Genomic DNA, 54,197 nt, shown 5'->3' with positions numbered 1-54,197 from the left:
AGGTGCGCAACCAGCGCCTGGGCGGCTTTTCCGGCGGCATGCGCCAGCGCTTCGGCATCGCCCAGGCGCTGCTGGGCGATCCGAAACTGATCATCGTCGACGAGCCCACCGCCGGCCTCGACCCGCAGGAGCGGGTGCGCTTCCACAACCTGCTGTCCGACATCGGCGACGACAAGACCGTGATCCTGTCGACCCACATCGTCAGCGACGTGGCCGACCTGTGCGCCAACATGGCCATCATCAACAAGGGCCACCTGCTGCTGTGCGGCCCGACCCAGGAGCTGATCCACGAGGTCAGCGACAAGATCTGGGCCCGCTTCATCGACAAGCGCGACCTGCCCTCGTTCCAGCTGCGCCACCCGGTCATCTCGTCGCGCCTGCTGTCGGGCCGCACCCTGATCCACGTCTACAGCGAGACCGATCCCGGCGACGGCTTCGAGGAAGCCATCGGCGACCTGGAGGATGTCTATTTCGCCACCATCGCCGGCCGCCACAGTGCCGCGGCCACCTGCGATTAAGGCGGCCGCATGTTCTCCATCGCCTATTTTGAAGCGCGCCAGCGCCTCAAGCTGCTGTCCACCTGGGTCTATTTCCTGGGTTTCCTGGCGCTGTCGCTGCTGTGGATGGCCGCCGCCGGCGGCGTCTTCAAGGGCGCCTCGGTTGCCTTCGGCAGCCAGCTGATCGATTCGCCCCGCTCGCTGATGTTCACCACCAGCGTGCTGGCCTCGCTGGGCGTGGTGGTCATGGCTGCCATGATGGGCCGCTCGGTGCAGCAGGATTTCGAGTACGACATGCAGCACTTCTTTTTCAGCGCGCCGATCAAGAAGCACCAGTACATGTTCGGCCGCTTCCTCGGCGCCTACCTGACGCTGGCCATCATCTTCACCAGCATCGTGCTGGGCGCCTGGCTGGGCAGCTACATACCTGGCATCGACCCGGAGCGGCTGGGCCAGCCCGGCCTGCTGGGCTACCTGATCCCCTATCTGATCGTCATCCTGCCCGACCTGTTCATCTTCGGCGCCGTGTTCTTCATCCTGGCCGCGCTGACGCGGCGCATGCTGCCGGTCTACATCTCCAGCGTGGTCATGCTGATCGGCTACATCGTCGCGCCCGGCCTGGCGCGCGACCTCGACTACAAGACGCTGGCCGCGCTGATCGACCCCTTCGGCACCACCGCCGTGATCCGCCTGACCGAGTACTGGCCCATCTTCGAGCGCAACACCCGCATGTTCTGGCCGGAGGGCGTGTACCTGCTCAACCGCGTGCTGTGGTGCTCGTTCGCGCTGGCCGGCCTGCTGCTGGGCTACTGGCGCTTCCACTTCATCGCCTCCCTCGACAGCGGCGCCGGCAGCACCAGCCGCGGCGAGGGCGAGGCGCCGCTGCACCTGTCGGCCCAGTCCACCAGCACCCAGGAAAAGCCGGACTTCGCCTCGCGCAGCCTGGCCGCCCTGCTGTTCAAGATGAGCTGGCTGAACCTGCGCGAAACCACCAAGAACATCTACTTCCTGGTCATCGTGCTGGCCGGCGTGCTGATGATGTTCGCCAGCGCGCTGGACATGGGCTCGCTGTTCGGCACCACCACCTATCCGGTCACCTACCTGGTGCTGGAATCGGTGTCGGAAACCTTCGCGCTGTTCATGTTCGTCATCACCACCTTTTACGCGGGCGAGCTGGTGTGGCGCGAGCGCGAGGCCCGCATGGGCCAGATGCTGGACGCGCTGCCCATCCCGAGCTGGCTGCCGATGCTGTCCAAGCTGATCGCGCTGATCGGCCTGCAGGCCATGCTGATGGCGGTCGTGATGTTGTGCGGCATGGCGATCCAGATCGTCAAAGGCTATTTCATCCTCGAGCCCGGCCTCTACCTGTACCACCTGTTCCTGATCCAGCTGCCGGCCTACGCGCTGTCGGCCGTGCTGGCGATCGCGCTGCAGGTGCTGATCAACCAGAAATACCTGGCCTATTTCGCCATGATCGTCTACTACCTGGCCAGCATCACGCTGGGCACGGTGGGCGTCGACGATCCCATGCTCATCTACGGCAACATGCCGAGCTTCATCTACTCCGCGATGAACGGCTACGGCCACTACCTGGCGCGCGAGCGCTGGTTCGAGCTGTACTGGGCCGGCGCGGCCCTGCTGCTGGTGGTGCTGTCGCTGCTGTTCTGGGCGCGCGGCACCAACGACGGCTGGCGCCAGCGCCTGCAGCTGGCGCGCCACGCGCTGACGGTGCAGGTGCTGAGCACGCTGGCGGCCGGCCTGCTGGTCTTTGTCGGCGCCGGCGGCGTGGTGTTCTACAACACCCACGTCGCCCACTGTTTCAAATCGGCTTACCAGAAGGATGCCGAGCACGCCGACTACGAACGCAAGTACAAGAAATTCGCCGCGCTGCCGCAGCCGCGCGTCACCGACGTCAAGCTCGACGTCGCCATCATGCCGGATCGGCGCAGCCTGGTGGTCAAGGGCCGCTACCTGCTGGAGAACAAGAGCGCGCAAGCCATCAGCGATGTGCTGATCTACCAGGACAACACCGCCACGCAATTCAAGGTGCGCTTCAGCCAGGATGCGCGGCCGGGCTTGCAGGACGACGACCTCGGCTTCTACAGCTACAAGCTGGCCAAGCCGCTGGCGCCGGGCGCGCAGCTGACGATGGAATTCGACCTCGCCTTCATCCCCGAAGGCATCCTGGGCATGGGCCAGGACACGCCGGTGGTCGGCAACGGCACCTTCTTCAACAACACCGTGCTGCCGCACATCGGCTATCAGCAGGCGATGGAACTGAACGATGCGCGCGACCGCCGCAAGCACAAGCTGACGGCGCGCGAGCGCATGCTGCCGCGCGACGATCCGGCCGGCCTGGCCAACAACGCCGTCAGCAGCGACGCCGACTGGATCAATTTCGACGCCACCATCAGCACCAGCGCCGACCAGATCGCCATCGCGCCGGGCACGCTGGTCAAGGAATGGAGCAGGCTGGGACGGCACTACTACCACTACAAGATGGACCAGCCCATCCTGAACTACTACGCCATCCAGTCGGCGCGCTACCTGGTCAAGCGCGACTGGTGGCAGGACGTGGGCATCGAGCTCTACTACCATCCCGGCCACGAGTACAACCTCGACCGCATGGACAAGGGCATCAAGGAATCGCTGGACTACTACACGCGCAACTTCGGCCCCTACCAGAACAAGCTGGTGCGCATTGTCGAGTTTCCGCGCTACGCCATGTACGCGCAATCGTTCCCGACCACGATACCGTATTCGGAATCGATAGGCTTCATCGCCAAGGTCAACGACAAGAATCCCAAGGACATCGACTACCCGTTCTACATCACCGCGCATGAAGTGGCGCACCAGTGGTGGGGCCACCAGCTGGTCGGCGGCAACACGCGCGGCAGCACGGTGCTGAGCGAAACGCTGGCCGAGTACTCGGCGCTGATGGTGATGAAGAAGAATTTCGGCGCGGACAAGATGCGCCGCTTCCTGCACTACGACCTGGACCTGTACCTGGTGGGCCGCGCGCTGGAGCGCAAGAAGGAACTGCCGCTGGCGGACAACGAAAACCAGACCTACATCCAGTACCACAAAGGCAGCCTGGCGATGTACCAGTTGCAGGACATCCTGGGCGAGGCCAAGATCAACAATGCGCTCAAGGACGTGCTGGCGCAGGCCGGCCGCAAGAGCGGGCCGTATCCGAGCGTGACGGTGCTGGTCGACGCGCTGCGCAAGATCACGCCGCCGGAGCAGGCCTACCTGATCGACGACCTGTTCAACAGCATCGTGCTGTACGAGAACCATGCGGTCTCGGCCACCGCGCGCAAGCTGGCCGACGGCAAATACGAGGTCACGTTCCTGGTCAGCGCGGCCAAGGTGCGGGCCAACGACCAGGGCGCGGAAAAGGACACGCCGCTGAAGGACTGGATCGACATCGGCATCGACGACAAGGACGGCAACAGCCTGTACCGCGAACGCAAGCTCATCGACCGCAAGGAGAACCTGTACACGGTCATCATCAATGGCCGTCCGGGCAAGGCCGGCATCGATCCCGACAACAAGCTCATCGACCGCAAGCCGGACGACAATATGATCAACGTGGAGCTGCAGGCCCAGTAACACGGTGGGGTCAAGTCTGACATTCGGACACGAGCTCTGCCGTAGACGCGCGTCTACGGCAGAGCTCGTGTCCGAATGTCAGACTTGACCCCAATTTTATTAGGCGGTGACTTGCAGGGTGCTGACCAGACCGGCGTTGTAGGAGTCGGCGATGACGGTGCTGGCCAGGCGGGGATTGGTCTTGAGCAGATCGGCCCAGTTGGACGAGGCCTGTTCCGACAGGCCGCCGACCGTGCCATTGCCGGTGTAGATGCCCGAGGCCGACGGCGCCGCGGCCAGCGAGGACAGGATGCCCTGGTCCAGCGCGTTCTGCACCGTGGAGGAAGTGTCAACATTGCTGCCGTTGGCGGGCACGGTGACGGGCTCGGCCACGGTGCCGGCCTGCTGCAGCGATTCCAGCAAGCCCGACGGCGTGTACACCGTGGCCCCGGTCGACCCGCCCAGCGAGGCCACCACCGCCGACTCCGCCGACAGGCTGACGGCGGCCGACGACAAGCTCCCCACCGCCGTGCCGGAGACGACGGGCACATACGGCTGGTAGGCCGGACTTGCGCTGACGGTGTTGAGAGCGATGGTCATGATCTATTCACTATAGTTGCCGGACAAGGCAGGCGCAAGCGTAAAAAGCCGGGCGGCTTGGAGGCGCCCGGCTTTTTACTGGATTATCAACGATCAGATCTTGGCGGCATCATGGTCGCGCTTGACCTTGTCGGCATGGCGCTCCAGTTTCTCGTCGCGGCGCGCCAGTTGCTCCTGGTGCTTGTCGGCGCTGCGACGGGCGATCACTTTCTCGTCATGCTTGATGGCCTGCTTTTCCACCTTGATGTTCTGCTGCTCGGCGCGGCGCGCCTGATCCAGCTGCTGGGCACCGGCGATGTCGCCCTGCTTCACATCGGCGTGCTCGGCGCGGGCCAGCGCGTTGCGTTCGCCGCGTTCGGCCTTCAGCTGCTGCTGGCCTGCCGCCACCTGGCTCTGCTTGGCCGCGATCACCGCGTTGTCGCGCTTGATTTCGCGGCTGTCCTGGTGGATTTCTTTGACGTCCTGGCGTATCTGGGCGTTGTCGCGATGGACTTGTGCCACTGGATTGGTCTGCGCGAAGGCTGCGGCGCTGATCATGGAAAGCACGCCGGCGATCATCAGGGATTTGGTTTTCATGATTGTGTTTCCTTTTCTAGTGGTGGGCAGATCGCTGTTCATCAGCGTCTTGAGCAATTAACGCGAGCGCCCCGGCGGCAGACGACCGCAATTCCGTAAGAAAAGTTACGAGTTGTATCCCGCCAGCGAGGACGCCAGTTCGCGCTGCCAGGCGCTGGCCTTGGCGCGGTTCCACACCAGCGCCACCTGCTCCACGCATTCGAAGGCGCAGTCGGTCACGTGGATGCGGCGCAGCTCGGGATCGGCCAGCGCGAAGTCCGGCAGGTAGGCCAGCGCCTCGCCGGATTTGACCAGCGCCAGCAACAGTTGCAGATCGTCGGTCCAGTAGCGGATCCTGCGCGGCAGCTGGTCGTCGCGCCAGCCGTCGGAACGGGCGCCGCGCTGCACGCCGCAGAACAGCGAGCGCGACGGGCAGGCGAAGTCGTATGCCAGCACCTGCGCCGTGTCCGCCTCCAGCAGCGGCGCCGGCGGCAGCGACGCCACCAGCGGATGATGCCGCCCCGCCACCAGGTGCAGGGTCACGCTGCCCAGCGGCGTGACCTGCCATTCGTCCGACCAGTGTTCGCCGCGTCCTTCGATAACGTCGCCGGTGACGATGGCGGCGTTGATATCGCCGCGCAGCAGCGCCGCCAGCGCCTCGTCCTCGAACATCGCCTGCATGCGCAGGCTGGCCTCCGGGTAGGCGCGCAATGCCTGCGACAGCATCCGGCCATGGCGCCACAGCAGGATGGCCGGGCCGGCGACGCGGCAATCGACAGCGGCGCGTTCGCCCATCAGATCGGCCCTGGCCTGGTCGGCCAGCGCCAGCAGGGTCTGGGCGCGGGTCAGCAGCATCTGGCCGCTGTCGTTCAGCACCAGCTGCTTGGCGCTGCGGTCGAACAGCGGCTTGCCCAGGCTGTCCTCAAGACGCTTGAGCGCCTTGGACACGGCCGACGGCGTCAGATGCAGCTCCAGCGCGGCCGCGCCCAGCGACGGACGGCGGGCGGCACTGACGAAAACCCGCAGGTCAGAAAGATTCATCATGTCCAAACAGGATACGAAAGGTGAATTTAAGTTGCTTTACTGGATACGAAGAGCATCTTACCATCTGCTGCATGACTACCCTCACCCAAAAACAATGGATCTACCGCCGCCAGCCCGCCGGCCAGATCACGGCCGAGCATTACGAGCTCGTGGAACAACAGCTGTCGACCGCGCTGGGCGACGGCGAGGTGCTGATCGAAGCGCGCTGGTTCAGTGTCGATCCGTACATGCGCATCGGCCAGTCAAGCAAGCCGACCTACGACACCGAGCCGCACCCGCTCAACACCGTGCAGCAAGGCGGCGTGGTGGCGCAGGTGCTGGCGTCGAACGCGCCCGGCTTCGCCGCCGGCGACTGGGTGCAGAGCTACACCGGCTGGCAGACGCACGCGCGCGTGCACGCCAGCGGCCTCAAGCGCATCGATCCCGAGCTGGCGCCGGTGACCACCGCGCTCGGCGTGCTCGGCATGCCGGGCCGCACCGCCTGGTTCGGCCTGACCGAATCGGGCAAGCCGCACGCGGGCGAGGTAGTGGTGGTGTCCGGCGCGGCGGGCGCGGTGGGATCGCTGGTGGTGCAGTTCGCCAAGCGCCACGGCGCGCGCGTGCTCGGCATCGCCGGCGGCGCGGCCAAATGCGACTGGCTGCGCAACGAACTGGGCGCCGACTGGGCCATCGACTACAAGGCCTACGCGGACGCCGATGCGCTGGGCGCGGAAATCAAGCAGCTGACCGGCGGCGTCGACGTGTATTTCGACAACGTCGGCGGCATGGTGACCGACGCGATCATCCCACTCATCAACCGCCGCGCGCGCATCGTCATCTGCGGCCAGATCAGCCAGTACAGCGGCGGCCTGGAGACGCCGGAACTGGGCCCACGCCTGCTGCATCACATGCTGTACCAGCGCGCCACCATCCAGGGCATGCTGGCGCGCGACTACCTGCACCGCATGGACGAGATGATACGCATCGTCGCGCCGTGGGTGAAGGCGGGCGAGATCGTGTTCGAGGAAACGGTGATCGACGGCTTCGAGCAATTGCCTTCCGCGCTGAACTCGCTGTTCACCGGCGAGCATCGCGGCAAGCTGCTGGTAAAGGCATGAGGCGCGCGCTGCTCGCGCTGGCCATGGTCGCCGGCGGCGCCGGCGCGGCGGACGCCAGTTACGGCGAGCACGGCATGGCGCTGTTCGGCGGCAAGGAAGGCCTGTACGCGTCGCACCTGCCGATGTTCCACGCGCCGCACGACTACCAGGTGATCCTGCAAGTGCACGTGGCCGACGCCGCCACCGACGCGGCGCTACGTCGCCGGCTCGACGGCAACACCGCGCTGTGGACCATCGCGCCGGAGAAGTTCGAGCTGTCGCGCCTGTCGCCGGCGAGCGCCGCGCCGCTCAGGCAGTTCAAGGCCGACCTGGTGCTGGGCCATTTCGAGCAAGGCGGCAAGACGCAATTCGCCGCCTCCACCATCGTGGTCGACCAGGTGCTGATGTACCGCCAGCTGTCGCCAGCGCAGAAGACCAGCACCGACGCCAGCTACGTGCAGATCGGCAGCGGCAGTCAGCGCTACCTGGTCAAGCGGATCGACAGCCGGCCGGATTTCGACCACATCGTTTCCTACGCGGCGGCGAGCGGCGCACCGACTGCGGCAGTCACGCTGAACAAGCAGGCCTTGCGGCAACCGGCCGCGCGCGCGCTGGCCGAAGCGCTGCATGTGCCTGCCAGCGCGATTCGTGGTACGGTCTATTTTTACACCGACGATTTGAAGTGACATGGTTCCAGCAGAATACGTAGGCTTGTGGCGCCGACGAGGCATCTGGCGCAGCGACGGCAGCAGCGACCTGACCACGCAGGTGTGGTGGTTCCAGGCCGAGCGCTATCACATCGACCTGCGCATCCCGGTCGACCGCCTCGGCATCACCGGCTTCGCCGGCGAGACCGTGGTGGAAGGCGAACGCTGCACATGGCATCCCACCATCGCCTCCCCCCGCATCAGCGGCGAGCTCGACGCCGGCTGGATGCGTTTCGACGACGCCGACCACGTCCACGAAACCGGCCTCGACAACAGCTACGAAGAAGACTGGTACCGCGAGCCCAGCGGCGCCATGCACGGCGTACGGCTGCAAGATCCGCACAGCGACCAGCTGGCCTACCTGCTGACCAGCGACAGCTGGATGGCCTGGGCCTGCGGCAGCCCGAGCGGCGCCTGCGAGATCACCGTCTATCGCCGTGAGCATCAGCAATGGATGGCCATCGCCTCCAGCGCGCCCACCTTGCCGCCCCCCGTCGTGCTCGACAAAGAGCAAGCGCTGCAATGGCAAGCAGTCGAACTGATCGAAGTCCCCATGAAGCCGGGCGTGACCTGGCGTGCTTAACGCCCCTTGGGGTCAGATTTTGTCCAGTAGCCCGGTTTTTTCTTGTCGTGAGCAATCGCAAAGACAATAACCTCGGTTGATTCCTCACGGTACACCACCGTAAACGGAAAGCCCTTAACTTTGGTCTTTCGCGTGCCAGCAGTCCCCAACGGACCACCTGAGGGGAACGTCAAGATGAGATTAAAAGCCGCTTGCACGGCAAGTCGAAAACGCCGGCCGGCTCCTGGTTGCCGCTTCTCGTAATACTCCGTCTCGCGCAGCAATTCGGCACGAGCTTCGGAACGTATGCGTAGACGTTTCGGATTCAAGGTGCTATGCGGGCGGCTTCATTCATCACGTCTTCCACCTCGAATAACTCACCTTCTCCACGCTCATGGGTGGCGACCCGACGTTCGATTTCCGCCATCCAAGCGGCATCGACATCGCCCAGCGCATCCTCATGTAAGGACTGGAGAAGCAAGGACAGCAGGCGTAGCCGCTCATCAGCAGGGAGCGCACAGCCCAAAGCGGCAAGTTCGGCGACACGATCAGTCATGATCACTCCTGATGTAGAAATGTGCTGTATCTCATTGCAGTATATCTTGAAACAAAAACGGGACCATCAAGGTCCCGTTTTTATTGTGCCGCAGAAGATTACTCGGCGGTGGCGGCTGCTTTTTTAGGCGCTGCTTTCTTCGCTGGCGCCTTCTTGGCCGCCGGCTTTTTAACCGCGGCGGCTTTGGCCGGAGCCTTCGCCGCGGCGGCCTTCTTGGCCGGCGCTTTCTTCGCTGGCGCCGCGCCTTCCGCCGCACCGTCCGCGCCCTCGTCCGCTACTGCGGCCGCTTTGCCCTTGGCGGGCGCTTTGGCCTTGCGCTCTTCGAACTCGAAGCTGATCTTGCCGTCCTTGCCCTTGGTCAGGAAGGCCTTGAACGGACGACGGGTGCGCTGCGAAACAAAGCCCGGCAGCAAATCGGTCTTGCCTTCGTTGAGCAGCTTGGCCATCTGCTCCGGCAGGATCTCCTGTTGCAGGATGATGCGGCCGCTGCGGAAGTCGCACGTCTTCGGCTTGGCGACGCTGTTTTCGCAAACATAGGCCAGGCCCATCTCGTACACGCCACCAGCGCACTTCGGGCAAGGGCCCAAGGCGGTCTGGCCGGTGAAGTCGACCGGCTCCGCATCTTCCGAATCGTCGTTCTGGCCGAAGTCGAACTCCAGCTTGAAGTTCTTGATCTCCTCGTCGCGCACGATGCGCAGGATGGCCGCGAACGGACGTCCCATCTTCGAGCGGAAGCCTTGCAGCGGGCCGATGGTTCGGTCCTTCAGCAACTGCTCCACTTCCTCGATCTCGAACTGGCGGCTGCCCGGCGTTTTGCTCATCGAGAAATCGCACTTGGTGCAGGCGAAGCGGCGATAGTTTTCCTTGACCACACTGCCGCAGTTCGGACACGGCGTGTGCAGGGTGTGGTAATCGCCCGGGATCGTATCGTTGTCATATTCCTTGGCGCGCTTGACGATGACCTGCGTCATCTGGGCGATCTCACGCATGAACTCTTCACGCGAGATCTTGCCCTTCTCCATCTGCGACAGCTTGTATTCCCACTCGCCGGTCAGCTCCGGCGCGGTCAGTTCGTTCACGCCCAGGCCGCGCAGCAGCGTCATCAGCTGGAACGCTTTCGCGGTCGGCATCAGCTCGCGGCCTTCGCGCAGCAGGTAGCGCTCGGTCAGCAGACCCTCAATGGTGGCGGCGCGCGTCGCCGGCGTGCCCAGGCCCTTGCCGGCCATCGCGTCGCGCAGCTCGTCGTCCTCGACCAGCTTGCCCGCGCCTTCCATGGCCGACAGCAGCGTCGCTTCCGTGTAGCGTGCAGGCGGCTTGGTGACCAGGCCGTTGGCGTTGACGCCGTCGGTCAGCACCTTCTCGCCCTTGGCGACCGGCACCAGGTTGCCGTTGGCATTGCCTTCCTTGTCGTCGTCGGTCGACGCTTCCTTGCCGTAGATCGCCAGCCAGCCCGGATTGGTCATGACCTTGCCTTCAGTCTTGAACTGATGGCCGGCCACTTCGGTGTAGCGGGTGGTGACCTGGAACTCGGCGGGCGGGAAGAACACGGCCATGAAGCGGCGCGTGACCAGGTCGTACAGCTTCTGTTCCGGCTCGGACAAATTCTTCGGCGCGATGGTGGTCGGAATGATCGCGAAGTGATCCGAGATCTTGGTGTTGTCGAAGATGCGCTTGTTCGGCTTGACCCACTTCTTGTCCAGGATCTGCTTGGCGAACTGGTGGTAGTTCGGATTCTCCTTGACCACTTCCAGCGCCTGCATCACAGTCGGCATGTAGTCTTCCGGCAGGTGGCGCGAATCGGTACGCGGGTAGGTCAGCACCTTGTGCTTCTCGTACAGCGCCTGCGCCAGGCCCAGCGTGTTCTTGGCCGAGAAGCCGAAGCGCGAGTTGGCCTCGCGCTGCAGGCTGGTCAGGTCGAACAGCGCGGGCGCCATCGACGTGGTCGGCTTGGCTTCCTCGGTGACGTTGCCCTGCTTGCCGCGCACGGCCAGCGCGATGGAGTCGGCCGCGGCCTTGCTCCACAGGCGCTCGGCGCGCTTCTCGGGGTCGGTCTCGTCCTTCTTGAACTTGGTGTCCAGCCAGCGGCCTTCGTAGACGCCGGCCGCGCAGACGAACTCGGCGCGCACTTCCCAGAAGTCGCGCGCCACGAATTTCTTGATCTTCTCTTCACGCTCGACCACGATCGACAGCGTCGGCGTCTGCACCCGGCCCACGGTGGTCAGGTAGAAGCCGCCCTCTTTCGAGTTGAACGCGGTCATCGCGCGGGTGCCGTTGATGCCGATCAGCCAGTCCGCCTCGGAGCGGCAGCGGGCCGCGTCGGCCAGCGGCATCATGTCCTCGTCGCTGCGCAGGTGGGTGAAGCCTTCGCGGATCGCGCCCGGCGTCATCGATTGCAGCCACAGCCGCTTGACCGGCTGCTTGGCCTTGGCGTTCTGCGCGATCAAACGGAAAATCAGCTCGCCTTCGCGGCCCGCGTCACATGCGTTGATCAGGGTGGTGACGTCTTTACGCTTGATGAGCTTGTTGAGCACCTTGAGGCGCGCCTCGGTCTTGGCGATCGGGTTCAGCGCGAAATACGGCGGAATCATCGGCAGGTGGGCAAAGCTCCACTTGCCGCGCTTGACGTCGTGCTCTTCCGGCACGGCGATCTCCAGCAAGTGACCGACGGCGGAGGACAGCACGTACTCGTCGGATTCAAAGTACTCATCGTGCTTGGTGAAGCCGCCAAGCGTCTTCGCGATGTCGTTCGCGACAGAAGGCTTCTCGGCGATGATGAGGGTTTTGGTCATATTTTGTATCTCGTTTTTTAACACTTGGGGTGGGTGCAGCATGCGCATCATACATGGATCGCGTCGCAGTCTGCACTTTTGCGTCGCCGAAGGCAAGGCCGGCACGTGACAGTCTTGTCAAAGCGCCAATGATAAGCGCGTTGTCGGCCAGTCTGCAAGCAAACAGCGCAGGACTGCGGCAATCCGGCCTCTCGCGCAGCCGATTGTTGCTTAATTCGTTGCTTTAAAGGAAGCGCGGGCCTGCGGCCGCATAGATTAGTGCAACAGGCGGGGCGCCTGGTCTTCGTCGGAACCGAACAGATCGTCGAACATCAGCGCGTCCGGCTCCTTGCCTTGGCTCCAGAGCAACATCAGGACGATGACCTTGAGCTTGCCCTGCGACACCGGCGCCTCTTCCAGCGCCAGCGCGCGCTCGACGACGATTTCGCGCTGCAGCGGCGTGAGCACCTTGGCCGATTCCAGGAACTGGATGAAGCCGATGGCGGCCGGCCCCAGCACGTCCTGCTCCTCCTCCACGTAGAAACGGGTGCCGGTGGAGGCCGCGGTCAGCGTATGTTCCACGCCGGCCATGGCGGTCAGGTCGGTCAGCCAGACCAGCGCCTCGGAAATCTCGACATCGTCAAAACCGACAGCCGACAGTTTCTTGGCCAGTGCCGCCGGTTCAGGGCAGGCATCGGGACGGTAGTAAGTCTCGTAGAGATAAACAAGGATGTCGAACATGGCTCTACTCTATCAGCTAAAACAGATGGCGCACAAGTGCCGAACAGATCGCCTTTTTTTCAGGCATTTAAGTTCGCAAACGCTGGAACATGCCACCCGGCAAACGCTCGACCAGGCCGGCCAGCTCCAGCGCCAGCAACTGCCCCTGCAGCTCGGCGGCGGACTGGTTCAGGCGCAGCGCCAGCAGGTCGGGCGCGGCCGGATGCTCGCCCAGCGCGGCCAGCACGCGGTCGACGAAGCTGTCGTCCAGCGGCGGCCGGCTGCCGGGCGCGCCGGGCGCCAGCAGGCGCAGGTCGGTCAGGATGTCGGCGGCGGACTCGACCAGCTTGGCGCCGCACTCGCGGATCAGCTTGTGGCAGCCCTTGGCCAGCGTGGCGTGGATGGAGCCGGGGATGGCGAACAATTCCTTGCCCTGGTCCCCCGCCAGCTGCGCCGTGATCAGCGAGCCGGACTTGGCGGCCGCCTCCACCACCAGCACGCCACGCGCCAGACCGCTGATCACGCGGTTGCGGCGAGGGAAGTTGTCGCGCAGCGGCGGCGTGCCCAGCGCGTATTCGCTGACGATGCAGCCCTCCTCGGCGATGCGCCGCGCCAGCGCCTTGTTGCGGGCCGGATAGATGCGGTCGGCCCCGGTGCCGATGACGGCGATCGTGCTGCCTTCCCCGTTCAGCCCGCCGGTGTGGGCGGCCGCGTCGATACCCAGCGCCAGCCCGGAGACGATGGTCAGCCCCGCCTCGGACAGCGCCTGCGCCATGCGTTCGGCGTTCAGCACGCCCTGGGCGCTGGCATTGCGCGCGCCCACCACGGCCAGCGCCGGCCGCTCCAGCAGCTCGGCCCGGCCCTTGATGTATATCAATAGTGGCGCGGCGGCGATGTGGCGCAGCGCTTCGGGATAGCCGGGATGGCCGTAGCTCAGCAGGAGGTTGCCCGGCTGCTGCTGCCAGGCCAGCGTGGCGTCCACCAGCGCCGCCAGCGCGGCGGACGGCGCCCGCAGCAGCGCGTCGGCCTGCGCGGGCTTGACCTCGTCCAGCAAGGCGGCGCGCCCGGCGCCGAACACCGCCTCGGGCGTACCGAAGCGCTCCAGCAGCCGGTGCGCGCTGGCCAGGCCGACGCCGTCCGTCATCTGCAAGCGCAACCAGCCGGCCAGCGCGGCGGCGCCAACTGGCTGGAACGGGGTGTTGGGGGTATCCGTGGCTTGCACGGCGCGGCTCACTCCGGCGACTTGGCGACGTCGCCCACTTCCACCGGCGCCGACACCTGCATGATCAAGCCGTAGGAAATATGCTTAAACACGCGGAAGATAAACAAGCTGCCCACTTCCTCGTCCGGCAGCTTGACCTGCTGTTCGCGCATGCCCAGCCAGCTCTTGGCGGCCGTGGCGTCGCTGACAGTCTTCCCCGCATGGTACAACTGCAGCACGGAGCCGATGTCGAGTCCATCAAGCTTTCCGCGATTAATGCTGACCACCTGGTTCTGGCCGGCGTGCGTGACGCCGCCGTAAATGGCCACCACCCGCGCGCCCACCGTCCGCTCGGGCGGATGCGGCACGTAGTTCTGCATCGGCATGGGCGGTATCGCCCGCAGCTGGTCGCCCTTGCCCATCTCCTCCTTGGCGCTGGCGACCACGAAGGTGTGGACGTCGCTGCCGGCGCCGGGCTGGGCTTCGGCCTGCAGTTTCAGCGTGCCGAGGTAGAACGCCTCGTAGCCGATGACGGCCTTGGTGACCGGATCCTTCAACGGGCTGCCGGGACGGAACACCTGGAACGAACTGCCGCCCTTGAGGTCGCCGCGCACATAGGCCTTGTCGTCCTTGCCGAGGAACACATGGCCGTCCTGCGTGGCCACCACGCGCGGCGCGCCGGCCAGCTCGTCGTTCTCGATGATCAGCGGCTGGGTCAAAAAGGGTTCGATCACGCCGGCCGGGATGGACGTCACGGCATCCTTGCCCAGGCCCTGGGTGCGCAGCTGCGGCTTCAGGCGCAGGTCGGACGCGCTGCCGGCGCCGTCGTTGCTGGCGTCGATCTTGTTGCCCAGCCGCAGGCGGCCGGCGGCGCGGTCGAACCAGATGATCTGGCCCGGATAGATCCAGTGCGGATTGGCGATTTCCTCGCGGTTCATGCCCCAGACCGTGGGCCAGCACCACGGGCGTTCCAGGAAGCGGCCGGAAATATCCCACAGCGTGTCGCCCTTGACCACCAGATGCTGGTCGGGCGCGTCGGCGCGGAATTCACATTTGAGTGGGTCGGCGGAAGCCGCCGTCCAGCTTGAAAAAAGCGCCGCCAATACTAAGCGGGTGCCGACTGTGCTAAAATTTTTCATTAGTAGATCCAGTAAATGCGCACACAATTGCGCAGGCACACGCTAGCAAGAAGCGCCCTATCGACGGAAAAGGCTTGCTAAATTGAATCAAATTCTGCCCATAAAACCCTGAACTAGCAAGAGAAACCGCGCAACGGTAGCCGGCGCGGCTGTTGCATTTTTGATCGGGGAAATGAAGGCGGCGACGCCCTCGACGCGGCGCGCGTTATCAAGGCATACACTTAGTTTTCACATAGTTATCAACACAGTTACTGCATATGGCCATCTTAAATATTTTGCGTTACCCCGATCCGCGCCTGCATAAAGTCGCCAAGCCAGTGGCCGTCTTCGACGCCAAGCTGGAACAGCTGGTGGCCGACATGGCCGAGACCATGTACGACGCGCCCGGCATCGGCCTGGCCGCGTCGCAGGTCGACGTGCACGAACAGCTGGTCGTGATCGACATCTCCGAGACCAAGGATGCGCTGGTCGCCTACATCAATCCGGAAATCATCTGGGCCAGCGAAGAAAAGCAGGTCTACGACGAAGGCTGCCTGTCGGTGCCCGGCATCTACGACGGCGTGGAGCGCCACGCCCAGATCAAGGTGCGCGCGCTGGACGTCAAGGGCCAGCCGTTCGAAGTGGAAGCGGACGGCCTGCTGGCGGTCTGCATTCAGCACGAGATGGATCACCTGCTGGGCAAGGTCTTCGTCGAATACCTGTCGCCGCTGAAGCGCAACCGCATCAAGGCCAAGCTGGTCAAGGAAGAGCGCGGCATGGCGCGCGAAGCACAGCTGCGCGCCGCCGGCCGCCGCTTCTAAGCCAGACAGGGAAACCGCATGAAAGTGATCTTCGCCGGCACGCCGGAATTCGCCGCAGTGGCCCTGCAAGCCCTGCACGAGGCAGGCTTTGAAATTCCGCTGGTGCTGACCCAGCCGGATCGTCCGGCCGGACGCGGCATGCACCTGCAACCGTCGGCCGTCAAGCAGTACGCGCTGGCGCAGGGCATCGAGGTGCTGCAGCCGCTGTCGCTGCGCACCGACAGCAAAGACCCGCTGCGCGCCGAGCAGGCGAAGGAAGCGCATGCGCGCCTGCTGTCCACGCCGTACGACGTGATGGTGGTGGCGGCCTATGGCCTGATCCTGCCGCGCGCCACGCTGGACATCAAGCCCTGCCTGAACATCCACGGCTCGCTGCTGCCGCGCTGGCGCGGCGCCGCGCCTATCCACCGCGCCATCGAGGCCGGCGACAGCGAAACCGGCATCACCATCATGGAGATGGAAGAAGGCCTGGACACCGGCCCGATGCTGCTGATCGAGCGCATCGCCATCGGCGCGCAGGACACCACCGGCATGGTGCACGACAAGCTGGCCGCCCTGGGCGGCAAGATGATCGTCGAAGCGCTGCGCAAGATGCAGCACGGCCAGCTGGAAGCCGTGCCGCAGCCGGAGGCGGGTGTCTGCTACGCCGCCAAGATCAGCAAGGAAGAAGCGGCGCTGGACTTCTCGCTATCGGCGGCGGAAATCGGCCGCAAGATCCGCGCCTTCAATCCCTTCCCCGGCGCGCACGGCACGGTCAACGGCGTCAACGTCAAACTGTGGGGCGCCGAAGTGCTGGAAGCCGACAGCAAGGCGCAACCCGGCCAGGTGCTCGCTGCCGATGCGCAGCATGGCATCGTGGTCTCGTGCGGCAGCGGCTCGCTGCGCCTGACCGAGCTGCAAAAGCCGGGCGGCAAACGCCTGCCGGCGGCGGAATTCATCAAAGGCTTTCCGCTCGAAGGCTTGAGCTTCGCCTGATCACGCGGCCGGCGCGCGCCGCCTCTTCCACTATCCAATCCCTGACCACGACCGCATCCGCGCTGAGCGCGCTGCGGGCGATCAGCCAGTATGCGTAAGCGCAGGCCGTTGCCGGCAGCGCGCTGGCCAGCGCCAGCTTGCCCTGTTCCAGCAAGGGCCGCACCAATTCCAGCCGGCCGAGCGCCACGCCCTGCCCCGCCAACGCCGCCTGCACCACCTGATCGTACTGATTAAAGCGCAGCACGCCCTTCGGCTTGGCGCGCCCCGCGCCGGCGCCGCGCAACCACGCCGGCCATTGCAGCCACGGGCGCGACACGTCGTCGAACTCCAGCAGCACCTGCCTGCGCAACTGCGCCACATCCTCGATCGCGGACACCGCCAACGCCGGATGCGCCACCGGCACCAGCGCCTCGCCGAACAGGCGCAGCGCGCCGTCCGGCGCGTCCTGCGGCCGGCAATAGCGCAGCGACAAATCCACCTGCTCGCGCTCCAGGTCCACGAAGCGGTTGCTGGCCGCCACGCGTACATCGATCTGCGGCGCGGCCTGCTGGAAGGCGTTCAGGCGAGGCAGTATCCACAAGGCCGTCACGCCGATACTGGCGCTGATGGTCACCGCCTGGCGCGCATCGCCGGGCCGCAGGCTGGCCACCACTTCGCCCAGCTGCTCCAGCATCGCGTCGGCATGGCGGAACAGACGCCGTCCCTCGGGCGTGAACTCGATCGAGCGATGGCCGCGCACCAGCACGCGATAGCCCAGCGTGGCCTCCAGCGCCTGTATCTGGCGGCTGAGCGCCGATTGCGTCACGCACATGTCCTGCGCGGCGAGCGTGATACTCATGCACCGTCCGACTGCGACCAGACTGCGCAGCAAGTCCAGCGGAGGAAGATCCAAAAGACGATTAGCCATGCCGTGAATGTATCACGCATGCGAATCTGGAATGCGAAACCGCCGGATATATCGTTTGAGCGCGGCACGGCGATCGGATTCAATGGAGCTTTCAGGGAGGAAGCGATGACACACACCACCACCGCCGCGCTGGAGTATCTGTGCCCGACGCCGGAACGTCCGTACACCTATATGTACCCGCCGCCCGACGGCCAGCCGTGGCAGAACGCCAGCTACCAGCGCGTGCCGGTGACGATACGCGACGCCCGCGCCGACGCGCAGCTTTCGCTGGACCGGGAAGGCTATCTGCTGCGCGACGCTCCCAGCGCCGTGCGCGATTTCACGGACAAGGAAGAAGTCGTGCGGCTCTACTATCCCGAAGTGGCCGAGCTGGCCCTGGCGCTGACCGGCGCCAGCCAGGCCTTCGTGTTCGATCACCTGGTACGCAAGCGCATGCCCGGCGCGCCGCAAGCATTCGGCCGCATCGAAGGCCAGCGTCCCGGCGCGGCGGGCCGCGTGCATTGCGACTTCACGCCGGCATCCGCGCGGCGCAGGCTGGAACTTGAACTGCAAGGCGACACGGCGCTGGTCCAGCGCTACAGCATCGTCAACCTGTGGCGGCCGATCCGCCATCCGGTGCTCGACGCGCCGCTGGCCGTGTGCGACGCCCGCAGCGCCACGCCGTCCGACCTGGTGGCCAGCGATATTTTTTATCCCGAGCGGAACGGCGAAATCTACCAGGCGGTGCACAATACGGATCATGCATGGTCCTACTTCCCGGCGATGACGCGCGACGAGGTGCTGGTGTTCAAGCAGTTCGATTCCGCGCCCGGCCCGGTGGCCCGCTACACGCCGCATGCCGCCTTCGAGCACGCGAACGCGCCGCCGGATGCGCCGCCAAGGGAAAGCATAGAAATCCGCTGCCTGCTGATCTATCAAGGGAGATAAGAATGAAGATGGAATTCTGGTTCGACTTCGCCAGCAACTACAGCTACCTGAGCGTGATGCGCATCCGCCAGCTGGCGCCGGACGGCGTGGCATGGCGCCCCTTCCTGCTCGGCCCCATCTTCAAGGAAGCCGGCTGGAACAACTCGCCCTTCGTGCTACAGAAGGACAAAGGCGCCTACGTGTGGCAGGACATGCCGCGCCAGTGCGCCAAGTACGGCCTGCCGTGGCGGCAGCCGTCCACCTTCCCGCGCAATTCGCTGCTGGCCGCGCGCATCGGCATCCTGTGCGAAACGCAGCCGTGGATGACCGACTTCTGCGAACGCACCATGCTGGCCAACTTCGCCGAGGACCGCGACATCGGCAGCGAGCAATGCATGGCTGAGATATTGTCCGCGCTGGGCCAGGATGCCGCAGCCATCCTGCGCGCCGCGCAAGCGGACGAGAACAAGGCCAGGCTGCGCGGGCGCACCGAACAGGCCAAGGCCCGCCACATCTTCGGCGCGCCCACCTTCCTGGTCGGCGACGCCATGTTCTGGGGGAACGACCGGCTGGACGACGCGCTGGCGATGGCGCTCAGTTCACCGCGAAGTTCTTACGGCACGGCGCGCTGACGCTGTCATCCTTCAGCCGCACGCGCAGCGCCAGCAGATCGCTGTGCTGCTGCGCCAGCGTGGCCTGCTGCTCCTCGATCTCGCGCAGGCGGATCTCCGTCAGCGCCAGCGTCTTCGTTTTCGAACACTGCCCGCTTTCCGTGAACATGCCGCGGATGATATCGAGCGAGAATCCCAACCGCTTCGACACCTGGATCATGTGCAGGCGCTCGGTGGCATTGCTGGCGTACTCGCGATAGCCGCTGGCGGTGCGCGAGATCGGCGACAGCAAGCCCTGCTCCTCATAGAACCGGATCGCGGACGGGGTCAGGCCGGTTTTACGGGCCAGTTCACCTATTTTCATTTTTGCCTTGACTCTCAAGTTAGCTTGAAACTTATTATAGATCGGTACTCCAGAGCTTGCTGGCTGGGGGCGCATTAACGATTTATCACTTGGAGTCCCACATGACCGAAGTAATTGACAAACTGAACTGGCGCTACGCCACCAAGAAGTTCGACCCTACCAAGAAGGTGGCCGACGAAAAACTGGAACGCATCCTGGAAGCGATCCGCCTGGCGCCGACCTCCAGCGGCCTGCAGCCGTTCGAAGTCTTCATCGTGACCAACCCGGACATCCGCGCCAAGATCCAGGCCGTGGGCTGGAACCAGTCGCAGATCAGCGAGAGCTCGCACCTGCTGGTGTTCGCGGCGTGGGACGACATCACCGCCGACCGCGTCAACATGATGTTCGACCTGACCAACGAGCAGCGCGGCGTCATCAACGAAGGCTGGGAAGCCTATCGCAAGCAGCTGCTGGGCACCGTGGCCGCGCGCGGCCAGCAGGCCAACTTCGACGCCGCCGCGCGCCAGGCCTACATCGCGCTGGGCGTGGCGATGGTGGCCGCCGCGTTTGAAGGCGTGGACGCCACGCCGATGGAAGGCTTCGATCCGGCCGCCGTCGACGAGATCCTGTCGCTGAAAGAGCGCAAGCTGCGCAGCGTGGTGCTGCTGCCGATCGGCTACCGCCAGCCGGAAGGCGATTGGCTGGTCAACCTCAAGAAGGTGCGCCGTTCGCGCCCCAACCTGATCACCGAGATCGCTTAATCGCGCAGCGATACCACCCGGTCGCCCTCGCCCGGCTTGCAGCCAGCGGCGATGGGCGTCCAGCCGCGATGGATGACGATCTGCTCATCGTCGTGGCATAGCTCCACGCGCACGCTGGCCGGATAGCGCTGCTGCACGAACGCCTCCACCGTCGAGGGCAGGCTGACGCGCAGCTGCATGGCCGAGCGGTCCTCGTCCGGATGGTCGTCCAGATGCAGCAGCGGCACGAAGTGCGACGCCAGCATCAGCAAGCGCGAGCCCACCTGCACCGGCTGCGGCGCGTAGCGCTCATCGCGCAACCAGGCCTGGGCGCGTTCGCGCAGGTCGTCGCCGTCGGTCAGATTGCCCCAGCCGGCGGCCAGCATCTCCATCACCCACTGATTGCAGTTCTGGTAGCGCACACTGAAGGCGTAGGCGCTGGCGCTGTATTTGGCCGCCAGCAGATGCTGCACGCGCGGGCCGTCGAGCAGCGCCGGCCGCAGCGGCGCGATCGCCTCGGCCGGCAGGCGCACGATGGAAACATAGCCCAGCGCCGGATCGTCGGTGCCGAGCGCGAAGCCGGCCAGGCCCTGGTCGAAGATGCGGGGACGGCTTTCATCGCAGGCGTAGTACAGCTGGCGCGCGGACCAGGCGCCGGTGTCCGAACGCCACGCCAGCGCTGCATGCGAGTAGCGGATGTCGAAGCGCGACAAGTCGAGGCCCGAGCGGCTGACCAGCGCCACGTTGTCGCCGACGTCCGCCAGCTCCTCGCGCAGCACGGCGGCAAAGCGCAGCAGGCGGTCTTGTTCGGCGGCGGTGAGCGGCTGGCCGCGGTCGCAGAAGCGCGAAGCGCCGGACGAACCGCCGGCCTGCGCCGCGCCCGCCGCACACAGCGCCGCGCAGGTCAGCGCGGCCAGCGCCAGCGCGCGCAATGGCTTCAAAGAGTGACCGGACGCGAGGCCAGCTCGCCGTACCACTCGTCGGCCAGCACCAGGTAGAACGGCTGGTGCGTGTCGCCGCGACCGAACTCGATGCCGTAGGCGCGGTTCTGCGCGTACATCGCGTCGCCGACGACCAGGCGCTGCTTGTCGAAGGTGACCTGCGGCAGATCGAGCACCACGCGCTGCTGCGGATCGTTGGCCTGCATCGTGATGCGGGTGCGGTCGGCGCGATCCGGCGTGGCGGCGATCTGGATGATGCGGTATTCGCCGTCGGCGACCTTGCGCTTGTCGCCGCCGGAGCTGTTGCTCGAACCGTTCAGCGAATCGGAAATGCTGCCGCTGGACGCGGAGCCGGCGCTCGATGCCGACGAGACGAAACTGTCGGCGTTAGCGTGCAGGGCCAGACCCAGCGCGCCGGCGGCGGCGATCAGGCGGAGTGGGAGGGAGATGTGCATCGGATGTCCTCAATTTTTGCAAACGGCAAGTATAGATGTTTTCAGTTGAACGCGGCGAGCAGCTCGTCCGCGCCGCTGCGGATGCCGGCCTTGGACGCGTCCATCGTGCCCAGGCTGGCCGAGATGTTCATCGGGCTGGGATATTGTTTGGCGATGTAGGCGCTCACCAGCAGGTTGGTGCTGGCGTCGTACAGCTCCACCGCGTAGCTCACCGATCCGGTGAACGCGCCCTCCTTGCCCCGTATGCTTTGCACGATGTTGTACGGGCCGCCGACCAGGTCGAAGCGCGAGACCGTGCTGAGGAAGCGCGTGCTGGATTTGGCGCCGGTCAGCGTCAGCTTCAGGCGCAGCGTTTTCCAGCCGGCGTCCCTGCTGATCCGCAGGCGGCTGCGCAGGCGCGACTCGAACTCGCCCTGCATGTAGGCGGCCAGCATGTCCTTCTCCTCGTCTGTCACCTCCTCGAACTGGCTGTCCTGGCCACGATAGACCTGGACCGGATCGATGATGATGCTCGAATAGTCGCGCAGCGTGACGGCCGTCGAATAACTGTAGGGAACGCGCCCGGTCTTGTCGCCGGCGTTGGGACGCAGCTGGTCCGCCGACGCCAGTCCGCCATACGGAACCGGCTGGGTGCTGGCACAACCGGCGATTGCGCCGCACAGGGCGAGCACGAGGGGAAGCTGCAACTTGAATGAGGAGTGCATGGGATGGCCTTATTTGAGGAGGGAGATTCACAACTGAACGCTTGAGTACAGTATTGGGGTGATCAGCCACTACTGTCAAGCGTGTTTTGCGCATAAAATGTACGACGGGGTTCAGATATGGAGTAGCAATGAAGGTACGTACCGAGGCGCGCCGCCAGGCCATCGTGGAGGCAGCCGACGCGCTGTTTCAGGAAACCGGCTATGAAGGCGCGACGATGAGTGAGGTGGCCAAGCGCTGGGGCGGATCGAAGGTCACGCTGTATGGTTACTTCCCGTCCAAGGAGGCGCTGTTCATGGCGGTGGTGGCATCGTGCGCCACCGGCCACCTGGCCGACGCGACGCGGGAATTGTCTACCGCGCCGACCAGCCTGGCCGGGCTGGAGGCGGCGCTGGAGCATTTTGGCGTGCGGATGCTGGGCGTGCTGGCCAACGACAAGAGCGCGCTGGCGGTGTACCGCATGGTGGTGGCCGAGTCGGGCCGCTCGGACGTCGGCCAGCTGTTCTACGACGCCGGCCCGAGCACGTCGGTGGAGACGCTGGCGGCGGTGCTGGCGGGCGCCATGGAACGGGGCGACATCCGCCGGGCCGATCCCAAGGTCACCGCGCAGCAGTTTCTGGCGCTGCTGACGGCGGAGGCGGACGTGCGCCTGTACCAGCGCAACCCGCCGCCGCTGTCGCAACCGGAAATCCGCGCGATGGTCAAGCGCGCCACCGAAATGTTCTTCGCCGGCGCGACGCCGAGATCTACGCCGGCAGGTTGAAAAACGCCTCGTCGCAAATCTGCGACTCGCGCGGCAGCACCAGGCGGCTTTGGCGCACTTGCCGGTTCCAGTCGTGGTTGGCGCGCTCCAGGTCGGCGCAATAGTAGCTGCGGCCATGGTCCAGGTGCAGGCTGACCAGCGTATGCCGCGCCCGCACGCCGCGCACGCCGAGGTGGTTCAGCCGCAATCCCATGTTCAGGTCGCCGCCTCCGTAGGCCATCCGCTCGTCGAAGCCGCCCACCGCCAGCACATCGTCGCGCCAGGCGCAACTGTTGGAGCCGCTGAAGGCGTTGCGCTGCGTGAGCAGGTCCAGCGCGCGCGCCAGCCAGCGGTTGCGGATCAGCCGGTTCGCGCTCTTGCTGAAACCCGGTATCGCGCGCAGGTAGCGGTAATCGAACAAACTCTGGTCGCGCACCGCCTCCAGCAGGTCGTGCCGCAGGTGGTAGGCTTCCGGGATGCTGACATGGCTGCCGCCCGACAGGAAGATCCCGCGCCGCATCAGCCGCACAAAGTTGGCCACGTAGTCGTCGCGCGGGATACAGTCGCCGTCGGTGAACAGCAGCAGGTCGCCGCTGGCGGCCAGCACGGCGCGGTTGAGGGCGCGGTATTTGCCGAAGCCGCGCTGCTCCTGGTTCTGGTACAGCAGCGGGATGGTCCAGCCGCGCCGCCGCGCCGCCTCCACCGCGGCGCCGATCGCGGGATCGCGCCCGTCCTGCGCGATGATGACCTGATCCGGCCGGCGGCTTTGCATGGCGTAGCCGGTCAGCACGCATTCGAGTTCGCGGCCTTTGCAGTGCGCCGAAATTATGACGGTGATTTTCATCGTGGCGCGCGGTGAATGGAGGGGAGTCCATTCTCGCGGCCCCATGTTGCAGGCCGATTGCGCACTGTAGCGCCCCGGTATCGCTGTGTGTCGCAAAGCTGCGCGATGTAAAAACAAGCAAATTTGGCAGATTGTTGCTGCGCCGCGGCAGTCCGCTGAAGCAAGTTCCGTGATGCCGTATAATTTTAGACCGCCAGCAATCCCCGGCGCGCTCGCCCACGACTACTGAAAGTAATAAATGAATAACAACGTGTCCCGCCCCGTCATGTCCAAGACCGATGCCCAGCTGCGCGAGATTCTTGCGCGCCGCATCATGATCCTCGACGGCGCGATGGGCACCATCATCCAGCAGTACAAGCTCGATGAAACCGCGTATCGCGGCGGCCCCAACGGCCGGTTCATCGACTTCGCCGCGCCGGTAGACTCCGGCGCGCGCGAGCTGTTCGTCAAAGGGAACAACGAGCTGCTGACGCTGACCCAGCCGCAGGTGATCCAGGAGATCCACGAGCGCTACCTGGCCGGCGGCGCCGACCTGATCGAGACCAACACCTTCGGCGCCACCACCATCGCGCAGGACGACTATCACATGGGCCACCTGGCCTACGAGATGAACGTGCAAGCGGCCAAGCTGGCGCGCGCCGCCTGCGACAAGTACAGCAGCGCCGACAAGCCGCGCTTCGTGGCCGGCGCGCTCGGGCCGACGCCCAAGACCGCGTCGATCTCGCCGGACGTGAACGACCCGGCCGCCCGCAACATCACCTTCGACCAGCTGGTCGAGGCCTACCACGAGCAGACCAAGGGTCTGATCGAAGGCGGCGTCGACGTGCTGCTGGTCGAGACCATCTTCGACACCCTGAACTGCAAGGCCGCGCTGTTCGCCATCGACAAATTCTACGAAGAGAACCCGGGCGTGCCGCGCCTGCCGCTGATGATCTCCGGCACCGTGACCGACGCCTCCGGCCGCATCCTGTCCGGCCAGACCGTGCCGGCCTTCTGGAACTCGGTGCGCCACGCCAAGCCGCTGACCATCGGCCTCAATTGCGCGCTGGGCGCGGCGCTGATGCGCCCCTACGCCGAGGAGCTGTCGCAGATCGCCGACACCTTCGTCTGCATCTACCCCAACGCCGGCCTGCCCAACCCGATGAGCGACACCGGCTTCGACGAGCTGCCGGCCGACACTTCCGCGCTGCTGAAGGAGTTCGCCGAGGCGGGCTTCATCAACGTCGCCGGTGGCTGCTGCGGCACCACGCCGGACCACATCAAGGCCATCGGCGAGATCCTCGCCAAGGTCAAGCCGCGCACCGTGCCGCATGTGCCGGTGGCGCAGCGCCTGTCCGGCCTGGAGCCGTTCACCATCGACGACGACTCGCTGTTCGTCAACGTCGGCGAGCGCACCAACGTCACCGGCTCCAAGGCCTTCGCGCGCATGATCCTCAACGAGCAGTACGACGAGGCGCTCAGCGTGGCCCGCCAGCAGGTGGAAAACGGCGCCCAGGTCATCGACATCAACATGGACGAGGCGATGCTCGATTCGCAGGCGGCCATGACGCGCTTCCTGAACCTGATCGCCTCCGAACCGGACATCTCGCGCGTACCCATCATGATCGACTCGTCCAAATGGTCGGTGATCGAGGCGGGCCTGAAGTGCGTGCAGGGCAAGTCCATCGTCAACTCGATCTCGATGAAGGAAGGCGAGGCGGAGTTCATCCGCCAGGCCAAGCTGTGCCTGAGCTACGGCGCCGCCGTCATCGTCATGGCCTTCGACGAAAAGGGTCAGGCCGACACCTTCGAACGCAAGATCGAAATCTGCGAACGTGCCTACAAGCTGCTGGTGAACACGGTCGGTTTCCCGCCTGAGGACATCATCTTCGACCCGAACATCTTCGCCATCGCCACCGGCATCGAAGAGCACAACAACTACGCGGTGGACTTCATCAACGCCACCCGCTGGATCAAGGACAACCTGCCGCACGCGAAGATCTCGGGCGGCGTGTCGAACGTGTCGTTCTCCTTCCGCGGCAACGACCCGGCGCGCGAGGCGATCCACACCGTGTTCCTGTACCACGCCATCAAGGCCGGCATGACCATGGGGATCGTCAACGCCGGCATGGTGGGCGTGTACGACGACCTGCCGGCCGAGCTGCGCGAGCGCGTCGAGGACGTGGTGCTGAACCGCCGCGACGACGCCACCGAACGCATGATCGACATCGCCGGCACCTTGAAGGCCGGCGCCGGCAAGCAGGATGCGCAGAACCTCGAGTGGCGCAACGCCCCGGTCGAGAAGCGCCTGGCGCACGCGCTGGTGCACGGCATCACCCAGTTCATCACCGACGACACCGAGGAGATGCGCCAGCAGGTGCTGGCCGCCAACGGCCGCCCTATCCACGTGATCGAAGGCCCGCTGATGGACGGCATGAACATCGTCGGCGACCTGTTCGGACAGGGCAAGATGTTCCTGCCGCAGGTGGTCAAGTCGGCGCGCGTGATGAAGCAGGCCGTGGCCCACCTGATCCCCTACATCGAGGAGGAGAAGAAGGCCGAGGAGGCGCGCACCGGCATCGTCGCCAAGCCGAAGGGCAAGATCGTCATCGCCACCGTCAAGGGCGACGTGCACGACATCGGCAAGAACATCGTCTCGGTGGTCCTGCAGTGTAATAACTTCGAGGTGGTGAACATGGGCGTGATGGTGCCCTGCTCCGAGATCCTGGCGCGCGCCAAGCTGGAAAACGCCGACATCATCGGCCTGTCCGGCCTGATCACGCCGTCGCTGGAGGAGATGGCCCACGTGGCCAAGGAGATGCAGCGCGACGAGCACTTCCGCATGATGAAGATCCCGCTGCTGATCGGCGGCGCCACCACCAGCCGCGCCCACACCGCCGTCAAGATCGCCCACAACTACGAGGGCCCGGTGGTGTACGTGCCGGACGCGTCGCGTTCGGTGTCGGTGGCGCAGTCGCTGCTCACGCCCGAGAGCCGCCAGCAGTACATCGACGAGATCGAGCAGGACTACGTGCGCATCCGCGAGCAGCACGCCAACAAGAAGGCGCTGCCGATGCTGTCGCTGAAGGATGCGCGCGCCAACAAGATGAAGCTGTCGTTCGCGCCGGTCAAGCCGAAGTTCATCGGCCGCCGCGAATTCAAGAACGTCGACCTGGCCACCATCGCCAAGTACATCGACTGGGGCCCGTTCTTCCAGACCTGGGATTTGGCAGGCCCCTTCCCCGCCATCCTGACGGACGAGGTGGTCGGCGAGGCGGCGACCAAGGTGTACGCCGAAGGCCAGGCGCTGCTGAAGAAGCTGATCGATGGCCGCTGGCTGACCGCCAACGGCGTGGTCTCCCTGCTGCCGGCCAACAGCGTCAACGACGACGACATCGAGATCTACACCGACGACACCCGCAGTACGGTCGACTTCACCTACTACGGCCTGCGCCAGCAGGGCGTCAAGCCGGTGGTGGACGGCGTGCAGCGGCCCAACCAGTGCCTGGCCGACTTCATCGCGCCTAAAGAGTCGGGCATCAAGGACTACATCGGCATGTTCGCCGTGACGGCCGGTCTGGGCATCGAGAAGTACGAGCAGCGCTTCGAGGACGCGCACGACGACTACTCGTCGATCATGCTCAAGTCCTTGGCCGACCGCCTGGCCGAAGCCTTCGCCGAATACCTGCACGAGCGCGTGCGCACCGACCTGTGGGGCTATGCCGCCGGCGAAGCGCTGAGCAACGACGACATGATCGCCGAGAAGTATGTCGGCATCCGTCCGGCGCCGGGCTACCCGGCCTGCCCGGAGCACACCGTCAAGCGCGAGATGTTCAACACCATGCAGGCCGAGGAGATCGGCATGGTGCTGACCGAGTCGTACGCGATGTATCCGGGCGCGGCGGTGTCGGGCTTCTACTTCGCGCACCCGGAGTCGAAGTATTTCGTGGTGGGGAAAATCGGCGAGGATCAGTTGAACGACATGGCCGCCCGCCGCCACGTGGACAAGGCCGAGATGGAACGCTGGCTGGCGCCCAACCTGTCCTGATTCAGAGTTCGGCCATCGCCATGGTGGCCGTCGCGCCGGCAGGCTTGGCCAGCAGCGTGGACTGCGGCGGCAGGCTGGCCTGGAACAGCTTGTAGGCCTCGGCCGTCAGCGCCACGAAGGCGTTCTGATGCGCCAGCAATTGCTGCGTCATCCACTGCCAGCCCTCGTCGGTTTCATGCAGCCACACGGTGCCGTCGGGGAAGGCGGATGGCAGCGCGTCCGGGTGCGCCTGCACCACGATGCTGCTCTGCGGCCCCCACAGGAAATCGGGCGGCAGCTCGCGCTGCCAGCCGTAGCCGTTCTTGAGCGCGTAGACGTGGTTGTGACGGAAAGTCAAATCAATCACTTCGCGTTCGGCGATCAGGTCGTCGGCCGATTCGATCCAGCAGTGGTAGGAACCGCCGGCCGGATTGGCGAAGGCCGCATTGTCCATCATGCGCATCAGCTGGCCGCCGCCGCAATCGACCGCGGCCAGGCCCGCCACCGGCCGGTACACCCGGTCCAGCACGATGCTGGCCAGGTTGGAGCCGATCACGGCATAGACGTGGCACAACGAACAATATTGCTCGGGGTAGTACTGACGGATCACCTGGTTCACGCAATGCGCGATCAGGGCTCGGACGGATAAAGCCATGCAAAAAGCTCACGAAACGGTTTGTATCCTTATGTATCGGATTGTTTTGTGGAAACTTTAGCTACCATCCGGCCTAGGCACCGGCATTTCGCACGTGCTTGATTTTTTTCAAATGACACACGTGCCTATGCATAAGTGGTAGTGTATTGTTCATGGCGATACACCTTTGAGGAAATCGTGAATATGACTGCAAAGGCACAAAAATCGGGCAAGGCGTCAGCTGCGCCGGCGGAGGCAAAGCAGGCCGCAGCCAAATCCGAAGCCCAACTGCGAGCCGAACGCTTGGCCATGCACCGCAAAGCCGTCAGCATGATCACCGGCATGTGGAGAGACCGCGAAGGCGGGCCTGTGGACGGCATTGAATACCAGGATCAGATGCGCAAAGCATGGTAATTGATCAGCCAGTCATTATCGACACGAACATTTGGATTGATGCGCTGGGCGGAGTTCCAGACGCAAAGCACGTGCTTGACAGCCATATCGATATTGCCATGAGCGCCATCACCTACGCAGAAGTCGCCTCAGGCTGTGAGCCCGCCGAACTGGCGATGTTTGAAGCATTCCTGGCGGCTGGGCAGGCGGCGCAAACAGTTCAAGTAATACATACGAACGACCAGATCATCAAGCTGGCGGCGGCGTTCAACAAAAACCCGATCACTGGCTGCGGACATGGCAGGAAGCGCCTACCCGATTCGATTATCGCCGCGACCGCGTTCGTCACCGGCCGGACGGTACTCACCCGCAACGCGCTGGACTTCAAGATGGTCACACATCACACGCCGTATCAGGGCCAGTGGGTGGCGACCATAGACGCGAGCGGCCAAAAGATCAAGCACTGGGTCACGATCACGGTCGCCAAATAGGCCTCCGCATCCGCTATTTTTGGTCGCGCAAGAACCTCCAACCGGCTATGCCGCCAAACACGGCGGCAAAGCCCAGCTGCACCGCGATCGGCATGAGCACGCCGTCGAGGCCCAGGCCGCGCCAGGTGACGGCGTCGAAGCCGTCGACCGCCCAGCGGGTCGGCACCAGCAGCGTCGCCTGCTGCACCCATTCCGGGAAGACGAAGGACGGCACCCACGCGCCGCCCAGCATCACCATGATCAGCGTGGCGAAGACGGCGATGCCGCGCGCCGCTTCCGGCGTCTTGCCGAAGGCGGCAATCAGCAGGCCGAAGGCCGCCGTCATCAACGCGAAGCTGGCCGCCATGCCGAGGAAACCGCCCAGGCTGCCGATCTCCACCTTGAAGATCAGCATGGCGCAGAGGAACATCGCGCACATCAGGCCCATCGCGATCAGGGCGCCGGAGATGGCGCGGCCCCACAGCACCGTGGTCAGCGACACCGGCGCCGCCAGCAGGCGGTTCCACACGCCGGTGCGGCGCGCCAGCAGGATGCCCACGCCCATGTCGATGCCCATGAACAGGATGAACTGCACGCCCATGCCGGCAAACGAATGCGCATAGCCGTTGTACTTGGGACCGCTGCTGAGCGCCTGGTCCTGCGTGGTGTAGGGCATGGTCATGCCGACCGGCGCGTCGGCCGGCGCCGGCTTGCCGCTGGCCTTGGCCTCGGCCTCCTTCTCGGCCTCGGCGGCGGCGCGCTGGTCCTGGAACTTCTTCAGGCTGGTGAGGAATTCGCTCAGCTGCGCGGCGTCGGGATTGTCCGCGGTGCTGGCGCGCAGCGCGTCCAGCTGCTTCTCGGTGGTCTTGCTGCCCTTGGGGCTGATGACGGCGGCGCTGGTCACCTGCATCACCTGCTGCGTCAGCAGGCCCTTGACCATGGCCAGCACGGTCGATTGCGACGGGTCGTAGTAGACCGGCAGCTGCGGCTTGTTCTGGCCGCCGAACAGCGCGTCGGCCGCCTGTTCGCCGAAGCCGTCGGGGATCACCACCGCCACCGGCAGCTTGCCGGCGCGGACCTTGGCCTTGGCGTCGGCGTCGCTCAGTTCGACGATCTTGAGCGCGCTGTCGGCCTTCAGGCCGGCGGCGATCTTCTTGCCGCTGTCGGACTGGTCCAGCTGCACCAGGCCCACGTCGATCTTGCTGGTCTTGGCTTCCGAGCCGCCGCCGAACAGCGAACCGAAGAACGCGGCCAGGATGACCGGCATCAGCAGGTGCAGCATCAGCGCGCGCTTGTCGTTGATATAGAGGATCAGGTCCTTGCGGACCAGGGCGATCAATGCAGTCATGGGTAGTCCTATCAGTCGCGCAGGCTGCGGCCGGTCAGGTTGAGGAAGATGTTTTCCAGCGAGGTCTTGGCGGTGGCGAAGTGCAGCAGCGCCACGCCCGCGGTGGCGCATTCGGCCGCCAGCCAGGCCAGCGTGGCCGGCGCGTGCGAGGCGTCGGCCAGGCCGATGTCGAGCGCGTTGCCCTCGCCTTGCACGCCGCTCACGCCGGGCAGCGCCCGCGCGCCCGACAGCAGCGCAGCCGACGGCGCGGCCGACAGCTCGGCGCGCAGGGCGGCCTGCGCCGGCAGGCGGCGGTACAGCGCGGCCGGGGTCTCGTCGGCCAGCACCTTGCCGTGGTCGATGATGACGATGTGGTCGGCCAGCCTTTCGACCTCCTCCATGTAGTGGCTGGTGTAGATCAGCGAACGGCCCTGCGCCTTCAGCGCTTCCAGCGTGTCGAAGATGGCGTTGCGGCTTTGCGGATCGACGCCGACGGTGGGTTCGTCCAGGATCAGCAGCTGCGGATCGTGCAGCAGCGCGGCGGCGATGTTCAGGCGCCGCTTCATGCCGCCGGAATAGGTGGACGGCTTGTCGTGCGCGCGGTCGGCCAGGTTGACCAGCGCCAGCGCCTGTTCGCAGCGCTGCTTCAACAGCGCGCCCTTGAGGCCGTACAGCGCGCCGAACAGCTTGAGGTTTTCCAGCGACGACAGGTCCTCGTACAGCGCCAGGTCCTGCGGCACGAAGCCGATCTTGCGCTTGGCCTCGCTGAGGCCCTGGCCGATGGTCTCGCCGTCCATGACGATGCCGCCGCTGTCGCTGCGCAGCAGGCCGCAGATCATGCCGACCGTGGTGGACTTGCCGGCGCCGTTGGGGCCGATCAGGCCGACGGTCTGGCCCTGCTGCACCTGGAACGACACGCCGTCGACCGCCTTGCGCGCGCCATACGATTTGGAGACCTGATTCACGCTGAGTAAAACCGATGCCATAAGCCATCCTGTCGTGTATTTTAAATAAGCGGCAAGCATAGCGTTGCGATACTTTTATGGCAAGTCCATTGAAGCGGCAGTGAACTTTTACGTCCGTGGGCGGCCTAAGAATGAACGCCGCCGTCCGGCGGTTTGTTGACTTGTGACCAGGGAGGCGCATATGGCAACCAATCCAACCGTCAAACGCTGGCAGGATCAGCTGATCCTGCTGCTAGGGCTGTGGTTCTTTATTTCACCGTGGGTGTTTGCATATCCGATACCGTCGATCCAGGCGTGGACCGCGTTCATTTCCGGCGCGGTGGTGGCGATCCTGGCGGCCTGCGATCTGTACAAGACCTACTTCTGGGCCGTGGTGCTCAATTTGCTGGTGGGGATTTGGGTCGCGGTTTCCCCGTGGGTGCTGCGTACCGCCGATAACCGCGAGCTGATGTGGAACTCGGTCGTGGTGGGCATCGCCGTGGTCGTGCTGGCGCTGTGGGAAATGCAGACCGATCCCGAGCTGCACAAGCACTGGCCCGGCGCGGGCCACGCGACGTGACCCGGCCAAGCGGAGTGCGTTACAGCGCGTAGCGCACCACGTTGTCGCTCCATTCGAAGGCGGACATCTCCAGCTCCACCAGTTCTTCGGTGGACATGGCGAGGTCTTGCAGGGCGGGCATGATCTGGTCGTCCATTTCCTCGATGCGTTCGATGCATTCGGCCAGCTTGAGCAGGTCGCCGAAGAAGCCGGCGCGGTGCAGCAAGGCTTGCGACACCTCGTCGTTGACGGGGATCTGCGCCAGGATCTCGGCCATCGGCATGCCGAACAGCGTGTCCATCAGCGACATGATGCCGACCGTGAAGGCGATGTCGGCCACATGGCGATGGCTGGGGCGCAGCTTGCCGGCCAACAGCTCCAGCAGGCGGCCGCGCGTGGTGGCCAGCATCAGCAGCGGCGTCATGCTGTGGCCGCGCTTGCTCGGCTCGGCGTACAGCATGATCTGCAGCCAGCGCTGCAGTTGGCGGCGGCCCAGTATCGTCACCGCCTGGCTCAGCGAGTCGATGCGCTGGCGCGCGCCGACGGCCGGCGTGTTCACCAGGCGCAGCAGGTTCAGCGCCAGCGACACGTCGCGCTTGATGGCGCGCTCGATTTCCTGGTTGTCCGCGTCCGAGGTGACCAGGGTCATCAGTTCCATCACCGCCAGCTGCGACGGCGACAGCTTCTTGCCGCTCATGATGACCGGCTTGGAGAAATAATAGCCCTGGAAGTAATCGAAGCCCAGGTCCAGGCAGGTCTTGAATTCGTCGCGGGTCTCGACCTTTTCCGCCACCAGCTTCTTCTTATCCTGGTGGAAGCGCGGGGCCAGCTTCATCAGCGTGGGCAGCGGCAGCGTGCGCAGGTCCAGCTTGACGTATTCGGCCAGCGGCAGCAGCGCGGCCAGGTTGGGGCCGTCGCCAACGAGCTCGTCCAGCGCGAAGCGGAAGCCGTGGCCGGCCAGGTCCGTCATGCGGGCCAGCACCTGCGGCGTCAAGGGCATGCTCTCGGCCACTTCCAGCACCACTTTTTCGCGCGGCAGGAAGGAAAAGATGTCGGTCATGAGGACGTCCGCGTCCACATTGACGAAGCCGAGCGCGTCGCCGATGGTTTTTTCCATGCCCAGTTGCGAAGCGTGCGCGATCACTGCCGCCGTGGCCGACAATTCATTGGTGATGTGTGCCGGGCCGACCGGAGCGTTGCGGAAAAGCAACTCGTAGCCGAACACGGTTTGATTGCGGTCCAGGATAGGCTGGCGCCCCAGATAGAACTCGCGCACGCGCAGGCTCCGGGGGCCGGTATCGTGTAGGGTAAGGTCGATCATCGCTTCTGTCAGTACAAAACATGGGGCTGATATTTCGCCGTACTAATATTCTGACAGCAATATCCAGACCTGTCTTGGATAATTTGGCTCAGCTTTCTCCCTGCGGAACGCCGTCGATGAACAGCTTCAGCTCGCCGGCGGCGAAGGCCGTCCACTGCTCGTTGGTGGTCAAAGGCTGGGTGACGATGATGGCCACGCGGTCGTTGGGCGTGGTCACCTGCGAGAAATCCACGCTGACATCCTCGTCCGACAGCCTGGCCGTGTCGAACGGATATTGGCGCACCAGGTAGTACAAATGGGTCGAACAATGGGCAAATAGCTCGCCGCCGGACGACAGCAGCATGTTGAAGGTGCCGTAGCCGGCGATCTCGCGCGTGAGCTCGGCCAGCGCGGCGCGCAGCGCGGGCAGCGGCGGGCGCCGCTCGCCGAAGCGGGCGCGCAGATGCTGCAGGATGTAGCAGAAGGCCAGCTCGCTGTCGGTGGTGCCGACCGGGCGGTAGGCGCCGTTGAGCACGGGCGCGAATTGCTTCAGGTCGCCGTTGTGGGCGAACACCCAGTACTGCCCCCACAGCTCGCGCACGAAGGGATGGCAGTTTTCCAGCGCCACCTGACCCTGCGTGGCCTTGCGGATGTGGGCGATGACGTTGGTGGACTTGATCGGGTAGCGCTTGATCAGCTCGGCGATGGGCGAGGCGATCGCGGCCTGGTGGTCGACGAAGTGGCGCACGCCGGCGCCCTCGAAAAAAGCGATGCCCCAGCCGTCGTGGTGGGTATCGGTCTGGCCGCCGCGCATGGCGAAGCCGGTGAAGCTGAACACAATGTCGGTGGGGACATTGCAGTTCATTCCTAGAAGTTGGCACATGGTCGGGTTCTCTGTTGTTACAGCAGAACCATACCATGCGCCGCCCGCTTTTCTTAGTGCAGCAGCACCGGATGGCTCATCAGCTCATCATAGCTGCCCAAAAACTCATCGATTTCCGCCATCGTCGGTTCGCCCGCGATCAACTCGTTGACGTCGCGGCGGAAGTTCTGCGCCAGGATGCCGTTGATGAAGATTTCGCGCTTGCCGCCTTTGTCGACTATCTCGTAGCCGCCGAAACGCAGCGCCTCCAGGGTACGATCCGCGCCAAATTCGACAACACTGTATTGCTCGCTGTTATAGATGAGGTTCATGTTGCTTCCTTTCACAAGGGGCGTAACACTACTCGGTTGCGCCTTCAGGACCGAAATGGGGCTGAAAGCGGACGATTCAAGGCCAAATCAAGGCCGATCAGCGGGCGGGGCTTAGGCCGCGATGTCGGATTGCAAATCCAGCAACTCACCGTAGGGCGCCTCGGACAGCCAGGAACGCAGCAGTTCGAGGTGCTCGGCGGATGCCAGGCTGATGTAGAGCCGCGCGGGAGGATGGCGCAGCACACGATTCAATGTTACTCGCAAAATGAGATTGCCGCTGCAATGAAGGCAGCCTGGAGCAATACGCAACACTTGCGGCGCAGGATCGTAGGGAATGGGATCGTCGAAGGCCAGCGCCGCACCGCCGTCGGCCAGGCCTTCCAGGATGGCGACGCAGGACACGCCTGTTTCCAGGCGCGCCGCGATGGCAGCTTCGCGCTCGGCGGCGCGGGAGCCCGTCACCAGCCAGGTCGGCACCGGCGCCCGTTTGACTGGGGCTGCGCCGGTGGACATGGGTCCGGTCACGGGCTCAGGCGCCCTTTTTTGCGAGTTTGCCCGGCTCCACGCCCAATTGCTTGAGCTTGCGGTACAGGTGGGTGCGCTCCAGGCCGGTCTTCTCGGCCACACGGGTCATGCTGCCGCCCTCGCGGCCCAGGTGGTGCTCGAAGTACATGCGCTCGAAGGCGTCGCGCGCCTCGCGCAGCGGCAGGTCGAACGACAGGTTGAACATGTGGTTGTCGGCGCCGGCCACGGTGGCGCCGCCGCGCACGGAGATCGCCGCCGCCGGATTGGGCTGGTTGAAGCCCTGCGCCTCCTCGGGCTGGGCCGCCGCGACCGGACGCGGCGCCAGCGCCGGCGCGCGCACGGTTTCCTGCGCGCGGGTCAGGCCCTGCTGCACCGCCTTGAGCAGCTTTTGCAACGCGATCGGCTTCTCCAGGAAATTGAGCGCGCCGATGCGGGTGGCCTCGACCGCCGTATCGATGGTCGCATGGCCCGACATCATAATCACCGGCATGGTCAGCAAACCGTCGCGCTGCCATTCCTTGAGCAAGGTGACGCCATCGGTATCCGGCATCCAGATATCGAGCAGCACCAGGTCGGGCGCGCCGCCGGCCCGCGCCTCGCGCGCCTGCTGGGCGTTTTCCGCCAGTTGTATCGCATGTCCCTCGTCGCTCAAGATTTCCGAGAGCAACTCGCGGATACCCATTTCATCGTCCACTACCAGAATGTTTGCCATCTTCCCTTGCCTTCCTCATTTCGCCAGCTCATGGCCGGCAATGATTTTTTTAATCAGTGATACTTAGGTATTTTGCGACGTCGGTGCTAACTTTAACAGCAAAATCAATACCGACGCGCCACTTCTATCGACATGGTTCTGGATATCGATCCGTCCGCCATGTTCATCGATAATCTTTTTCACCATCGCCAGCCCCAGGCCGGTGCCCTTGGCCTTGGAGGTGACATACGGCTCGAACGCCCGCGCCAGGATCTTGGGCGCGAACCCGGGACCGTTGTCGGAGATCGCCAAACGCACCGCCGTGCGCGTGCTGCCGTCCGCGCCCTGATAATGAATGGCTTCGCTGATCACGTCAATGCGCGCTTGCGGCGAACCGGCCGGCAGCTCGGCCATCGCGTCCTGCGCGTTCTGCAGCAGGTTGTGGATCACCTGGCGCAGCTGGGTCTGGTCGCCCATCACCAGCGGCAGGCCCGGCGTGAGCTGCGGGTGGATGATGTCGTCGCCCTCGCCGCGCAGGTACAGGTGCAGGATCTCCTCGACCAGCGCGTTCAGGTCCAGCGGTTCCAGCACGGCCGGCGGGGTGCGGGCGTAGTCGCGGAAATCGTCGACCATGCGCTTCATCGCCGCCACCTGGTTGACGATGGTGGCAGTGCCCTTGTTGAGCAGGTCATTGTCGGCCGCCGACAGCTTGCCCTCCAGTTTCATCTGCAGCCGCTCGGCCGACAGCTGGATCGGCGTCAGCGGATTCTTGATCTCGTGCGCTAACCGGCGCGCCACCTCACCCCAGGCGATCGAGCGCTGGGCCGAGATGACGTCCGAGATATCGTCGAACACCACCAGGTAGCCGCTGCCGCCGCCCTCGACCGGCAGGCGCGAGCCGCGCGTGAGCAGGGTCAGGTCGTTGTCGTCCAGGCTGGCCGAGCGGCGCGGCACCTCGATCTGGCGCTGCCAGTGCAGGCGCTGCAGGTTGCGCCCGGCCGCCGACTGCGCGCTCTGCGCCGCGAACGCCGCCACGATGGCGCCGCCGAATTCCTGCAAGCCTTCGATCTGGTCGAGCTTCTGGCCTATCATCGTCACGCCGGCCTGCTGCAGGATGCGCTCGACCGAGTCGTTGCAGCTGATCAGGTGGAACTCGTGGTCCAGCACCATCACGCCGGCCGACATATTGGCCAGCACCGATTCCAGGTGGGTCTTGGCGTTCTGCAGCGCGGCGCGGTTGCGCTCGACGGCGCTGCGGGCGTCCGACAGCTGGCGCGTCATGGTGTTGAACGATTGCGTCAGCGTGCCCAGCTCGTCCGAGGTGGCGACGATGGGGCGCGGCGACAGGTCGCCCTCGGCCACCGCGCGCGTGCCCTCGGCCAGCAGCAGCAGCGGCTGGGCCAGGTCGCTGGCGATCAGGAAGGCGCTGGCGATGGCGCCGAACACGGCCAGCAGCAAGGTCAAGGTCAGGGTCACGATGTACATCTTGCGCAGGCCCACGCGCGCCACGAAGCGCTCCTTGTAGTCAGAATAGGCGCTGCGGATGGTCTCGCCGTCGGCGGCCAGCTGGGCCGGCGCCAGCTGGATCAGCTGCAGGTAGCGCGGCGCCAGGTGGGTGCCGTTGGCCTGCACCTGGTCCGGGATCGCCATCACCACCCGCAGCCGCAGCTGGCTGGCGGTGTCCTGCGCACTGGCCGGCGCGTTGATCAGGTTGCTGCGCAGCTCGTTGCCGCCCTCGGGCGCGCCGTAGTTGTCGCCCTCCTTGGCCTTGGCCATCATCTCGCGGGTCGGCAGGTCGGCGCTGAGGTTGCCGCTGCGGCTGGCGCGGGCGCTGATGATCAGGCCGCCGTCGCCGTCGACGATGATGGCGTTCTGCAGGCCGTTGCGCTCCTTGACCAGGCCGGCCAGCGTGGCGCGCTCGGTGCCGTACGGTTGTTCGGACAGCTGCTGGACGGTCTGGCTGGCGGTGGCCGTGAGTTCCTTGAGCGCCGCGTCCAGGCCTGCGCGGCTGAGGTTGATGCCGGACTCGAGCGCCTCCTCGACCGGCACGTTGAACCATGATTCGATCGAGTGGGAGACGAACTGCACCGAGACCAGGAAGATGACCAGCCCCGGCAGCACGCCGATGGCGGCGAACAGCAGCACCAGCCGCGTCATCAGCTTGGAGCCGAACTTGCCGCTCTTGTAGCGGCCGTAGAGCCGGAACAGCGACACGGCCACCAGCAGCAGCAGCGCGCCGGCCACCGCCGCGTTCAGGCCCAGCAGCCAGGCGTAGTAGCGGTCGAAGAAGCCGGAGTTGTCGGAGGCCGAAGCAAGCAGGAACAGCAGGATACTGACGATGGCGCCGCCGACGACGGAAAAATACCGCAGGGCAGTGCTCACTTACTCCGCCTTGTACTGGAAGATTTTCTTGTCGGACGCCAGGCGCCATTCACTGCTGTTGAGCGCGGTCACCTTGAGCGGCTTGGACACGTAGTTCGGGTCCAGCCCCATGCTCAGCTTGACGTTGTAGGTCTTGCCGACCTCCAGCTGGCCGCGCTGCGCCACCAGCCAGCGGTTGGGGCTGCGGATCAGGAACAGCGCGTCGTCCAGCGACGAGAAGGTCTGGCGCACGTTGCCGTCCACCGTCACGTGGTACTGGCGCGTGAGCACGTTGTAGGACAGGCTGATGGTCTGGCGCTTGACGATGGCTTGCGCGTCGAACCAGTACCAGCGCGGCCGCGTGAACTCGATCTCGGTGGTGAAGTACAGGGTCACGCCGTACTGCAGCGTGTCCTCCATGTCGTGGGTCAGCTCGAAACTGTATTTGGCGTTGAGGCGGTAGCCCTCGTCGCTGGCCTCGATCTGCCAGCGGCGGATTTCCACGCCTTCCGCGGCGCTGGCCACCTGCGGCAGCAGGCAGGCCATTATCAGCAGCAGGGGTCCGATCAGGAGGCGGAAAAATCGTGATGTCACGTGGAGGCCGGTGCTCAAAAGATCCGTCGGTAGCAAAGGGGAAACTAAACAGGCAAAACGGTTACGCATTTTTCTGGAACAGCGCGTAGAACAAACCATCGTGATCCTGCCCTGCGCCACCGGCGGGGAGCAACTGGCCGGGCGCGTCGAGCCGCACGGCCTGGTTTCGTACTGCAAACGCGGCGGCCTGCGCCTCGGATTCCTGCGGCCACAAGGAACATGTCACGAATAGCAATTTACCACCCGGTGCCAGCATCTGCCAAAGGTTGTCGAGGATTTTGGACGAAAGTGTTGCAAGTTGGAGCGTGTCGCCCTTGCGGCGCAGCCAGCGGATATCCGGGTGGCGGCGCACGATGCCCGAGGCCGTGCACGGCACGTCGGCCAGGATGCGGTCGAACGGCTTGCCGTCCCACCAGCCGGCGCTCTGGGCGTCGGCGGTGCGCAGCGTGGCCTGCTGGCCCAGGCGCTCCAGGTTCTCGCCCACCCGCGCCAGGCGCTTGGCGTCGGCGTCCAGCGCCGTCACGCTGGCGTCGGCCAGCTCCAGGATGTGGCAGGTCTTGCCGCCGGGCGCGGCGCAGGCGTCCAGCACCCGCATGCCGTCCTGGACATCGAGCAGCGGCGCGGCCAGCTGGGCGCCGGCGTCCTGCACCGACACCACGCCGTCGGCGAAGCCGGGGATCAGGCCCACGCCGACCGGCTTGGCCAGGCGCACCGCGTACGGGCCGATCTGGCTGGCCGCCATGCCGGCCGCGTCCAGTGTGGCCAGGTATTGTTCCATCGTGGTCTTGCGGGCGTTGATGCGCAGCGTGAGCGGCGGCGCGCTGTTGCCGGTCGCGAGCACGCCCTGCCAGTCTTGCGGCCAGGCGGCCTTGGCCGCGTCGATCCACCATTGCGGGTAGTTCCACCTGGCCACCGGCTGCAGCAGCGCGGACTCCAGCAGCGCCTTGCGCTCGCGCAGGAAGCGGCGCAGCACGGCGTTGACCATGCCCTTGGCGCGCGCCGTGTCCGGATGGGCGTCGGCCGCCGTCACGGTCTGATCGACCACGGTGAACTCCTCGTAGGGCTGGACCTCGTCGGGCGCCGTCATCAGCGCCAGCGCGCAGGCCAGCAGGGCCGCCACCAGCGGCTCGGGCGCCTTGGGCGCCATCAGGCCGATCAGGGCCTCGCTCTGGCCCAGCTGGCGCATGCAGCGGTAGGCGATGTCCTGCATCGCGCCGCGCGCCTGCGGGCTGGCGTCGCCCTTGGCCCAGACCTGGGCCAGCGCCTGCGGCAGGTTGGTGCCGGTGCGCACCTGGGCCACGGCCTGGGCCGCGCCGATCAGGCTGTAGGCCAGCGAATCGGGCTTGAGGCCGGTCTGGAAGCTGGTTTGCAGCGCCGGTTTCAGGTCGCGCGCATGGCTGGCGCGCAGCTTGGGCGCTGCCGCCTTGGCGGGGGACTTAAGGGAGAGCGTCGGGCGCTTGTTCATATGCTAATTCCAGGTGTGGCGTGCGGGCGTGATCGCGCAGTATACAGCAGTGCATATGACAAGGGGATGAAGCTGATTGTAACGCTTGTAACGATCGCGTCCCGCTGCGGTGACCCGGCTGCGGCAAACCAGTATAATTACCGCTGTTTGGCCGGTGCCAGCGCGCCGGCCGTTTTCGCTTTCGGATGTATTCACACACGCGGTTCAGCCGCCATTTTGCTCATGCTCGCCCAACAAAAACAAGATATCACCGCCCTGTTCCAGGCCGCCCTCGCACCCATCCTGGCCGGCACCGACGTCGCCGCCAACGTCGTGCTGGAGCGCCCGCGCGACCCGTCGCATGGTGACGTGGCCTGTAACATCGCCATGCAACTGGCCAAGCAGCTGAAAATGAACCCGCGTGAACTGGCCACCAAGGTGGTCGACGCGCTGCTGGCCAATCCGGCCGGCAAGGGCCTGGTGGAATCGGCCGACATCGCCGGCCCGGGCTTCATCAACCTGCGCGTGAGCGCCGCCGCCAAGCAGGCCGTGGTCAAGACCGTGCTGGCCCAGGGCGCGGCCTTCGGCACCGCCGATGCCGGCAAGGGCAAGAGCGTCATCATCGAATTCGTCTCCGCCAACCCGACCGGCCCGCTGCACGTGGGCCACGGCCGCCAGGCGGCGCTGGGCGACGCGCTGTCGTCGCTGTTCGGCTCCCAGGGCTACGCGGTCACCCGCGAGTTCTACTACAACGACGCCGGCGTGCAGATCCAGACCCTGGCCAACTCGGTGCAGGCGCGCCTGCGCGGCTACAAGCCGGGCGACGCCCAATGGCCCGAATCGGCCTACAACGGCGACTACATCGCCGACATCGCCGAAGACTTCAAGCTGAAGAAAACCGTGTCGGCCTCGGACGGCTCGCCGGCCACCGCCTCGGGCGACGTCGAGGACATCGAATCGATCCGCCACTTCGCCGTGACCTACCTGCGCAACGAGCAGGACATCGACCTGCAGGCCTTCGGCGTCAAGTTCGACAACTACTACCTCGAATCGTCGCTGTACGCCGACGGCAAGGTCGACGCCGCCGTCGACATGCTCAACAAGTCCGGCAAGACCTACGAGGAGGAAGGCGCGCTGTGGCTGCGCACCGAGGACTACGGCGACGACAAGAACCGCGTGATGCGCAAGAAGGACGGCACCTACACCTACTTCGTGCCGGACGTGGCCTACCACATCGTCAAGTTCCAGCGCGGTTTCACCCAGGCGATCAACGTCCAGGGTTCGGACCACCACGGCACCATCGCCCGCGTGCGCGCCGGCCTGCAGGCGGTCAACGTCGGCATCCCGCAGGGCTACCCCGACTACGTGCTGCACAAGATGGTCACCGTGATGAAGGGCGGCGAAGAGGTCAAGATCTCCAAGCGCGCCGGCTCCTACGTGACCGTGCGCGACCTGATCGAATGGTCGGGCGGCGGCGACATCGAAAAAGGCCGCGACGCGGTGCGCTTCTTCCTCATCTCGCGCAAGGCCGACACCGAGTTCGTGTTCGACGTCGACGTCGCGCTGAAAACCTCGGACGAGAATCCGGTGTATTACGTGCAGTACGCCCACGCGCGCATCTGCCGCATGCTGGAACAGTGGACCGGCGACGAAGCCTCGCTGGCCAACGTCGACCTGTCGCCGCTGACCGCGCCGACCGAAGCGACGCTGCTGGCCACCTTGGCCGCCTACCCGGAAACGCTGGCGCGCGCGCAGGCGGAACTGGGCCCGCACCAGATCGCGTTCTACCTGCGCGACCTGGCAGCCAACCTGCACAGCTTCTACTTCGCCGAGCGCGTGCTGGTGGACGACGAGGCGCTGAAGGCGGCCCGTATCGCGCTGATGGTCGCCACCCGCCAGGTGCTGCGCAACGGCCTGGCGCTGATCGGCGTCTCCGCTCCCAACAAAATGTAATTGCGAAGGACATCCCGCACAATGAATTTCCGCTCCAGCCTTACCCCACGTTCGCGTCAGCACGGCAACACCATCATCGGCATCGTCATCGGCCTGGTGATCGGCCTGGCGATCGCCGTCGTCGTCGCCCTGGTCATCAACAAGGGCTCGACGCCGTTCACCGACAAGGGGCGTAGCAGCAAGGTTGCGGAACCGACCGCGGGACAGGCCGCCGATCCGAACAAGCCTATGTACGGCAACAAGGAAGCGGTGCGCGAAGCGGCCAAGGACTTCGCCAAGGAACCGCCGAAGGCGCCGCCGCCGGCCGATCCGCTGCAGGCGGTGGTCGACAAGATCCAGGGCACGCCAGCGCCGGCCGCACCGGCGCCAGCTCCGGCGCCGGCTCCGGCCGAAAAGCCCAAGGCCGTAGCAGCCGCCACGCCAGGCGCCACCAACGTGGCGCCAACGCCGGCCAAGGCGGCGCCCGCCGCCGCAGCCGACGGCGGCGACGACAAATTCATCTACTACCTGCAGGCCGGCGCCTTCCGCGAGATCGCCGACGCCGAAAGCGCCCGCGCCAAGCTCGCCCTGCTGGGCTTCGAGGCCAACGTCTCCGACCGCGCCACCGACACCGGCGTGCTGCATCGCGTGCGCCTCGGCCCCTTCAACCAGGTCGAAACGATGAACAAGGTTCGTAGCAAGTTGTCCGAAAACGGCGTCGACGTCGCCGTCGTGCGCAATCAAAAATAAGCCAGGAGTATCCAGATGCGATTCATGAAATTCGTAGTCGGTGCATTGATGTTGAGTGTTGCAGCCCTGTCGTCGGCCTCCCCGGCCAGTCCGCAGAACGGCGTCGAATACAAGGCGCTGGCCGCGCCGCAGCCGGTCGACAGCGGCAAGAAGGTCGAAGTGATCGAGTTCTTCGACTACGCCTGCCCGCACTGCTTCGCCTTCGATCCGGCGCTGTCGGCCTGGGTCAAGAAACAGGGTGACGCCATCGTCTTCAAGCGCATGCACATCTCGCGCAGCGGCACCGATCTGCCGCAGGAAAAAATGTTCTTCACGCTCAGCGCCATGGGCCTGCTGAATGACGCCATGCACACCAAAATCTTCACCGAGATGCACGTCAACCGCAACCGCATGAGCCGCGACGAAATGGCGTTCGACTTCGCCGCCAAGCAGGGCGTGGACCGCCAGAAGTTCATCGAGACCTATCGCGGCCTGGGCGTGGCCGGCAGCGTGCGCCGCTCGACGTCGATGATGGATGCCTACGGCGTCGACTCGTGGCCGATGATCGCCATCGACGGCAAGTACGTCACCTCGCCGACCATGGCCAACGAAGGCTCCAAGTCCGCCACCACCGAGGCCGAACTGCACGCCCAGGCCGTGCAGGTGATGGACTTCCTGGTCGCCAAGGCGAAAGCGGAAAAGAAATAAGGATGAACAAGCAAGGCGCCGGGCCGGAGCGGGTCTTCATCACCGGCGCCTCAAGCGGCCTGGGTGCGGCCCTCGCCGCCGAATACGCGGCGCAAGGCGCCACACTGGGCCTGCTGGCCCGCCGCAGCGAGATGCTGGACCGGCTGATCGCCACCCTCCCCCACCCTGAACGCCACCGCGCCTACGCGGTCGATGTGCGCGACCACGCCGCCATCGCGGCAGCGGCGCAAGCCTTCATGGCGCACGCCGGCGGCATCGATGTGGTGATCGCCAACGCCGGCATCTCGGTCGGCACGCTCACCGAGTTCGCCGAAGACATTCCCGTGTTCGAAGCCGTCATCGCCACCAACGTGGTGGCCACCGCCGCCACCTTCGCGCCCTTCATCCCGGCGATGAAAACTCAGCGCACGGCGGCGCGGCTGGTCGGCATCGGCAGCGTGGCCGGCATCCGCGGCCTGCCCGGCGCCGAGGCTTATTGCGCCTCCAAGGCGGCCGTGATCAGCTACTGCGAATCGTTGCGGCTGGAGCTCAAGCCCTACGGCATCCGCGTCGTCACCATCTGCCCCGGCTACGTGGACACGCCGATGACCAAGGCGAATCCCTACCCCATGCCCTTCCTGATGGCGCCCGAAAAATTCGCCGCGCAGGCCGCGCGCGCCATCGCCGCCGGCAGCAGCTACAAGGTGATCCCGTGGCAGATGGGTGTGGTCGCCAAGCTGCTGCGCATGCTGCCCAATCCCGTGTACGACCTCGCGCTCGGCAACGCGCGGCGCAAACCGCGCAAGGGGGAACAATGAACACGCTGTCCGCCGCCGCCATCCACGGCCACTGCGCCACCAGCGCCTCGCACGTGGCGATAGAAGCCGTCGCCGAAACCGGCTCCACCAACGCCGACCTGCTGGCCCGCGTCGACACGCTGGACGGCCCCGTGCTGCGCATCGCCGCCAACCAGACGGCGGGGCGCGGCCGCGCGGGGCGCAGCTGGCTGTCCGCGCCCGGCGCCGCGCTGATGTTCTCGCTGGCCTGGCCCTTCAAGGGACCGCTGCACCGGATGTCCGGCCTGCCGATGGCGGTCGGCGTCGCGCTGGCCGAGACCATCGCCGCGCTGGGCGTGCCGGTGCAGATCAAATGGCCCAACGACCTGCTGCGCGACGGTAAAAAACTGGCCGGCATCCTGGTCGAAACCCAGACCTCCCGCCGCGACAACACCATCTGGGCGGTGATCGGCGTCGGCATCAACCTGCTCATGCCGGACGAACTGGAAGCGCAGATCGGCCGCGAAGTGGCCGCCGCGCCATGGCTGGCCAAGATGGACCGCAACCAGCTGATGGCCGCGCTGCTCAGCCGCCTGGCCGCCGTGCTGGCCGAATTCGACGACACCGGATTCGCCCCTTTCGCCGAGCGCTGGAACGCGCTGCACGCCTGGCAGGGCCGGGACGTGGTCATCCTCGACGACGGCAAGGTGCTGCAGCAGGGCCGCGCCGCCGGCGTCGACGCCATCGGCCGCCTGATGCTCGACACGGAACAGGGCCGCGCGGAAGTGCTGTCCGGCGACGTCTCGCTGCGCTTATCGTCAACCTTCGCCACCTCTATCGGACTATCATGATTCTACTGATCGACGCCGGCAACACCCGCGTCAAATGGGCGCTGGCCGAACCGGGCACGGAACTGGGCGCATGGATCGCCCACGGCGCGCTGATGCACGCCGACCTGCAGCAGCTGGAACTGCACCTGAGCGAAGCGGTGGGCGACCGTGGCGTCGACCGCATCGTCATCGCCAACGTGGCCGGCGGCGCCCTGCGCGTGCAGCTGGAGTACGTGCTGCAGCGGACCTTTCCCGCGATGATCCTGCCGGAGCAGGCGATCGAATGGTTTGCCTCGCTGCCGGCGCTGGCCGGCGTGACCAACGGCTACCGCAATCCCGCGCAGCTGGGCTGCGACAGGTTTGCCGCCGCCATCGCCGGCCATGCGCTGGCGGCCGGGCGCGAAGTCGTCGTCGCCAACTGCGGCACCGCCACCACCATCGACGCCATCACGGCCGACGGCATGTTCCTGGGCGGGATGATCCTGCCGGGACTGGGCCTGATGGCCAGTTCGCTGGCGCGCAACACGGCGCAGTTGCCGCAAATTGCACAAGACGGTAAGCTGCCGGACGGATTCGCCGACAATACCGACGACGCCATTTTGAGCGGCTGCCTGGCCGCGCAGAGCGGCGCCATCGAGCACGCGTATGCGCGCCATGGCGCGAGCGAGTGCATCATCTCCGGCGGCGCGGCGCCGTACATCGCGCCGATGCTGAAGGTGCCTTACCGTATCGTCGAGAACATCGTGTTAATCGGTTTGCATGCTGCCGCCGGCAGCGCCGAATAAGCTCGCAAGGGAAGCTCCGTGCTGAAATTTATTTTCTGGTCGCTGGTCGCCGTCAATGCCGCGCTGTTCGCGTACGGCAAAGGGTATCTCGGCCATTTCAGCGGCAACGAGCGCGAACCGGAGCGCCTGCTCAACCAACTCAACGCGGGCAAGCTGGCCATCATCTCCGCCGACAAGGCCAACGACGCCTCGACCGCGACGGCCGCTGCAGCCAGCGCCGCCGCCAGCGCCAAGCCGGCGCCCGAGGTGCTGGCCTGCGTGGAAATCGGCAGCTTCGTGCTGGCCGACGCGCGCCGCTTCGAAACCCAGCTGGCGCCGCTGAACCTGGGCGACCGCCAGTCGCGCCACAACCTGCCGGGCAGCGAGGTATCGAGCTATATTGTTTATATGCCGCCGCAGGGTAGCAAGGAAGGCGCCGACAAGAAGGCCGGCGAACTGCGCGCGCTGGGCGTGACCAACTACTTCATCATGAACGACAACTCGCCGCTGCGCTGGGGGATTTCGCTGGGCGTGTTCAAGACCGAGGGCGCCGCGCAGAACCAGCTGGCCGCGCTGATGAAGCAAGGCGTGCGCACCGCGCGCGTGGCGCCGCGCATGAGCGGCAGCAAGCTGCTGGCCTTCCAGTTCCGCGACGTGGATACGGAACTGAAGGCCAAGCTGGAGCACCTGCGCGCCGGCTATCCGAACGCGGAAAGCCACGCCTGCAAATAAGCTCAGCGACGCCGCATGGCGACGACGTTCTGGCCTTGGGCGTTGTAGGCATCCCGGCGCCGCTTGAGAAAATCGGGTAGCTCGGCGTCGGCCGCCAGCTCGAAACCGGCGGCGGCATAAAACGTCACCAGGTGCGCGTAGGGCAGGCAGAACGCCTGCCGGCTGTCCAGAAAGGGAACGCACGCAGCCAGCAAGCGGGAGCCGATACCCTGCCGTTGAAACGCGCTTCGGATCTGCATTCCGCGCAGGACCGTGACTCCCTCTTCGGAGCAGAGGCGCACCGCGCCGACAAGTTCGCCGTGCACTTTCGCCATGATGACGGTATCGGCCGGATCGATGGCGGCGCCATACCCCGTCTCGGCGTACAGGTTCGCGACATCCCCGAGGTCCGACTGGGCGGCTTCAAAAATCTCTATCAAAATTCACCTTCAATAATCTACGTGTGCGCCTGGCCGGCGCTGGAGCGGCGAACATCTCCTTCCAGCCCGGCTCATGACAACCGCTTAGCGGGCGCCGATGATGATAATGTCGGCGTCGCAGTTCCGCTAGTGGATGCCTACAGCGGCCGTCCCAGGAACTTCTCCACCTGGGCGCGTTCCCATTGGCCGTTGAAGTATTTATCGAAGACGAAAACTGTCAGCGTGTGGGCCAGAAGGCCGAGTCCCCAGAACACCGTCAATCCGATGAACCAGATTCTCCCGGGGGTCGTTAAAAGGTTAACCGCGATGCACCCGAGATTCACCACCAGATACATCAGCAGGTGCAAATAATAGTCGCGGATACGCCTTGCCCGTTTAAAGGCGATGCGTTCCTGGGTGGTTTGGGCGTTGATGCCGTCGTCTGTCATGATTGCGTCCTTGGTAAGGGTTGAAAAATCAACTTCAAAGACCGCAGCGATAGATTTTAGCGACTCCACACTGCCAGGATGACCAGACTCGATCCGTTGAACGGTGCGAGAACTTAAACCGCTGGCATCCGCCAGCTGTTGTTGCGACCAACCTCGTTTGAGGCGCATCTTTTGAATCGACATAAATATCTCCTTCTGCGGAGTCGCCAGTATGATCATTGGATTTCAACCTGCAACGACAGGAGCACGACAACGGCACGACAACGCCATGACAGCGCCTGTCGCCCTCAAAAATGCCGATTAGAGATTATCCCAATCTATAAATTTTCTATAGACGTCTTCGTCCGGCGTGCTGATAAAGTCTTCGATTTCCGCCATGGCGAGCAGGAACGCATCGGCGCCTTTCGCCGACTTCCCCATTTGCGGATCCACATACAGCGCGTCGAGGTGTTCCGCCAACGCCGCCGCGCAAAGGCACTGCACGGCGAAGTCCACCGTGGTGCGGCCGCTCGCCGTGCTGAACCCAATGCCATCTGTATCCTTAACCAGTCGGGGTTGATTAAATGCCGCGGCGGGAAGCTTAGCATTTCGTCCCGGCGAAAAATGCGCGGATTATCACCGCCTGGCGCTTTGCCGGAGGCTGATGCGCTCAGGACGCACCGCCGGATAATCTGGCAAACTATCGGCTATTGCCTTCACGTTTATGCATATGGAACAATTCATCGTCCTGATCTTCCCCGTATTTTTCCTGCTGATCGTGGCGGAATGCGCGTATGGGTGGGCGAAACGGCGCAATACGTATCGCCTCAACGATGCGCTGAGCAGCCTCAGTCAAGGCTTGATCAGCCAACTCGTCGCGGTGCTCACGCAGCTGTTCCAGATCGGCCTCTATGCCTGGGTGTTCGACAAGGTCCGTCTGGTGACGCTCGCGGAGTTTTGGCCGGCTTGGTACGGTTGGATCGCCGCCGTCGTGCTGTTCGACTTCTGCGACTACTGGCTGCACCGCATGGGCCACGAGTGCGCCGTCATGTGGGCCGCGCACCAGGTCCACCATCAAAGCCAGGACTTCAATTTCTCCACCGCGCTGCGGCAGGAAAGCTCGGTGATCTTCATCGGCTGGGCCTTCTATCTGCCGATGGCGCTGCTGGGCGTGCCGCCGGAGCAGTTCGCGGTGGCCGGCTTGATCGTGCTGCTGTACCAGTTCTGGATACACACCGAGCATGTCGGAAAACTCGGCTGGTTCGACCGGGTGTTTTCCTCGCCGTCCAACCATCGCGTGCATCACGCGGTCAACGACCAGTATCTGGACAAGAACTACGGCGGCATGCTGGTCATCTGGGACCGCATGTTCGGCACCTTCGCCGAAGAAGAGGAGCCGTGCGTGTACGGCACTCGCAGCCCGTTGAACAGCTGGGACCCTGTCTGGGCCATCGTCGCGGAATACTGGGTCTTGCTGAACCTGTCCCGCCAGGCCGCCCGCTGGCCCGACAAGGTCAAAGTCTGGCTGAAGCATCCCGGCTGGCGCCCCGCCGAACTGGAACTGCGGGCTCCCGCCAAGCAGTTCGATCTGGCGGCGGCCCGGGTAAGCTACGATCCGCCGCTGACAGCCAGGAACCGATGCGTGGCGCTGGCGCAGTTCGGCCTGTGCGTGACGGCCGCCGCCGCGTGCCTGTGGCATTCGGCCGCGCTGTCCTACGCGCGCTCCGCGTTGGCGGTTACTGCGGCGATGGGAGGCTTCTGGGCGCTGGGCGCGTACATGCAGGGACGCCTGTCGGCCGCCTGCCTGCTTGCCGTCGACCTGGTCGAAGTGGCGACAACGGCCGCGGTATTGTGGCCGGTCCTGTGACCGGATCAGCGCTGGACGACGATGGGTTTGAGGTGCAGCGCTGAAGGCAGGCCTTGCGCCGCCTGGAGCGCTTCCTGGCGGGTGGCGAACGGGCCGGTGAACAGGCGATGCACGGCGCCGCCCTGCACGACTTCCAGCCCATTCAATCCCTTGCCGGACAATTTGCTGCGCACCGCTTCGGCGTTCTCGGCGCGCGAATAGGCGCCCAGCTGCAGATAGAAGCCGCCGCTGGCGGTGCTGGCGGCCAGCGTTTCCGCATTGGCCGGCGCGCGGTCGGCCAGCATCAACGATTCCGCCTCGGACGATGCCGCAGCCGGCATGGCCTTCGGCGCCAACACCAGCGGCTCGCCGCTCAACGTGGTCGAGGGCGTGAGCAGCAGCGGACCACCACCCAATCCACCCGACGACGCCTGCCGCGACGACGACTGCGACTGCAGGCGCGGCGACACCGTGCCCGAAACGCCAGCCCGCGTGGCCAGCATGCGGTCCACTTCATCCGGCAGGATGCGTTCGATCTGGAGTTCGTGGCTGCCCTTGCCCAGCAAGCCCAGTTTGAGCGCCGCCGTGTACGACACGTCGATGGCGCGGTTGGCGTGGAACGGGCCGCGGTCGTTGATGCGCACGATGACCACCGCGCCGCTCACCAGGTTGGTCAAGCGCGCATAGGAGGGAATCGGCAGCGTCGGATGCGCGGCCGTCATCTTGTACATGTCGTAGATTTCGCCCGACGAGGTGCGCTGGCCGTGGAACTTCTTGCCGTACCAGCTGCCGATGCCGATCTGCGTGAACGGCTGGTTGCCGGTGATCGGCGTGTAGGTTTTGCCGAAGACGACGTAGGGCCGGTTGGAGTACGGCAGCAGCGGATCGTTGCGCACGTCGGCATCCGGCACGTCGGCCAGGTTGGCCGGCGGCGCGTCGCCGGGGCCGTCGTCCTGGTAGTAGCCGCCGCGTCCCGAATTCGCCGGCGGCAGCACCGGCAGGCCGGCGTCCGGCTTGGCGTTGGACGGCGCCTTGATCACCGGCTTGGATGTGCGGGGCGTCTTGGACAGCGTGCCGGTGTCGGTGACCGTCGGCGCGGTGCCGCAGCCGACCAGCGCCAGCATGGCCAGCGCGGTGCAGACATTCAAAATACGGCTACGGTTCATACGCATCACTTCATCCTTACGGTTTTTTCCGCGCCGGCGGCACTGGCTGCGCGGTCTGCGGCGCGGCTGCCGGAACAGGCGCGGTTGGCGCAGCTGGTGCTGCTGGTGCTGCCGGCGGCGCCGGCGCGACGGGAGCGGCCGGCGCGCGCCGTTCGAATTCGGCCGTTGCGGCCTGCTCTTCCAGTGTCTGCCCTTCGACCGGCAGCACCGTCTCGGCATCTTCCTTCGGCACCTTGGTGGTGTCTTTTTCGGCCGGGCGTTTGCCCAGCAGGTAGTAGTCCAGCGCCTTGCGGGCGATGGGCGCCGCTTCCGCGCCGCCTTTGCCGGCGTTTTCCACCACCAGCGCCAGCACGATGCGCGGCTTGTCCGCCGGCGCGAAGGCCGTGAACAGCGCGTTGTCGCGCAGGCGCTCGGCCAGCCTGGCGGCGTTGTACTTCTCGCCGGAGCGGATCGTGATCACCTGCGCGGTGCCGGTCTTGCCGCCCACCGTGTAGCCGGCGCCGGCGAAGGCGCGCGCGCCGGTGCCTCCCGCTTCGCTGGTCACGCCGACCATGGCATTTTTTACAAAGTCGATATTCTCCTGTTTCAGCGGAATCCGATAACTCTCCTTGGGCACCGTCAGCGTGCGGGAGCGCGTCTTGCTGTCCTCGACGATCTTGACCAGGTGCGGCTTCATCACCACGCCGTTGTTGGCCAGGTTGGCCACCGCGTGCGCGATCTGCAAAGGCGTGTAGGCGTTGTAACCGGAACCGTTGCTGACCGAGATGGTATCACCACCCACCCACTTCCCCGCCGCACCCTTGAACCGCTTGCGCTTCCAGTCCTGCGACGGCAGCACGCCGGTCTTTTCGTTTTCCAGGTCGATGCCGGTCTGCTGGCCGAAGCCGAAGGGCTTCATGAAATCGTGGATGGCGTCGATGCCCATGTCGTGGCCCAGCGCGTAGTAGTAGGTGTTGCAGGAGACGACGATGGACTTGTGCATGTCCACCGATCCGTGGCCGCCGACCACGTCGTCGCGGAACTGGTGGCCGCCGAGGTAGTAGTAGCCAGGATCGTAGGTCACCTGGCTCGGCGTGCGCTTGCCCAATTCCAGCGCGGCCAGCGCCATGAAGGGCTTGAAGGTGGAACCCGGCGCGTAGGTGCCGGACAGCGGACGGTTCACCATCGGCCGGTCCAGCGAGGTATTGAGGTCGTTCCAGCTTTGCGCATCGATGCCGTCGACGAACAGGTTAGGATCGTAGCCGGGCCGCGACACGTAAGCCAGGATGTCGCCGGTGGACGGCTCGATCGCCACCAGCGCGCCACGCCGCTCCCCGAAGGCTTCCTCCACCACTTTTTGCAGCTCGATGTCGATCGACAGGATCAGGTTACTGCCGGCCACCGCCGGCGTGCGCGACAAGGTGCGGATGGCGCGGCCGCCCGCCGATACTTCCACTTCCTCGTAACCGGTGGTGCCGTGCAGCTGCTTCTCGTAGCTTTTCTCCAGGCCTTCCTTGCCGATATGGTCGGTGCCCTTGTAGTTGGCGGCATCGTCGGTGTCCTCGATGGCATTGGCCTCGGCGCGGCTCACTCGGCCGATAAAGCCGATCACGTGCGACGCCGTCTCGCCCAGCGGATACTGGCGGAACAGGCGCGCCTGCACCTCCACGCCGGGAAAGCGGAAACGCTGCGCCGAGAAGCGCGCCACCTCCTCGTCGGTGAGGCGGGTGCGCAGCGGCACGCTTTCGAAGCCCCTGGATTCCTCCAACAGCTTCTTGAAGCGCTTGCGGTCCTTGACCTCGATCTCGATCAGCTTGGACAGCTCGTCGATGGTTTCGTCCAGCGTCATGGTCAGCTTGGACGGCGTGATCTCCAGCGTGAAAGCCGAGTAGTTGCGCGCCAGGACCACGCCGTTGCGGTCCAAAATCAGGCCGCGATTGGGCACGATGGGCACGATGGCGATGCGGTTCTCCTCCGCCTTGACGGCGAAGTCGTTGTACTTGACCACCTGCAGCCAGATGAAGCGCGCCAGCAGCAGGCCGAAACACAGGAACACCATCGCGCCCAGCACCGTGATGCGGGTGCGGAACTGCTGGAGCTCGCGCTCCGTATCCTTAATCTCCATCATGCCGCCGCTCCCCAGGCGCGAGCCGCCGCGCCGCCGCGCACACTGCGGCTATGGTGCTGGATGCTCATCAGGATGCCGCCGCCCAGGCCCAGCGTCATCAGCGCCGTGCCGCCGTAGCTCATGAACGGCAGCGGCACGCCGACCACCGGCACGATGCCGCTGACCATGCCCATGTTGACGAAAGCGTAGGTGAAGTAAATCATGGTGATGGAGCCGGCCAGCAGGCGCGTGAAGAAGGTGGAAGCGTTGACCGCGATATTCAGCCCGCGCACGATCAGCAGCAGGTACAGCACCAGCAGCACCAGGTTGCCGGCCAGGCCGAACTCCTCGGAAAACACGGCGAAGATAAAGTCGGTGGTGCGTTCGGGGATGAATTCCAGGTGGGCCTGGGTGCCGTGCGTCCAGCCCTTGCCGGACACGCCGCCCGAACCGATGGCGATCATCGACTGGATGATGTGGAAGCCCTTGCCCAGCGGGTCGTGATAGGGATCGATTAGCGTCAGCACGCGGTCGCGCTGGTAGTCGTGCATGACGGCCCACAGCACCGGCAGGCCGGCGCACGCCGCAGCGCCCAGCGCCGCCATGGCCTTCCACGACAGGCCGCCGAGGAAGATCACGCAGGCGCCGGCCGCCACCACCAGCATCGCCGTGCCCAGGTCGGGCTGGCGCGCGATCAGGCCGACCGGTATCGCCAGCAGCAGCGCCGCTACCAGGTAGGAATGCCAGCGCAGCTGCCCCTGCTGCCGCTGGAAGAACCACGCCATCATCAGCGGCATGGCGATCTTCATGAATTCGGACGGCTGCACCTGCACGCCGTAGGTGAGCCAGCGGCGCGAGCCGCCCTTGATGGTGCCCACCAGCGCCACCGCCACCAGCAGCGCCACGCCCAGCGCGTAGGCCGGCACGGCGACGCGCATCATCATCTGCGGCGGCGTGTTCGCCGCCATCCACATCACCAGGAAAGCCATGCAGATATTGCGCAGCTGGTCCGTCACCTTGCCCGGAATCGCGATGCCGGCCGAGTACAGCGTGACCAGCCCCACCGACAGCAGCATCAGCATAATGACGGCCAGCTGCGCGTCGAACACGGCGAAATGAGGCCTTACCCGCTGCCACAGCGGGCGTCCGTCCTGCAGCCGCATCAGGTTTGCACCAGTTTGCGGTGGCGCTGTATGCTCATCAGGATGCCCGCGCCCAGGCCCAGCGTCAGCAGCGCGGTGCCGCCGTAGCTCATGAACGGCAGCGGCACGCCGACCACCGGCAGGATGCCGCTGACCATGCCCATGTTGACGAAGGCGTAGGTGAAGTAAATCATCGTGATGGCGCCGGCCAGCAGGCGGGTGAAGAAGTTGGGCGCGTTCCCGGCGATCATCAGGCC

At 65.3% G+C, this 54,197-nt stretch carries 56 protein-coding genes (2 of these 56 only partly in view); 23 read left to right on the top strand and 33 right to left on the bottom strand.

Going from position 1 to position 54,197, the window contains the following annotated elements; translation table 11 throughout:
• Both AC07WS_RS25810 and AC07WS_RS25805 read left to right on the top strand, forming a co-directional pair.
• On the top strand, nt 1-518 hold the 3' portion of the coding sequence (locus AC07WS_RS25810) for an ABC transporter ATP-binding protein (protein ID WP_494731815.1). Its footprint begins 376 nt before the window's first position; only the last 518 of its 894 coding nucleotides appear in the window; the start codon falls outside the window, past its left edge; it ends in the stop codon at nt 516-518.
• A gap of 9 nt (nt 519-527) precedes the next feature.
• Nucleotides 528-4,109, top strand: coding sequence for an ABC transporter permease/M1 family aminopeptidase (locus tag AC07WS_RS25805; protein WP_494731814.1), 3,582 nt, complete (start codon nt 528-530; stop codon nt 4,107-4,109).
• A gap of 99 nt (nt 4,110-4,208) precedes the next feature.
• Here AC07WS_RS25805 and AC07WS_RS25800 read toward each other — a convergent pair whose 3' ends face one another.
• The 3 genes from AC07WS_RS25800 to AC07WS_RS25790 all read right to left on the bottom strand — a co-directional run bounded on the left by AC07WS_RS25800 (nt 4,209) and on the right by AC07WS_RS25790 (nt 6,287).
• Nucleotides 4,209-4,688, bottom strand: coding sequence for a hypothetical protein (locus AC07WS_RS25800; protein ID WP_494731813.1), 480 nt, complete (start codon nt 4,686-4,688; stop codon nt 4,209-4,211).
• Nucleotides 4,689-4,781: 93 nt separating this feature from the next.
• Nucleotides 4,782-5,264, bottom strand: coding sequence for a hypothetical protein (locus AC07WS_RS25795; protein WP_494731812.1), 483 nt, complete (start codon nt 5,262-5,264; stop codon nt 4,782-4,784).
• Between the two features lie 105 nt (nt 5,265-5,369).
• Nucleotides 5,370-6,287, bottom strand: coding sequence for a LysR family transcriptional regulator (locus tag AC07WS_RS25790; RefSeq protein WP_494731811.1), 918 nt, complete (start codon nt 6,285-6,287; stop codon nt 5,370-5,372).
• Between the two features lie 71 nt (nt 6,288-6,358).
• Between AC07WS_RS25790 and AC07WS_RS25785 the strand changes: the two genes are divergently transcribed.
• Genes AC07WS_RS25785 through AC07WS_RS25775 form a run of 3 tightly spaced genes read left to right on the top strand, consistent with a single transcriptional unit; the run spans nt 6,359 to nt 8,653 of the window.
• Complete coding sequence (locus tag AC07WS_RS25785; protein ID WP_494731810.1) at nt 6,359-7,384, top strand: NADP-dependent oxidoreductase; 1,026 nt, start codon at nt 6,359-6,361, stop codon at nt 7,382-7,384.
• Nucleotides 7,381-8,049: a hypothetical protein gene (locus AC07WS_RS25780; protein ID WP_494731809.1), complete on the top strand. Its 669-nt coding sequence runs from the start codon at nt 7,381-7,383 to the stop codon at nt 8,047-8,049. Before AC07WS_RS25785 ends, AC07WS_RS25780 begins: the two co-directional genes overlap by 4 nt.
• 1 nt (nt 8,050) lies before the next feature.
• Complete coding sequence (locus AC07WS_RS25775; RefSeq protein WP_494731808.1) at nt 8,051-8,653, top strand: hypothetical protein; 603 nt, start codon at nt 8,051-8,053, stop codon at nt 8,651-8,653.
• Here AC07WS_RS25775 and AC07WS_RS25770 read toward each other — a convergent pair.
• From AC07WS_RS25770 to AC07WS_RS25745, 6 genes are all read right to left on the bottom strand, one after another.
• Nucleotides 8,650-8,961 carry a type II toxin-antitoxin system RelE/ParE family toxin gene (locus tag AC07WS_RS25770; RefSeq protein WP_494731807.1) on the bottom strand — a complete coding sequence of 104 codons (312 nt, stop codon included), beginning with the start codon at nt 8,959-8,961 and terminating at the stop codon, nt 8,650-8,652. The genes AC07WS_RS25775 and AC07WS_RS25770 overlap by 4 nt on opposite strands.
• Nucleotides 8,958-9,188: an addiction module protein gene (locus AC07WS_RS25765; RefSeq protein ID WP_494731806.1), complete on the bottom strand. Its 231-nt coding sequence runs from the start codon at nt 9,186-9,188 to the stop codon at nt 8,958-8,960. Before AC07WS_RS25765 ends, AC07WS_RS25770 begins: the two co-directional genes overlap by 4 nt.
• Before the next feature lie 98 nt (nt 9,189-9,286).
• Nucleotides 9,287-11,977, bottom strand: coding sequence for a DNA topoisomerase III (locus AC07WS_RS25760; protein WP_494731805.1), 2,691 nt, complete (start codon nt 11,975-11,977; stop codon nt 9,287-9,289).
• A 255-nt stretch (nt 11,978-12,232) separates the two neighbouring features.
• Nucleotides 12,233-12,697, bottom strand: coding sequence for a Smg family protein (locus tag AC07WS_RS25755; RefSeq protein ID WP_494731804.1), 465 nt, complete (start codon nt 12,695-12,697; stop codon nt 12,233-12,235).
• A 67-nt stretch (nt 12,698-12,764) separates the two neighbouring features.
• The gene (gene dprA / locus AC07WS_RS25750; RefSeq protein WP_494731803.1) at nt 12,765-13,910 is read right to left on the bottom strand and encodes a DNA-processing protein DprA; all 1,146 of its coding nucleotides are present in this window, start codon (nt 13,908-13,910) and stop codon (nt 12,765-12,767) included.
• Nucleotides 13,907-15,016: a LysM peptidoglycan-binding domain-containing protein gene (locus AC07WS_RS25745; RefSeq protein ID WP_494731802.1), complete on the bottom strand. Its 1,110-nt coding sequence runs from the start codon at nt 15,014-15,016 to the stop codon at nt 13,907-13,909. Before AC07WS_RS25745 ends, dprA begins: the two co-directional genes overlap by 4 nt.
• Before the next feature lie 257 nt (nt 15,017-15,273).
• Between AC07WS_RS25745 and def the strand changes: the two genes are divergently transcribed.
• Together def and fmt are read left to right on the top strand one after the other, a co-directional pair.
• On the top strand, nt 15,274-15,816 hold the full coding sequence (gene def / locus AC07WS_RS25740) for a peptide deformylase (RefSeq protein WP_494731801.1): 543 nt from the start codon (nt 15,274-15,276) through the stop codon (nt 15,814-15,816).
• An 18-nt stretch (nt 15,817-15,834) separates the two neighbouring features.
• Entirely contained in the window at nt 15,835-16,791 is a 957-nt protein-coding gene (gene fmt / locus AC07WS_RS25735) for a methionyl-tRNA formyltransferase (protein ID WP_494731800.1), read from the top strand.
• Here fmt and AC07WS_RS25730 read toward each other — a convergent pair.
• The gene (locus AC07WS_RS25730; protein WP_494731799.1) at nt 16,754-17,698 is read right to left on the bottom strand and encodes a LysR substrate-binding domain-containing protein; all 945 of its coding nucleotides are present in this window, start codon (nt 17,696-17,698) and stop codon (nt 16,754-16,756) included. The genes fmt and AC07WS_RS25730 overlap by 38 nt on opposite strands.
• Nucleotides 17,699-17,803: 105 nt before the next feature.
• Between AC07WS_RS25730 and AC07WS_RS25725 the strand changes: the two genes are divergently transcribed.
• Together AC07WS_RS25725 and AC07WS_RS25720 are read left to right on the top strand one after the other, a co-directional pair.
• Entirely contained in the window at nt 17,804-18,625 is an 822-nt protein-coding gene (locus AC07WS_RS25725; protein WP_494731798.1) for a CmcJ/NvfI family oxidoreductase, read from the top strand.
• A 2-nt stretch (nt 18,626-18,627) separates the two neighbouring features.
• The gene (locus AC07WS_RS25720; protein WP_494731797.1) at nt 18,628-19,236 is read left to right on the top strand and encodes a 2-hydroxychromene-2-carboxylate isomerase; all 609 of its coding nucleotides are present in this window, start codon (nt 18,628-18,630) and stop codon (nt 19,234-19,236) included.
• On the opposite strand, the gene AC07WS_RS25715 is transcribed toward AC07WS_RS25720, so the two are convergent.
• Nucleotides 19,199-19,579, bottom strand: a complete 381-nt coding sequence (locus tag AC07WS_RS25715) for a MerR family transcriptional regulator (protein ID WP_494731796.1) — start codon at nt 19,577-19,579, stop codon at nt 19,199-19,201. The two genes, AC07WS_RS25720 and AC07WS_RS25715, sit on opposite strands and share 38 nt — an antisense overlap.
• Nucleotides 19,580-19,680: 101 nt before the next feature.
• Here AC07WS_RS25715 and AC07WS_RS25710 point away from each other — a divergent pair, with 101 nt between their 5' ends.
• A complete protein-coding gene (locus tag AC07WS_RS25710; RefSeq protein ID WP_494731795.1) occupies nt 19,681-20,319 on the top strand; it encodes an NAD(P)H-dependent oxidoreductase in 639 nt (212 codons plus the stop codon).
• Here AC07WS_RS25710 and AC07WS_RS25705 read toward each other — a convergent pair.
• From AC07WS_RS25705 to AC07WS_RS25695, 3 genes are read right to left on the bottom strand one after another with little or no spacing between them, the layout of a single operon-like run.
• Nucleotides 20,316-21,239 carry a DUF2145 domain-containing protein gene (locus AC07WS_RS25705; protein WP_494731794.1) on the bottom strand — a complete coding sequence of 308 codons (924 nt, stop codon included), beginning with the start codon at nt 21,237-21,239 and terminating at the stop codon, nt 20,316-20,318. The two genes, AC07WS_RS25710 and AC07WS_RS25705, sit on opposite strands and share 4 nt — an antisense overlap.
• Nucleotides 21,236-21,694, bottom strand: coding sequence for a hypothetical protein (locus tag AC07WS_RS25700; protein WP_494731793.1), 459 nt, complete (start codon nt 21,692-21,694; stop codon nt 21,236-21,238). The genes AC07WS_RS25705 and AC07WS_RS25700 overlap by 4 nt, the downstream gene beginning before the upstream one ends.
• 41 nt (nt 21,695-21,735) lie before the next feature.
• The gene (locus AC07WS_RS25695; protein ID WP_494731792.1) at nt 21,736-22,398 is read right to left on the bottom strand and encodes a DUF3313 domain-containing protein; all 663 of its coding nucleotides are present in this window, start codon (nt 22,396-22,398) and stop codon (nt 21,736-21,738) included.
• A 128-nt stretch (nt 22,399-22,526) separates the two neighbouring features.
• Between AC07WS_RS25695 and AC07WS_RS25690 the strand changes: the two genes are divergently transcribed.
• Nucleotides 22,527-23,159, top strand: coding sequence for a TetR/AcrR family transcriptional regulator C-terminal domain-containing protein (locus AC07WS_RS25690; RefSeq protein WP_494731791.1), 633 nt, complete (start codon nt 22,527-22,529; stop codon nt 23,157-23,159).
• Here AC07WS_RS25690 and AC07WS_RS25685 read toward each other — a convergent pair.
• Nucleotides 23,143-23,982 carry a glycosyltransferase gene (locus AC07WS_RS25685; protein WP_494731790.1) on the bottom strand — a complete coding sequence of 280 codons (840 nt, stop codon included), beginning with the start codon at nt 23,980-23,982 and terminating at the stop codon, nt 23,143-23,145. The two genes, AC07WS_RS25690 and AC07WS_RS25685, sit on opposite strands and share 17 nt — an antisense overlap.
• A 265-nt stretch (nt 23,983-24,247) precedes the next feature.
• On the opposite strand from AC07WS_RS25685, the gene metH reads away from it, so the two are divergent.
• Complete coding sequence (gene metH / locus AC07WS_RS25680; RefSeq protein WP_494731874.1) at nt 24,248-28,009, top strand: methionine synthase; 3,762 nt, start codon at nt 24,248-24,250, stop codon at nt 28,007-28,009.
• Between the two features lies 1 nt (nt 28,010).
• Here the strand turns inward: metH and AC07WS_RS25675 are convergent, their stop codons facing one another.
• On the bottom strand, nt 28,011-28,643 hold the full coding sequence (locus tag AC07WS_RS25675) for a hypothetical protein (protein ID WP_494731789.1): 633 nt from the start codon (nt 28,641-28,643) through the stop codon (nt 28,011-28,013).
• Nucleotides 28,644-28,826: 183 nt separating this feature from the next.
• On the opposite strand from AC07WS_RS25675, the gene AC07WS_RS25670 reads away from it, so the two are divergent.
• A complete protein-coding gene (locus AC07WS_RS25670; protein ID WP_494731788.1) occupies nt 28,827-29,036 on the top strand; it encodes a hypothetical protein in 210 nt (69 codons plus the stop codon).
• Nucleotides 29,030-29,506, top strand: coding sequence for a PIN domain-containing protein (locus tag AC07WS_RS25665; protein ID WP_494731787.1), 477 nt, complete (start codon nt 29,030-29,032; stop codon nt 29,504-29,506). The genes AC07WS_RS25670 and AC07WS_RS25665 overlap by 7 nt, the downstream gene beginning before the upstream one ends.
• A gap of 13 nt (nt 29,507-29,519) precedes the next feature.
• On the opposite strand, the gene AC07WS_RS25660 is transcribed toward AC07WS_RS25665, so the two are convergent.
• Entirely contained in the window at nt 29,520-30,833 is a 1,314-nt protein-coding gene (locus AC07WS_RS25660) for an ABC transporter permease (protein ID WP_494731786.1), read from the bottom strand.
• An 11-nt stretch (nt 30,834-30,844) separates the two neighbouring features.
• The gene (locus AC07WS_RS25655) at nt 30,845-31,798 is read right to left on the bottom strand and encodes an ABC transporter ATP-binding protein (protein ID WP_494731785.1); all 954 of its coding nucleotides are present in this window, start codon (nt 31,796-31,798) and stop codon (nt 30,845-30,847) included.
• 160 nt (nt 31,799-31,958) lie between these two features.
• On the opposite strand from AC07WS_RS25655, the gene AC07WS_RS25650 reads away from it, so the two are divergent.
• Entirely contained in the window at nt 31,959-32,336 is a 378-nt protein-coding gene (locus AC07WS_RS25650) for an SPW repeat protein (protein ID WP_494731784.1), read from the top strand.
• A 19-nt stretch (nt 32,337-32,355) separates the two neighbouring features.
• On the opposite strand, the gene AC07WS_RS25645 is transcribed toward AC07WS_RS25650, so the two are convergent.
• From AC07WS_RS25645 to rsmB, 8 genes are all read right to left on the bottom strand, one after another.
• On the bottom strand, nt 32,356-33,636 hold the full coding sequence (locus tag AC07WS_RS25645) for an EAL and HDOD domain-containing protein (RefSeq protein ID WP_494731783.1): 1,281 nt from the start codon (nt 33,634-33,636) through the stop codon (nt 32,356-32,358).
• An 88-nt stretch (nt 33,637-33,724) separates the two neighbouring features.
• On the bottom strand, nt 33,725-34,498 hold the full coding sequence (locus AC07WS_RS25640; RefSeq protein WP_494731782.1) for a class II glutamine amidotransferase: 774 nt from the start codon (nt 34,496-34,498) through the stop codon (nt 33,725-33,727).
• A gap of 53 nt (nt 34,499-34,551) precedes the next feature.
• Nucleotides 34,552-34,809, bottom strand: coding sequence for a BTH_I0359 family protein (locus AC07WS_RS25635; RefSeq protein WP_494731781.1), 258 nt, complete (start codon nt 34,807-34,809; stop codon nt 34,552-34,554).
• A gap of 111 nt (nt 34,810-34,920) precedes the next feature.
• Entirely contained in the window at nt 34,921-35,322 is a 402-nt protein-coding gene (locus tag AC07WS_RS25630) for a GTPase (protein ID WP_494731780.1), read from the bottom strand.
• Between the two features lie 16 nt (nt 35,323-35,338).
• Nucleotides 35,339-36,046, bottom strand: a complete 708-nt coding sequence (locus tag AC07WS_RS25625) for a response regulator (RefSeq protein WP_117012845.1) — start codon at nt 36,044-36,046, stop codon at nt 35,339-35,341.
• A gap of 63 nt (nt 36,047-36,109) precedes the next feature.
• Nucleotides 36,110-38,407: a sensor histidine kinase gene (locus tag AC07WS_RS25620; protein ID WP_494731779.1), complete on the bottom strand. Its 2,298-nt coding sequence runs from the start codon at nt 38,405-38,407 to the stop codon at nt 36,110-36,112.
• On the bottom strand, nt 38,408-39,049 hold the full coding sequence (locus tag AC07WS_RS25615) for a DUF4390 domain-containing protein (RefSeq protein WP_494731778.1): 642 nt from the start codon (nt 39,047-39,049) through the stop codon (nt 38,408-38,410).
• A complete protein-coding gene (rsmB, locus tag AC07WS_RS25610; RefSeq protein ID WP_494731777.1) occupies nt 39,042-40,445 on the bottom strand; it encodes a 16S rRNA (cytosine(967)-C(5))-methyltransferase RsmB in 1,404 nt (467 codons plus the stop codon). Before rsmB ends, AC07WS_RS25615 begins: the two co-directional genes overlap by 8 nt.
• 222 nt (nt 40,446-40,667) lie before the next feature.
• Here rsmB and argS point away from each other — a divergent pair, with 222 nt between their 5' ends.
• From argS to AC07WS_RS25575, 7 genes are read left to right on the top strand one after another with little or no spacing between them, the layout of a single operon-like run.
• Nucleotides 40,668-42,377, top strand: a complete 1,710-nt coding sequence (gene argS / locus AC07WS_RS25605) for an arginine--tRNA ligase (RefSeq protein WP_161098603.1) — start codon at nt 40,668-40,670, stop codon at nt 42,375-42,377.
• 21 nt (nt 42,378-42,398) lie between these two features.
• Nucleotides 42,399-43,106 carry an SPOR domain-containing protein gene (locus AC07WS_RS25600; protein ID WP_494731776.1) on the top strand — a complete coding sequence of 236 codons (708 nt, stop codon included), beginning with the start codon at nt 42,399-42,401 and terminating at the stop codon, nt 43,104-43,106.
• Between the two features lie 24 nt (nt 43,107-43,130).
• Entirely contained in the window at nt 43,131-43,793 is a 663-nt protein-coding gene (locus AC07WS_RS25595; protein ID WP_494731775.1) for a thiol:disulfide interchange protein DsbA/DsbL, read from the top strand.
• Nucleotides 43,794-43,795: 2 nt separating this feature from the next.
• Nucleotides 43,796-44,590 (top strand): SDR family oxidoreductase, encoded by a 795-nt coding sequence (locus AC07WS_RS25590; RefSeq protein WP_494731774.1) that lies wholly within the window; start codon nt 43,796-43,798, stop codon nt 44,588-44,590.
• Entirely contained in the window at nt 44,587-45,399 is an 813-nt protein-coding gene (locus AC07WS_RS25585; protein ID WP_494731773.1) for a biotin--[acetyl-CoA-carboxylase] ligase, read from the top strand. The genes AC07WS_RS25590 and AC07WS_RS25585 overlap by 4 nt, the downstream gene beginning before the upstream one ends.
• Complete coding sequence (locus AC07WS_RS25580) at nt 45,396-46,163, top strand: type III pantothenate kinase (RefSeq protein ID WP_494731772.1); 768 nt, start codon at nt 45,396-45,398, stop codon at nt 46,161-46,163. The genes AC07WS_RS25585 and AC07WS_RS25580 overlap by 4 nt, the downstream gene beginning before the upstream one ends.
• Nucleotides 46,164-46,181: 18 nt before the next feature.
• Complete coding sequence (locus AC07WS_RS25575) at nt 46,182-46,874, top strand: SPOR domain-containing protein (protein WP_494731771.1); 693 nt, start codon at nt 46,182-46,184, stop codon at nt 46,872-46,874.
• A gap of 2 nt (nt 46,875-46,876) precedes the next feature.
• Here the strand turns inward: AC07WS_RS25575 and AC07WS_RS25570 are convergent, their stop codons facing one another.
• From AC07WS_RS25570 to AC07WS_RS25560, 3 genes are all read right to left on the bottom strand, one after another.
• The gene (locus AC07WS_RS25570; RefSeq protein ID WP_494731770.1) at nt 46,877-47,293 is read right to left on the bottom strand and encodes a GNAT family N-acetyltransferase; all 417 of its coding nucleotides are present in this window, start codon (nt 47,291-47,293) and stop codon (nt 46,877-46,879) included.
• Between the two features lie 137 nt (nt 47,294-47,430).
• Nucleotides 47,431-47,904 (bottom strand): 2TM domain-containing protein, encoded by a 474-nt coding sequence (locus AC07WS_RS25565; protein ID WP_494731769.1) that lies wholly within the window; start codon nt 47,902-47,904, stop codon nt 47,431-47,433.
• Between the two features lie 117 nt (nt 47,905-48,021).
• Nucleotides 48,022-48,216, bottom strand: a complete 195-nt coding sequence (locus tag AC07WS_RS25560) for a hypothetical protein (RefSeq protein ID WP_494731768.1) — start codon at nt 48,214-48,216, stop codon at nt 48,022-48,024.
• A gap of 214 nt (nt 48,217-48,430) precedes the next feature.
• Between AC07WS_RS25560 and AC07WS_RS25555 the strand changes: the two genes are divergently transcribed.
• Nucleotides 48,431-49,567 (top strand): sterol desaturase family protein, encoded by a 1,137-nt coding sequence (locus tag AC07WS_RS25555; protein ID WP_494731767.1) that lies wholly within the window; start codon nt 48,431-48,433, stop codon nt 49,565-49,567.
• Nucleotides 49,568-49,572: 5 nt separating this feature from the next.
• Here the strand turns inward: AC07WS_RS25555 and AC07WS_RS25550 are convergent, their stop codons facing one another.
• The 4 genes in view from AC07WS_RS25550 to rodA (AC07WS_RS25535) are tightly spaced (at most 10 nt apart) and all read right to left on the bottom strand, a layout consistent with a single transcriptional unit that may run on beyond the window.
• Nucleotides 49,573-50,718, bottom strand: a complete 1,146-nt coding sequence (locus AC07WS_RS25550) for a septal ring lytic transglycosylase RlpA family protein (RefSeq protein WP_494731766.1) — start codon at nt 50,716-50,718, stop codon at nt 49,573-49,575.
• A gap of 10 nt (nt 50,719-50,728) precedes the next feature.
• A complete protein-coding gene (gene mrdA, locus AC07WS_RS25545; protein ID WP_494731765.1) occupies nt 50,729-52,819 on the bottom strand; it encodes a penicillin-binding protein 2 in 2,091 nt (696 codons plus the stop codon).
• Nucleotides 52,816-53,961, bottom strand: a complete 1,146-nt coding sequence (gene rodA, locus AC07WS_RS25540) for a rod shape-determining protein RodA (protein ID WP_494731764.1) — start codon at nt 53,959-53,961, stop codon at nt 52,816-52,818. The genes mrdA and rodA (AC07WS_RS25540) overlap by 4 nt, the downstream gene beginning before the upstream one ends.
• A protein-coding gene (rodA, locus tag AC07WS_RS25535) for a rod shape-determining protein RodA (protein ID WP_494731763.1) crosses the window boundary here: on the bottom strand, nt 53,961-54,197 show its 3' portion. 876 nt of this gene lie beyond the right edge of the window; the window shows 237 of its 1,113 coding nt (coding positions 877-1,113); its start codon lies off the right edge, out of view — the gene reads right to left on this strand; the stop codon is at nt 53,961-53,963. Before rodA (AC07WS_RS25535) ends, rodA (AC07WS_RS25540) begins: the two co-directional genes overlap by 1 nt.

Source organism: Duganella sp. GW821-FHT01E12, assembly GCF_059422325.1.
The sequence above is the reverse complement of the archived record's forward strand: the minus strand, read 5'-3'. Positions and strand labels throughout refer to the sequence as shown.

What these genes read in the sequence shown, in the direction of transcription:
- AC07WS_RS25675 (WP_494731789.1), bottom strand. Translation starts at nt 28,643, where the DNA reads ATGGCTTTATCCGTCCGAGCCCTGATCGCGCATTGCGTGAACCAGGTG.
- AC07WS_RS25585 (WP_494731773.1), top strand. Translation starts at nt 44,587, where the DNA reads ATGAACACGCTGTCCGCCGCCGCCATCCACGGCCACTGCGCCACCAGC.
- AC07WS_RS25650 (WP_494731784.1), top strand. Translation starts at nt 31,959, where the DNA reads ATGGCAACCAATCCAACCGTCAAACGCTGGCAGGATCAGCTGATCCTG.
- AC07WS_RS25670 (WP_494731788.1), top strand. Translation starts at nt 28,827, where the DNA reads ATGACTGCAAAGGCACAAAAATCGGGCAAGGCGTCAGCTGCGCCGGCG.
- AC07WS_RS25775 (WP_494731808.1), top strand. Translation starts at nt 8,051, where the DNA reads ATGGTTCCAGCAGAATACGTAGGCTTGTGGCGCCGACGAGGCATCTGG.
- def (WP_494731801.1), top strand. Translation starts at nt 15,274, where the DNA reads ATGGCCATCTTAAATATTTTGCGTTACCCCGATCCGCGCCTGCATAAA.
- AC07WS_RS25745 (WP_494731802.1), bottom strand. Translation starts at nt 15,016, where the DNA reads ATGAAAAATTTTAGCACAGTCGGCACCCGCTTAGTATTGGCGGCGCTT.
- AC07WS_RS25715 (WP_494731796.1), bottom strand. Translation starts at nt 19,579, where the DNA reads ATGAAAATAGGTGAACTGGCCCGTAAAACCGGCCTGACCCCGTCCGCG.
- AC07WS_RS25565 (WP_494731769.1), bottom strand. Translation starts at nt 47,904, where the DNA reads ATGTCGATTCAAAAGATGCGCCTCAAACGAGGTTGGTCGCAACAACAG.
- AC07WS_RS25630 (WP_494731780.1), bottom strand. Translation starts at nt 35,322, where the DNA reads ATGTCCACCGGCGCAGCCCCAGTCAAACGGGCGCCGGTGCCGACCTGG.
- rodA (WP_494731764.1), bottom strand. Translation starts at nt 53,961, where the DNA reads ATGCGGCTGCAGGACGGACGCCCGCTGTGGCAGCGGGTAAGGCCTCAT.
- AC07WS_RS25665 (WP_494731787.1), top strand. Translation starts at nt 29,030, where the DNA reads ATGGTAATTGATCAGCCAGTCATTATCGACACGAACATTTGGATTGAT.
- argS (WP_161098603.1), top strand. Translation starts at nt 40,668, where the DNA reads ATGCTCGCCCAACAAAAACAAGATATCACCGCCCTGTTCCAGGCCGCC.
- AC07WS_RS25795 (WP_494731812.1), bottom strand. Translation starts at nt 5,264, where the DNA reads ATGAAAACCAAATCCCTGATGATCGCCGGCGTGCTTTCCATGATCAGC.
- AC07WS_RS25755 (WP_494731804.1), bottom strand. Translation starts at nt 12,697, where the DNA reads ATGTTCGACATCCTTGTTTATCTCTACGAGACTTACTACCGTCCCGAT.
- fmt (WP_494731800.1), top strand. Translation starts at nt 15,835, where the DNA reads ATGAAAGTGATCTTCGCCGGCACGCCGGAATTCGCCGCAGTGGCCCTG.
- AC07WS_RS25555 (WP_494731767.1), top strand. Translation starts at nt 48,431, where the DNA reads ATGGAACAATTCATCGTCCTGATCTTCCCCGTATTTTTCCTGCTGATC.
- AC07WS_RS25700 (WP_494731793.1), bottom strand. Translation starts at nt 21,694, where the DNA reads ATGCACATCTCCCTCCCACTCCGCCTGATCGCCGCCGCCGGCGCGCTG.
- AC07WS_RS25655 (WP_494731785.1), bottom strand. Translation starts at nt 31,798, where the DNA reads ATGGCATCGGTTTTACTCAGCGTGAATCAGGTCTCCAAATCGTATGGC.
- AC07WS_RS25645 (WP_494731783.1), bottom strand. Translation starts at nt 33,636, where the DNA reads ATGATCGACCTTACCCTACACGATACCGGCCCCCGGAGCCTGCGCGTG.
- AC07WS_RS25625 (WP_117012845.1), bottom strand. Translation starts at nt 36,046, where the DNA reads ATGGCAAACATTCTGGTAGTGGACGATGAAATGGGTATCCGCGAGTTG.
- AC07WS_RS25635 (WP_494731781.1), bottom strand. Translation starts at nt 34,809, where the DNA reads ATGAACCTCATCTATAACAGCGAGCAATACAGTGTTGTCGAATTTGGC.
- AC07WS_RS25710 (WP_494731795.1), top strand. Translation starts at nt 19,681, where the DNA reads ATGACCGAAGTAATTGACAAACTGAACTGGCGCTACGCCACCAAGAAG.
- AC07WS_RS25725 (WP_494731798.1), top strand. Translation starts at nt 17,804, where the DNA reads ATGACACACACCACCACCGCCGCGCTGGAGTATCTGTGCCCGACGCCG.
- AC07WS_RS25760 (WP_494731805.1), bottom strand. Translation starts at nt 11,977, where the DNA reads ATGACCAAAACCCTCATCATCGCCGAGAAGCCTTCTGTCGCGAACGAC.
- AC07WS_RS25685 (WP_494731790.1), bottom strand. Translation starts at nt 23,982, where the DNA reads ATGAAAATCACCGTCATAATTTCGGCGCACTGCAAAGGCCGCGAACTC.
- AC07WS_RS25550 (WP_494731766.1), bottom strand. Translation starts at nt 50,718, where the DNA reads ATGCGTATGAACCGTAGCCGTATTTTGAATGTCTGCACCGCGCTGGCC.
- AC07WS_RS25695 (WP_494731792.1), bottom strand. Translation starts at nt 22,398, where the DNA reads ATGCACTCCTCATTCAAGTTGCAGCTTCCCCTCGTGCTCGCCCTGTGC.
- AC07WS_RS25580 (WP_494731772.1), top strand. Translation starts at nt 45,396, where the DNA reads ATGATTCTACTGATCGACGCCGGCAACACCCGCGTCAAATGGGCGCTG.
- AC07WS_RS25615 (WP_494731778.1), bottom strand. Translation starts at nt 39,049, where the DNA reads ATGCGTAACCGTTTTGCCTGTTTAGTTTCCCCTTTGCTACCGACGGAT.
- AC07WS_RS25590 (WP_494731774.1), top strand. Translation starts at nt 43,796, where the DNA reads ATGAACAAGCAAGGCGCCGGGCCGGAGCGGGTCTTCATCACCGGCGCC.
- AC07WS_RS25785 (WP_494731810.1), top strand. Translation starts at nt 6,359, where the DNA reads ATGACTACCCTCACCCAAAAACAATGGATCTACCGCCGCCAGCCCGCC.
- AC07WS_RS25595 (WP_494731775.1), top strand. Translation starts at nt 43,131, where the DNA reads ATGAAATTCGTAGTCGGTGCATTGATGTTGAGTGTTGCAGCCCTGTCG.
- AC07WS_RS25690 (WP_494731791.1), top strand. Translation starts at nt 22,527, where the DNA reads ATGAAGGTACGTACCGAGGCGCGCCGCCAGGCCATCGTGGAGGCAGCC.
- AC07WS_RS25765 (WP_494731806.1), bottom strand. Translation starts at nt 9,188, where the DNA reads ATGACTGATCGTGTCGCCGAACTTGCCGCTTTGGGCTGTGCGCTCCCT.
- AC07WS_RS25790 (WP_494731811.1), bottom strand. Translation starts at nt 6,287, where the DNA reads ATGATGAATCTTTCTGACCTGCGGGTTTTCGTCAGTGCCGCCCGCCGT.
- AC07WS_RS25640 (WP_494731782.1), bottom strand. Translation starts at nt 34,498, where the DNA reads ATGTGCCAACTTCTAGGAATGAACTGCAATGTCCCCACCGACATTGTG.
- AC07WS_RS25800 (WP_494731813.1), bottom strand. Translation starts at nt 4,688, where the DNA reads ATGACCATCGCTCTCAACACCGTCAGCGCAAGTCCGGCCTACCAGCCG.
- AC07WS_RS25805 (WP_494731814.1), top strand. Translation starts at nt 528, where the DNA reads ATGTTCTCCATCGCCTATTTTGAAGCGCGCCAGCGCCTCAAGCTGCTG.
- AC07WS_RS25730 (WP_494731799.1), bottom strand. Translation starts at nt 17,698, where the DNA reads ATGGCTAATCGTCTTTTGGATCTTCCTCCGCTGGACTTGCTGCGCAGT.
- AC07WS_RS25660 (WP_494731786.1), bottom strand. Translation starts at nt 30,833, where the DNA reads ATGACTGCATTGATCGCCCTGGTCCGCAAGGACCTGATCCTCTATATC.
- metH (WP_494731874.1), top strand. Translation starts at nt 24,248, where the DNA reads ATGTCCAAGACCGATGCCCAGCTGCGCGAGATTCTTGCGCGCCGCATC.
- rsmB (WP_494731777.1), bottom strand. Translation starts at nt 40,445, where the DNA reads ATGAACAAGCGCCCGACGCTCTCCCTTAAGTCCCCCGCCAAGGCGGCA.
- AC07WS_RS25600 (WP_494731776.1), top strand. Translation starts at nt 42,399, where the DNA reads ATGAATTTCCGCTCCAGCCTTACCCCACGTTCGCGTCAGCACGGCAAC.
- mrdA (WP_494731765.1), bottom strand. Translation starts at nt 52,819, where the DNA reads ATGATGGAGATTAAGGATACGGAGCGCGAGCTCCAGCAGTTCCGCACC.
- AC07WS_RS25780 (WP_494731809.1), top strand. Translation starts at nt 7,381, where the DNA reads ATGAGGCGCGCGCTGCTCGCGCTGGCCATGGTCGCCGGCGGCGCCGGC.
- AC07WS_RS25720 (WP_494731797.1), top strand. Translation starts at nt 18,628, where the DNA reads ATGAAGATGGAATTCTGGTTCGACTTCGCCAGCAACTACAGCTACCTG.